Here is a 57,671-nt window from a genome sequence, read left to right on the forward strand (position 1 = left end):
AGCGCGGCATCTACGCCGACGCCGACGGGAAGATCGCCACTTTCCAGGACGCGCTCGGCAAGATCGAGGTGCAGCCCGGCGCGCGCCTGGCCACCGCCGCGCCCGGCAGCGCCACGCGCGGCGGCGGCTACGTGCTGCTGGCGGGCAAGGAAGTGCTCAATGCCGGCGAGATCAGCACGCCGCAGGGCCAGGCGCTCCTGGCTGCCGGCGACAATTTCATCATCCGCCGCGGCCAGGGATCGGACAGCAACATCGCGTCCACCACCCGCGGCAACGAGGTGCAGGTGGCCGGCGCCGGGCTGGCGCGCAACACCGGCCTGATCCAGGCGCCGCAAGGCGACGTCACCCTTACCGCCCAGCGCGTTGAGCAGGCCGGCGTGGTGGTGTCGACCACCTCGGTCGACGCGCGCGGCACCATCCATCTGGACGCGCGCGGCAATGGCGCCGCCGTGACGCTGACCGAGAGCGCCGTCAGCGCCATCCTGGTGGACGCCGGCCTGGCGACGGCGCTGGACGGCCAGCGCGGCAGCCTGCTGCAACCGGCCGTGAGCGGCAATACCGCGCTGGTTCCCGGCGACGAATTCCGCCGCGACCTGTCGCTGCTGCGCATCAGCAGCCAGGGCACGGTGGATTTCCAGGGCGGCTCGCTGTCGCTGGCCACCGGCGGCCAGGTGGCGGTCAAGGCCGATGGCCGCGCGCTGGTGCGCGACGGCGCCCGCATCGACGTGAGCGGCGCGGTCGGCGTGAGCGTGTCGATGGAGTCCAACAACCTCAAGATCAACCTGCAGGGCAACGAACAGCGCGACGCTCCAGTCAACCGCGACAGCAAGCTGCTGAACAACAGCGAGGTGTGGCTCGACCGGCGCGACCTGGTGCGCCTGGCGGCGGGCAGCGGCGGCAACGACACCGACCGCTGGTACACGGCCGGCGGGCTGCTGGAAGTGGGCGGCTACCTGGGCACGCTGGGCGTGCCGGTGAGCCACTGGCTGGCGCAGGGCGGGGTGGTGCGCTTCGATGGCGCCGAGGTGGTCACGCAGGCCGGCTCGGCCATCAACCTGTCGGGCGGCACGCTCGACGTGCAGAGCGGCGAGATCCGCCAGAGCTGGCTGCGCGGCGAGGACGGCCGCCTGTACCTGGCCGACCGCGCGCCGGGCGACCTGCTCTACAGCGGCCTGTACCGGGGCTACGAGGCCGTGTCGCGACGCTGGGGCGAGAACGCCACGCGGCGCTTCTACAACCCGCTGATCGCGCCGCCGACGCGCTACGAGTCGGGCTACACCGTGGGCCGCGACGCCGGCACGCTGGTGGTCTCGACCCGCAACGCGGTGCTGGACGGCGATCTGATCAGCGACACCTACCAGGGCGACCGCCAGACGCGCGCGCCGGTGGCCGGCCAGGACGGCTACAGCCAGTCGCACCGCAACGCGGCGCGCGCGGCGCAGTTCGTGGTGGGCAGCTACAAGCCGTACTACGACACCGCCGGCAATTTCCTGCGCTACCAGCTGGGCGCCACCGGCACGGCCGCCGAGGTGGCGGTGGGCAAGGACCTGGCGGGCCGTTCCGCCGGTCTGGACCTGGCCGATGCGCTGCCCGCCGACCTGACGGGCAAGCTGTTCCTGGACGCCGACCGCCTGAACGGCTTCGGCCTGGGCGCCATCCACATCGCCGCCAGCCGCGGCATCAGCGTCGACGCCGCCTTGCGCGGCGCCGATGGCGGCGAGATCACCCTGTACGCGCCCACCGTCGACATCAACGCCGACCTGGTCAGCCGCGGCGGCCTGATCCAGGCCGGCAACCTGCTGCGCCAGGCTGGCCAGACCGGTCGCGTCGAGGACGTCGCGCTGGCGCCGGCGGCCGGCGCCAAGGCCGCGCTGCGCGTGGCGGGCGGGGTCGTGCTCGATACGCGCGGCGTGTGGAGCAACCTCAAGCAGGACCCGGCCGCGCAACGCGGCCTGGCCGTCATCGATGGCGGCCGCGTGTCGCTGCGCGGCACCGGCGACGTGGCGCTGGCGGCGGGCAGCCTCATCGATGTGTCGTCGGGCGCGGCGCTGCTGACCAGCGGCGCGGTGCAGGGCGGACGCGGCGGCAGTGTGACGCTGGAAGCCAACGCCGTCAGCACGCAGGCCGAGTCGGGCGGCAAGGTGTCGCTGGCCGGCGCGGTGCGCGGCTACGGCGTGAGCGGCGGCGGGGCCTTCAGCCTCGCCAGCGGCGGCACCGTCGTGCTGGGCGGCCCGGCCGACGGCCTGGCGGCCGACGCCGTGCGGCTGGATCCGTCCTTGTTCCAGGCCGGCTTCGCCAGCTATGACATCAACGGCCATGGCGGCCTGCGGGTCGCCGAGGGCGCCGACATCGCCGTCGCCATGCCGGCATGGCGCATGCGGCGCGAAGCCGGCGCGCTGCCGGTATCGGGCGCCGACCCGGCCCAGGCCCTGGCGCTGTGGACGCCGCCGCTCTACTCGGAAGATCCCAAGCGCGCCAGGCTGAGCCAGCGTGGCGGCGCCAGCCTGACGCTGCGCTCGGATCGCGCCGCCCTGGGCGGCGTGCTCGAGGTGGGCGAGGGCGCGCGGGTCGCGGTGGATCCGGGCCAGTCGATCCGCCTGGTCGGGGGCGACCAGATCACGGTGCTGGGCCGGCTGGTGGCGCCCGGGGGCCTGATCTCGATCCTGGACACGCGCGTGAATTCGCAGCAGAACTACACCCCCAAGGCCAACGGCCGCTCGGTGTGGATCGGCGGGCGCGCGGTGCTGGACGTGGCCGGCGACAGCCACGTCGCGCTGGCCACCGACGGCCGCCGCTATGGCGTGGCGCGCGCCGGCGGCAAGATCGAGATCGGCGGCATGCTGGACTGGGAAGCCGATGCCTACGCTCCGCGCCGGCCGATGGATCGGCACCTGATCCTGCGTCCCGGCTCGCTGCTGGACGCATCCGGATCACAGGCGCTGGTGGACCTGCCCGGCCGCGGCGCCACGCTGCTGGCCTACAACGGCGGCAGCATCGTGCTGGCGTCGGCCAACAGCCTGTACCTGGACGGCGACCTGCGCGCCGCCGCGGGGGGAGCGGGCGCGGTGGGTGGCACCCTGGGCGTGGCGCTGGCGCCCGCCTTCTACCTGAGAAGCCTGGCCGAGGCCGCGGTGCTGACGCCGCGCGTGCTGACGCTGTCGCAGCAGCGGGGCGCCCCGCTGCTGCCCGCCGACCTGCGTCCGGGCGAGCTTGCCGCGGACCTGCGCTATGGCGCCGGCGGCCTGGGCGTGGATCAGGTCCAGGCCGGCGGTTTCGGCAACCTGGCGTTGTTCGCGTCGGTAAGGGCCGAGAACGGCCTGTCGCTGGCCATGCCCCAGAGCCTGCGCCTGTCGGGCCCGTTGATGCTGAGCGAGAACGCGCCCGCGGACAGCCTGGTGCACCTGGCGGCGCCCTATGTGTTCCTGAATCACGCGGCCTATGAGCCGCCGTTGGGGTCCGACAGCGTGGTGCAGGTCGGCATGGTGGCGCCGGATTGGCTCAAGCGCGGGCATCGCCTGGTGCTGGACGCCGGCATGATGGATCTGCGCGGCATGCGCGACTTGCGCAGCTTCGATGATGTCCAGATCAACCTGGCCGGCGACCTGCGCCTGGCGAGGGTGTCGGTGGGCCAGGACTTCAATGGCAATACGCTGCTTGGCGCGCCGAACCGCCTGACCATCACCGCGGCCCAGATCTATCCCACCACCGGCGGCGGCGGCGGGATCGCCGCGGGCGAATACTACGGGCAGGGGGGCGGCAATGTACTGAGAAATCCGGATGCGGTGCTGACGATCCGGCGCGCCACGGATGAATTGCCCGATATGCCATATTCCGCCTTCGGTTCGGTGACGCTGTCGGGGCCCAATATCGTCCAGGGCGGCGTGGTGCGCGCGCCGCTTGGCTCGATTTTCTTCATGGGGCCTGAAGACGCGCCGTCCAGCGTGCGTTTCCTGGCCGGCAGCGTAACGTCGATCAGCGGCCAGGGGCTGGTAATGCCCTATGGAGGGACAACCGACGGCATCAAGTACCTGTACGGCGGGCAGGAGATCCGCACCACGGGCGTGGGGGGCAATGATCTGAACGGCGCGCCGCCCCGCATGATCCAGATCAACATGAAATCCATCGTGGCCGACGCCGGCTCGCTGCTGGACCTGTCAGGCGGCGGCGAACTGACCGGCGCCGCGTTCGTGCGCGGACGCGGCGGTTCCGTGGACGTGCTCAAGTACGCCATGGCCGACGCCAATCCCGGCTTCGGTTTCAGCAAGTCCGGCAATGCCGTCTATGCCATCGTGCCCGGCTTCGGCGGCGACTATGCGCCGGCCACGAAAGACGCCGCCATGCCTGCGTACGGCCAGCGCGTCACCATCGGCGCCGGCGTGCCGGGCTTGCCGCCCGGCACCTACACGCTGTTGCCCGCCAATTTCGCCATGCTGCCGGGCGCGTTCCGCGTCGAGGCTGGCGCGCCGGGCGTGTTCGACGCCGCGCAGGCCGCGCCGACCCGCGGCGGCTCCTGGGTGACCACGGGCCGGATGACGGCGCCGGGCGTCAACCCGGGCGCGGTGGCCGCCAGTCAGCTGCTGGTGACGCCGGGCGAGGTGGTGCGTCGCCATGCGCAATACAACGAAACCTCGTACAGCGCCTTTCTGGTGGCGAACGCGGCGCGCACCGGCACGCCGTTGCCGATGCAGCTGGCCGACGCGGGCATGCTGCGCCTGAAACTGACGCCGGGCGCGGGCCGCGAAGGCACGCCGGCCCTGTCGTTCGGCGGCGTGGCGCGCTTCTCCGCGGCGCCGGGCAGCACCGGCGCGGGCGGCACCCTGGCCGTGGACGTGCGCGGCGGCGGCCTGGAAATCCTGGGTCCGGGGCAGGCGCCGGCCCTGGCCGGCCCTGGCGTGGCCGTTTCCGCGGACGCGCTCAACGCCCTGCGTCCGGCGCGCATGGTGCTGGGTGGCGTGATAGGCGCCTCCACCCAGGCCGATGCGCTCGGCGCGATCAGCCTGGGCGGCGACGCCCAGCGCGTGCTGGTGCGCGGCGGCGCCAGCCTGTACGCGCCGGAGATCGTGCTGTTCTCACCCCACAACGGCAATATCACCATCGAGCAGGGGGCCGTCCTGTCCACCGTCGGGCTGGGGCCGGCGCCGCAGGACGCGCGTGGCGGCTATTACTATTCGGTCCAGTCCAACGGCGCGCTGGTCCTGTCCAATGGGCTGGTCAACCTGCGACCGCCGACGCAGGACGGCCGTGTGGCCATCGACATCGGCGCCTGCGCGGGTGTCTGCTCGGGAACCACGCGCCTGGTGTCCGAAGGCACCATCGGCGCCGCCACCAACGGCGCCTTCACGCTGCGCGACAACGTCGAGTACGGCACGCGCAACCTGATGCTGAGCGTGTCCGGCCTGAATCTGGGCTCGCCGCAGGCGCTGGCCCAGGCTGCGGCGGCAGGACAATTGCCGCCCGGACTGGCGCTGGACCAGGATGCCCTGGCGCGGCTGCTGCGCGGCAATACGGCGTTGGGCGCGCCCGCGCTGGAAAGCCTGATCTTCAATGCCGCCGAATCCATCAACGTGTATGGCGCGGTGACGCTGGACACCCGCGCCGCGGCCGGCCCCTCGGCCTTGCGGCGGCTGGTGCTGGGCGCGCCGGCGGTGTATGGCTATGGCGCGGCGGGCGACACGGCGCGCATCAGTGCGTCGGAATTCGTCTGGGCCGGCTCGGTCAGGGCCGCGGTGGCCGGCAACGTGCCGTTGGGCTACGACCAGCCCGCGGCGCCGGGCGGCGCGGTGCTCGATCGCCTGGGCGACGGCAGCCTGACCATCGCGGCCGATGTCATCCGCTTCGACTACTCGCCCTACACGGTGCCGGCCTCGCTGGTGCCGGCCAACCGGCTGGCGCTGGGCTTTGCCGCGGTCAACCTGGAGGCGGCCCAGATGATCACGGGCGTGTCGACCGGCAGTCTGCACGTCTATCACAAGCAGAACGGCTATGTGGCGGAAGAAGGCTGGCGCTACCAGGGCGGCGATCTGACGCTGCGCACGCCGCTGTTGACGGGCGAGGCGGGCGCGACGCTGGCGTTGCGCGCCGGCGGCGCGCTGGCGCTGACGGGCACCGGCGCCGTGGCGCCCGCCCGCGACGTGCTGGGCGCCACGCTCGATCTGAAGGCGCAGCGCGTCACGCTGGATTCGACCGTGGCGCTGCCGTCGGGCAAGCTGGCCGTCAAGGCCGATGGCGACATCACGTTGGGCGCGGGGGCGCGCATCGACCTGGCGGGACGCGCCTTCACGGCGTTCGATGCCACCCGCTACAGCTGGGGCGGCGACCTCGAACTGAACAGCGTGGCCGGCAACATCGTCCAGGCCGCCGGGTCGGTCATCGACCTGTCGGCGCGCAACCAGCGCGGCGGCCGCATGCAGGCCTTGGCGCTGGGCGCGGCCGGCGGCCGCGTGGCGCTGGACGGCGTCATTCTGGGCGGGGCCAGCGGCGAGCACGATGCCGGCGGCACGCGCGTGCCCTATGACGGCGCCGAGATCACCCTGCGCGCGCAGACGCTGGCGGATTTCGCCGGCCTGAACCAACGCCTGAACCAGGGCGGCGTCACCGGCGCCCGCCGCTTCCAGCTCAAGCAGGGCGACCTGGTGGTGGGCGACGAGGTGCGCGCGCGCGTGGTCGAGATCAGCGTCGACGGCGGCAGCCTGACGGTCAATGGCCGCATCGACGCCAGCGGCCGCCAGGTCGGCAGCATCCGCCTGGCGGCACGCGACGACCTGCGCATCAACGGCCTGCTGGACACGCATGGCACGCGCCTGCGCCTGGACAGCTATGGCAAGGTCATCGACGCCGCCAACCGCGCCATCATCGAACTGACCTCGCGCGACGGCACGTTGGCGCTGGACGCCGGCGCGCGCTTCGATCTGCGCGCCGGCACCGACGACGCCAGCCGCCTGGGCGGCCGCCAACTCGGCACGCTCGACCTGAACGCCCGCCGCCTGGGCGGCGGCGGCGAGCGCGGCGCCATTGCCGGGTCGGGCGACGGCGCCAACGACGTGGCCATCCGCATCACGGGCACGCCGCAGATCCTGGGCGCCAAGACCGTGGCCGTGAATGCCTTCCGCCGCTACGACGACGCGCCGCTGGCGCCCAAGCCGGACGTCAGCGGCAAGACGCCGCAGCTGATCACGCAGGCCTACCTGGACGGCATCGACGGCGAAAGCGTGGCCTACATGAACGCCGCGCTCGGCAACGGCGCGCTGGCCGCCCGCCTGGCGGCCCTGGGGCCGTACCACCTGCGTCCCGGCGTCGAGATCGTCAGCGCCACGCCCGATGGCAACCTGACGGTGTCGGGCGACATCGACCTGTCGAACTACCGCTACGGCCCCAATGCCAATCGCACGGTGGCCGCGCTGCGCGGCTACGGCGAGCCCGGCAAGCTGGTGCTGCGCGCCGGCGGCGACCTGGCCATCCACGGCAGCATCAACGACGGCTTCGCGCCGCCGCCCGAGACCCTCGACGACAGCGGCTGGAAGCTGGTCGAAGGGCGTTTCCTGGACAATGGCCAGACGCCGTTCGGCGAAGACCTGGTGGTGCCCATCGATGGCGTCCAGCTGGAAACGGGCACCATCTTCCCGGCCGGCCGCGCGCTGAACTACGACCTGCCGGCGCAGGCCGCCACGCTGCCGGCCGGCACCGTGCTGCCGATGGCGGCGACGCTGAACGGCCCGCTGGCGCTACCCGCCGGCCTGGTGCTGACCGGCGACCTGACGCTGGCCGACGGCCGCGTGCTGCGCGCCGGCTCGGTGCTGCAGGAGGCGCTGACGCTGGGCGCGGGCGCCCGCCTGGGCGTGGGCTTCACGCTGCGCAACGAGGCGGTGCTGCAGGCCTTCACCTGGCCCAAGGGCGTGCCGCTGCCGGCCGCGCTCAAGGCCAGCGCGCGCCTGGACCTGGCGCGCGGCTCGCTGATCCCGTCGCAAACCTTCATCGAACTGCCCGGCGACCAGCCCATCAACCTGCGTCCGGTCGGCCCGGACGGCCGGCAGGGCCGCAACTGGGCGCTGGCGCCGATGCTGGGCGAAGGCGCCAGCGCCTGGAGCCTGATGGCGGTGGCGGGCGCGGACCTGACGGCGGCCGACATGGCGGCGCGGCGCGCCGACGGGCAGGGCGACATCATCCTCGCCGACACGCACTACGGCAGGCTGGGCTTTGGCACCAAGACCATCACCAGCGTCTTCATCGGCGATCGTGTGCTGACGCAGCTCGCCATCACGGACCTTGGCTTGGACCCGTCGTTGCTCGGGACCTCGCCAAAGGCCATCGCCGAAAGCTTCTTCATGACCGAAGACGAATTCTGCGCTGGCACGGGCTACTGCGAAACGGCCTCGCGCACGCTGACGCTGGCCGGGGCGATCATGTATTTCGGCGACCCTGCCTACGTCGGCTACTCCGTCAGGAAACTGGCGGAAGAGTGGTTCATCGATGAGAACGAGGTGTGCTTCGACGCCAGTTATTGCGAAGGCGGCGGCCGCATGGAGACCACCGTGACGCGCGACTACCGCTACGCGGACCGCGCGCCGCTGTTCAGCGTGCTGCGCACCGGCACCGGCGACCTGTCGCTGCTGGCCGGGCGCGACGTTGGCATGGCCTCGGTCTACGGCGTGTACACGGCCGGCGCGCCCTCGTCGCTGGGGGCGCCGCTGGACGCGCGCTTCAACCTGCCGCGCGGCACCACAGACGATGACGCCGTGCTGGGCACCATCCAGCACGATGGCAAGTACGACGCGGCGCTGGCCGCCTATCGCGCCTGGTACCCGGACCAGGGCGGCAACCTGACCGTGGCGGCGGGCCGCGACATCTACGGCGATGCATGGAGCGCGAATTCCATGAACGCCCAGCGCTATGGCACCCAGGATGTCGAATACACCAAATACCCCAGCGCCGCGCTCAGCAACTGGCTGTGGCGCCAGGGCAGCGTGGGCATGCCGGGCGTGAACGACATCGCGTCGAGCTGGTGGATCAACTTCGGCACGTACGCGGCCTATGCCTCGACCAACAGCCAGCAGCCGCGGGTCGTGGGTTTCACCGGCTTCGGCACCCTGGGTGGCGGCAATCTCAGCATCAGCGCCGGACGCGATGCCGGCGTGCGCGATGCGCGCGGCGACGCGCTGCTCAACAACAATCTGGCATCCGGCCGTTCGCAGGCCCTGGTGGCCGTGGTGGCCGGCACCGGCCGGGTGGTCGACGGCGACCTGGTGTTGACGGGCGGCGGCGACATGGATCTGCGCATCGGTGGCGCCTACAACCCCAATCTGCGCGCGATGCAGCAGACCGACGGCAGCGCTGGCACCGGCACCGGCTATGCCGGCAACTTCGAGGATGTCGATCTGAACGGGCTGCTGGTCAATCTGCGCGGGCAACTGGCGTTGACGGCGGGCCGCGTCGGCGGCATCTCGCTGTTCTATGGCGACGGCGCCCAGCTACGCGCGCCCGATATGTCCGCGGTGGGCGGCGGCAAGCCCATGGGCGGGCCGCGCCTGCTGCTGGGCGATGCGGTGGCCTCGCTGGATACGCGCGGCGACCTGGTGCTGGCCGATGCGCCGGACCCCGGCCGCGTGCGCCAGATCAACACCAGCCCCTACACCCAGGGCAGCCTGTCCAAGGGCGGCGGCGCCGAAAGCTGGTTCACGTTGTGGACGCCGGCCACGGCCATCGACCTGTTCTCGGCGGGCGGCAACCTGACGCCGCTGACCACCAACAATACCTTCAAGCCGGGCACCGACTTGCAGATCGATGAAACGACCCGCGTCGGCGCGCAGCGGCAGGTGAGCTACCTCTACCCGTCCAAGCTTGGCGTGACGGCGGCCGGCGGCAATATCATCCTGGCCGCCACCACGCGCGAGGCGGAAAGCGTCAACCACGTGCTGTTGCTGGCGCCGTCGTCCAGCGGTGAATTGTCGATGCTGGCCGGCGGCTCGATCTTCGCCGCGGGTGCTCACGCGGTGTCGATCTCCGGCGCGGACACGCCGCTGCCGACGCCGTGGCGCCCCGGTTTCATGGCCATCAATGCGGGCGAGAACAACGACCAGACCATCTTCAATGTCTCGGTCGAGGGCAACAAGGTCTGGCAGAACTCGCCCAAGCCGTTGTTCACGTTCGGTCCCAATACACCATTGGATGCGTCGCCGCGCCAAGGGGGAACGGCAGTGGCGCGTTTCCATGCCGTGGATGGCGATATCGTCGGCCTGCGCGCCGGCGCCGAGACGCGGATCATGACGGATGCCTTGCAGGGGCGGCCGCGCACCGTGCTGACCTGGTACGAGGCCGCATTGCCGGTCTCGGTGCGGGCGGGGCGCGACATCCTCGGGATGAGCGCGCTGGGCCTGCACAGCAACGCCAACGACCTGTCGCAGGTGAGCGCCGGGCGCGACATCGTGCGGGCCGACCTGACGGTGGCCGGCCCCGGCACGCTGCTGGTGCAGGCGGGCCGCAACATTCGCCAGGACGACGTGGCCAGCATCGTCAGCGTCGGCGCCATCGTGCGCGGCGACGCGCGCCCCGGCGCCAGCGTTGCCGTGCTGGCGGGCGTCGGCCCGCAGGGGCCGGACTACGCCGGCCTGCTTGCGCGCTACCTGGATCCGGCGCGGGCGCTGGCCGCCGGCCAGACGCTGGGAGCCAATCCGGACCGCGTGGTGCAATCCTACGCCGGTGAACTGTCGCTGGCCGGCTGGCTGCGGCAGGTGTATGGCTACCAGGGCGACGAGGCCGGCGCGCCGGCGGAACTGTCGCAGCGCCAGGCGCAGCTGGATGCCGAGGTGGCGGCCGATCCGTCGCGCAAGCGCCGCGACCTGATGCAGGACTATCGCCAGGAAAGCGAGCTGCACCTGGTCAACTGGCTGCGCGCGCACCATGGCTACGACGGCGGCGAAGACGGCGCGCGCGCGGCGCTGGATGCCCTGGCGTCCGAGCAGCAGGGCATCTACGCGCGCCAGCTGTACTTCGCCGAACTGCGCAAGGGCGGCCGCGAGTACAACGAGCAGGGCGGCCCGCGCAGCGGCAGCTACCTGCGCGGCCGCCGCGTCATCGCGGCGCTGTTCCCGCAGACCGACGCCGAAGGCGCGCAGCGCTTGTACCAGGGCGACTTCACCATGTATGGCGGCGCCGGCCTGCGCACGCAGTTCGGCGGCAACATCCAGGTGCTGACCCCGGGCGGACAGCAGGTGCTGGGCATCGAAGGCGCGGCGCCGCCGGCGACTGCGGGCGTGGTGACGCAGGGGCAGGGCGACATCCAGCTGTACGCGCTGGGCAGCGTGCTGCTGGGACAGAGCCGCATCATGACCACCTTCGGCGGCCACATCCAGGCCTGGTCGGCCGAGGGTGACATCAACGCCGGCCGCGGCGCCAAGACCACCGTGCTGTATACGCCGCCCAAGCGCGTCTATGACGCCCTGGGCAACGTCACCCTGGCGCCGACGGCGCCGTCCACGGGCGCCGGCATCGCCACGCTGGCGCCGATCGCCGAGGTGCCGGCGGGCGACGTCGACCTGATCGCGCCGCTGGGCACCATCGACGCGGGCGAGGCCGGCATCCGCGTGTCGGGCAACGTCAACGTGGCGGCGCTGCATGTGGTCAATGCCGCCAACATCCAGGTGCAGGGCGACAGCAAGGGCATCCCGGTGACGGCGGTGGTCAACACCGGCGCGCTGTCGTCGGCCAGCGCTGCGTCCTCGGCCGCGTCCGGCGCGGCGCAGGAATCGGTGCAGCGCGCCCGCCAGCAGGCGCGCCAGAACCAGCCGTCCATCATCAGCGTGCAGGTCCTGGGCAACGGCAACGAACCGCTGACCGGCGCCGGCGCGGCGCCGCAACCGCGCGCGGCCGCGCCGTCCTATCGTCCCGACGGCGTGGTGCAGGTGCAGGGCGTGGACAACGGCGGTTGATGCCAGGGTTGCAACCGGTCGGAAAAAATCCGGCCGGTTGTCATGCCCGCGTCATGAAAGCACGGCGCAAAACGCGTGGCAGGGCCCGGTGAAAACCGGGCCCTGATTCTTTTCTGCGCACCTTTTCCGCGGGCCGGCGCTGTTTCATGAAATTTTTCTTACAACGCGCAGTCCGCGCCGTCCGGGAACGTCTAGTAACAAGCAGAAGCTGTAGACGCGGGTATGCGGGCAGAAAGCCGTAACAGGATTGTCGCAAGCGCGCTGCACGGTAGCGGCCGGTGCCAGACCGGCTATCACACAAGGAACTGAGTGCATCGCTATGCATGATTTCGAGAGCAGGGGCGGCGCGCTGCGCGCCATGATGCGCGGCGCGCCGGGAGCGGTGGCGCTGGCGTTGGCCGTGAACGTGGCCTGGGCGCAGCCGGCGCCGGCCGCGCAGGAGGCGCGCCGCGTCAACATCAACGAATACATCGTGCGCGGCAATACCGTGCTGGAAGCCCGCGACATCGAGAAGGCCGTCTATCCCTACCTGGGGCCCGACCGCACGCTGGCCGACATCGAGGCCGCGCGCGAAGCCTTGCAGGCCGTCTACCAGGAACGGGGCTACCAATCCGTGTACGTCGATCTGCCCGAGCAGCAGGTGGCCGACGGCATCGTGTTCCTGCAGGTGGCCGAAACCAAGGTCGGCCGCGTGCGCGTGGTGGGGGCCAAGCACTATTCGCCGCTGGCCATCCGCGACGAGGTGCCGGCGCTGCGGGAAGGCGAGGTGCCCAACTTCAACCAGGCGCAGGCCGAGCTGACAGACCTGAACAAGGGCGCCAGCCGCCAGGTGGTGCCGCTGGTCAAGGAAGGCCGCATCCCCGGCACCATGGACGTGGACCTCAAGGTCGAGGACAAGAATCCGTGGCACGCCAGCCTGGGCCTGAACAATGACTACAGCGCCGACACCTCGCGCCTGCGCAGCACCGCGTCGCTGGGCTATGACAACCTGTGGCAGCTGGGCCATTCGGTCAGCCTGACCTTCTTCACGGCGCCGCAGGAAACCGACAACGCCAAGGTCTGGTCCGGCTCGTACTCGATGCCGCTGGACAAGCAATGGAGCCTGCAGTTCACCGGCTACAAGAGCGACAGCAACGTTGCCACCATCGGCGGCACCAACGTGCTGGGCAAGGGCTATTCGTTCGGCATGAGCGCCATCTACACCCTGGCGCCGCAGGGCGATTGGTACAACTCGCTGTCGGTCGGCCTGGACTACAAGAAGTTCGACGAGACCACGCGCTTCGGCGGCAACGAAGACCTGATCCCGCTGAAGTACGTGCCGTTCACCTTCTCGTACAACGGCTACCGCTATTCCGAAGCGTCGCAGAGCAGCATCGGCCTGTCGCTCGTCGGCGCCAGCCGCTCGTTCTTCGGCCTGGGCAGCGACTGGAAGGAATTCGACGACAAGCGCTACCGCGCCAGCCCCAGCTTCGCGCTGCTGCGCGGCGACGGCACCCATACCCAGAACCTGTTCGGCGACTGGCAACTGGGCCTGCGCGCCGGCTTCCAGCTGGCCTCGGGCGCGCTGGTGTCGAACGAGCAGTTCTCCGCCGGCGGCAGCACCAGCGTGCGCGGCTACCTGGCGGCCGAGCGCACCGGCGACGACGGCTTCCTGGGTTCGGTCGAGTGGCGCACGCCGTCGCTGGCGCGCTGGCTCGGCAGCAATGTCAACGAATGGCGCTTCTACGCCTTTGCCGATGCCGCCACGCTGCGCCTGCGCGATCCGCTGCCCGAGCAGGATTCGAGCTACTCGCTGGCCAGCGTCGGCCTGGGCACGCGCCTGCAGGTGCTGGACTGGCTGTCCGGCTCGCTGGACTGGGGTTATCCGCTCAAGGACGGCCCCAACACCAAGAAACACGATCCCCGATTGAACTTCAGCGTCCGCGCCAGCTTCTGAGCGCGCGCGAAACCGTATTTATCCCGGAGTCCTGACCATGCAACGCTTATTGATGCTCCTACTGACCGTGCTGGCCGGCGTGCTGCCGTCCGCCGCCAACGCCTGGTGGCAACCCGACTGGCAGTACCGCAAGCAGATCACCGTCGACAGCACGCCGCAGGGCGCGCCCTTGGGCGGGCCCGCTGGCCGCACGCCGCTGCTGGTGCGCCTGCACACCGGCAATTTCACCTTCGACGGCATCAACGAGAAGGGCGCCGACATCCGTTTCGTGGCCGGCGACGACCAGACCGTGCTGAACCACCAGCTGGAAGCCTTCGATCCGCTGCTGGGCATGGCGCTGGTGTGGGTCGACCTGCCGGACCTGGCCGATGGCCAGCGCCAGGACATCTGGATGTACTACGGCAACCAGAAGGCGCCGGCATCGGCCAACGGCCAGCTGACGTTCGATCCGAACTACACGCTGGTCTACCACTTCGACAATGCCGCCGGCGCCCCGCCGCGCGACACCACCGGCAACAGCAACAATGCCCAGACGCCCATGGCCGCCGCGGTCGACGGCGTGATCGGCCGCGCCGCGCAATTCGCCGGCGGCGCGCCGCTGATGCTGCCCGCCAGCCCCTCGCTGGCCGTGCCCGCCGCGGGCGCCTTCAGCTTCAGCGCCTGGGTGCGCGCCGACCAGCCGGCCGGTGAGCAGCTGGTGTATGCGCGCCGCGACGCCGGCAACGCGCTGCTGATCGGCATCAACCAGGGCGTGCCCTTCGTCGAAGTGAACGGCCAGCGCAGCCAGCCCGGCCAGTCGCTCACGCCGGCCGCCTGGCAGCACCTGGCCGTGACGGCCGACGGCAGCCGCGTCACGCTGTACGTGAACGGCCGCGCCACGTCCTCGCTGGCCGCCAGCCTGCCGCCGCTGAACACGCCCGCCGCCCTGGGCGGCGACGTGCCGGCCCCGGCCGTGGCCGCCGCGCCGGCCGCGCCCGCCAATGGCGAAGCCGGCGCCGCGCCGGTCGAAGCGGCCGCCGCCCCGGCGCCGCACGTGTACGCGCCGTTCGTCGGCGCCATCGACGAAGTGCGCCTGTCGCGCGTGGCCCGTCCGGCCGCGCTGCTGCTGGCCGACGCGACCTCGCAGGGCGCCGAGTCGCGCCTGGTGGCCTACGGCAACGACGAAGAACAGTCGGGCTTCGGTTTCGGCGGCCTGGGCTTCCTGCTCAAGGCCGTGCCGGTCGACGCCTGGGTCATCATCGCCATCCTGGTGCTGATGATGGTGCAGTCGTGGGTCATCATGATCAAGAAGAGCCGCAACGTGGCGCGCGTGGCCAGCGCCAACGAGACCTTCCGCGAGTCCTTCGCCAAGGTCGGCCAGCGCCTGGAACTGCTGGCCGACGACGCCGCCCTGGCCAAGCGCCTGGAGCACGCCTCGCTGTGGCGCCTGTACCGCGTGGCGGTCAATGAAATCCGCACCCGCCGCGAACAGGGCGCCGACACCAGTTCGATCTCGGCCGCCACCATCGAAGCCATCCGCGCCTCGATGGACGCCGTGCGCACCAAGGAAAACCAGGTGCTGGGCGCCAAGCTCGGCTCGCTCTCGAACGCCATTGCCGGTGGCCCGTACATCGGCCTGCTGGGCACGGTGCTGGGGATCATGGTGGTGTTCCTGGGCACCGCCATGGCCGGCGACGTCAACATCAACGCCATCGCCCCGGGCATGGCCGCCGCGCTGTTGGCCACCGCCATGGGCCTGTTCGTGGCCATCCCGGCGCTGTTTGGCTACAACCGCCTGGTCTCGCGCAACAAGGAAGTCAGCGCCGACATGCGCGTGTTCGTTGACGAGTTCGTGACGCGACTGGCCGAAGTGCATGGCGAAAGCCAGGCCCAGGAAGCCGCCCACCAAGGCGGCGCGCGCGCCGCGGCCGCCGCCCGCCCGGCCGCGCGCGAGCCGCAGCCGGCCGCCGCCGAAGCATAAGGAGACGACCCCCATGGCTTCCGTATCCGCATCCCAGGACGACGATGACGACGCGCCCGTCGACGGCATCAACATCACGCCGCTGGTCGACGTGCTCATGGTCGTGCTGGTCATGTTCATCCTGACCGCCACGGCGCAGATCGCCGGCATCAAGGTCAACCTGCCCAAGGCCAGTTCGTCCATCGCCCTGTCGCAGCCCAAGACGAAGGCGATTTCCGTCAACGACGCGGGCCAGGTGTTCCTGGACGCCTATCCGGTGACCCTCCCCGAGCTGGAAGACCGGCTGCGCACGGAAAAAGCGTTGAACCCGGACTTTCCGGTGATCGTGCGCGGCGACTCCGCCGTGCAGTACCAGAAAGTGGTGGAAGTGCTGGACCTGCTGCGCCGGCTGGAACTGGCCCAGGTCGGGCTGGTCACCGGCAAGCCGCGATAGGAGCCGAGGCGACCGTCATGCCGCAACACGCATCCGATTCCCCGCGCACGCCGCACCCCGCGCGCCGCTGGCTCAAGCTGGCCGCGGTCGCGGTGGCGCTGATCGCGGCGGCCTACGCGCTATGGCGCTGGGCCAACGACATGGCCGGGGTGCGCCGCGAGGCGCCCAAGGCCACCGCGATCATCCCGCTGCCGCCGCCGCCTCCGCCGCCGCCCGAGCCGGAAAAGCCGCCCGAGCCCGAGCCGCCCAAAGAAGAGCCGGTGGCGCCGCCCGAGCCCGAGCCGCAGCCCACGCCCGAACCGCCCAAGCCGCAGGACGAGGCGCCGCCGCGCCCGGCCGACGACCTGGCCAACCCGATGCAGATCGATGGCGATGCCCAGGCCGGCACCGACGCGTTCAACATCGGCGCCGGCCAGGGCAAGGGCATGGCCGGCGGCGGAGGAGGGCGCGGTGGCAACGGCACCTACAACCAGTACGTCGCCTACGCGCTGCAGAAGATCCTGAGCCAGGACGATCGCACCCGCAATCTGAGTTTCCGCACGTACGTGGACATCTGGTTCGACGCCGACGGAAAGATCACGCGCGTGGCGCTGGGTCGCGCCGGCGCCGACGCCGAGATCGATGCCCGCGTGGTGGAGACGTTGCGCGCCGTGCCCCGTATCGACGAGCGGCCGCCCGCCTCCATGGGCATGCCGATGCGAATCCTGGTGACGGGTCGCCGTCCCTCTCCCTGAAGTGCTGAATTGAACCGATCCTGGAGTGCCAAGAGAATGAAGTTCCAATTGAACCGGTTGGCGGCATCGCTGGCCCTGGCCGCGGCGGGCGCCGCCGCCGCGTTGCCGGTCACGGCCAACGCCGCGCCCGCCCCGTCCGAAAACGCCACCATCAACCTGATCCGCCTGCTGGTGCAGCAGGGCGTGCTCAAGCCGGAGCAGGCCGACGCCCTGGTGGCCCAGGCCGAAGCCGAAGCCAAGGCCGCGCGCGCCGCGCCGCAGGATCGCGGCGCCGCCGTGGCCCAGGCGGGCGACGTGCGCGTGCCGTACATCCCGCAGACCGTGCGCGACCAGATCCGCGACGAGGTCAAGGCCGAAGTGATGGTGCAGGCCAAGGAAGAGAACTGGGCCCAGCCCAACACGTTCCCCGACTGGGTTTCGCGCATCACCATCGATGGCGACGTGCGCGTGCGCGACGAGTCGCGCCTGTACTCGGGCGGCAACAGCAACGAAATCGTCGATTTCGCCAAGCTCAACGCCAAGGGGCCGTACGACCTGAACCGCAACACCAACGGCAACTATCCGCCGATGCTGAACACGCGCGAGGACCGCCGCAACCAGCTGCGCGTGCGCGCCCGCCTGGGCGTGCGCGCCGACATCTCGGAAGCCTGGACGGCCGGCATCCGCCTGGCCACCGGCAGCGACGACAGCCCGGTCTCGACCACCCAGACGCTGGGCGGCGGCATGGGCAAGAAGGACATCTGGCTGGACCAGGCCTACCTGACCTACCGTCCCGCCAAGTGGGCCACGGTGACGGGCGGCCGCATCGCCAATCCGTTCGAGTCCACCGACATGCTGTTCTCGAACGACCTGAACTTCGACGGCGTCGCCGCGATCTTCAAGCACCCGCTGGAAGGCCGCGACGTGACCCTGTTCGGCACCCTGGGCGCGTTTTCGACCGAGTACGGCTCGAACGGCTGGAACTCGTCGTCGTTCTCGGAAGGCAAGAGCGAAGACAAGTGGCTGCTGGCCGCCCAGGCCGGCGCCGACTGGAAGATCGACAGCCGCAATAGCCTGCGCGGCGCGCTGGCCTACTACCACTTCGACAACATCGCCGGCAAGCGCTCCAGCCCCTGCTCGCCGTGGGCCGGCCAGGAAAACTGCGACACCGACTGGTCGCGCCCGGCCTTCATGCAGAAGGGCAACACCCTGTTCCTGCTGCGCGATATCACCTCCAACCCGCAGGATCCGGCCAACACGCCGCAGCCGCAGTACGTCGGCCTGGCGTCCAAGTTCGACCTGCTCGACGTGAACCTGCGCTGGGACACGCGCGTGTTCAACGGCCTGGGCCTGCGCGTGAACGCCAACTACATCCGCAACCTGGCCTACAGCAAGAGCAAGATGATGAACCGCTCGCAAGGCAACATCGTCAACAACTTCGGCGAGAACGGCGATGTCGAAAGCGGTCCCAACGCCTGGATGCTGCAGGCCACGCTGGGCCGGTCGTACGACCTGAAGGAGAAGGGCGACTGGCTGGCCTTCGTCGGCTACAAGTACATCCAGCCGGATGCGCTGCCCGACGCCTTCAACGATTCGTCGTTCCACCAGGGCGGCACCAACGCCCGCGGCTACTACATCGGCGGCGGCTACGCCTTCGACAAGAACGTGTACGGCGTCCTGCGCTGGATGAGCACGCGCGAGATCTATGGCGCGCCGCTGTCCATCGACACCATGCAGTTCGAGATCAACGCCAGGTTCTGAGGCCATGGACATGCATACCTTGTGGGATGAGTCGCGCCAGCCGCGGGCGCGGGAACGCGGCCGGCGGCTGGCCGCCGCCGCGGCCCTGTGCGCCGCGGGCCTGAGCGTGGCGCTGCCGGCGCAGGCCGAGAGCATGGAAGAGCGCCTGCGCGCCCAGTTGCGCAGCACCACCCAGCAACTGCAACAGCTGCAAAGCGAGCAGGCCCAGGTCAACGCCGCCAAGGCCGCGGCCGAAGCGCAGCGCGACGCCGCCCAGAAAGAGCTGGTCGCCTTGCGCAGCCAGCTGGCGAGCGCCAAGGGCCAGGCCGAGAAGCTGGCCGGGCAGCAGGAGGCCGTGATGGAAAGCGCCCAGGCGCAGGTGGCCGCCAGCCATGCCCAGCTGGGCAAGTTCAAGGGCGCCTACGATGAGCTGCTGACGCTGTCGCGCGCCAAGGAGGCGGAACGGCAGACGCTGGCCCGCACCCTGGCGCAGCGCGACACCGAGGCCAAGGCCTGCATCGCCAAGAACCGCGAGATGTACGAGGCCGGCAAGGAAATCCTGAACGCCTACGAGCGCATCGGCGCCGGCGGCATCCTGGCCATGAAACAGCCGTTCGCCGGCAGCGCGCGCGTCAAGTTCGAGGAGCAGGCGCAGGCGTATGGCGACAAGCTGTACGACGCGCAGGTCGGCGCGACCGCGCCGGCGGCGCCGGCGGCCCAACCCTGAGCATCCAGGCGCTGTCTTATCTCTTTCATGCAGGGAGACTGTAATGAACGGCTTTGCTTGCGAACCGATCTCTCTGAATTGATCTCTTTTACCTAGGAATGACTGTAATGACCGACTCCAGCCTGATTCTCGACGTGAACGCCGAACGCCTGCAGGAACTGCTGCAATCCGCGGGCTATCGCGTCACCGTGTCCGAGCAGAACGGCATGGTGCAACTGCTGAGCGCCAGCCAGGGCGTGGGCTTTGCCGCGCGCATGGGCAACCCCGCCGTCGAACCCGGCAGCTACCTGGACTACACGCTGAGCTGCGCGCTGCGCGTGCAGGGCGAACTGCCGCCCGGACTGGCCGAGCGCTGGAACGTCGAAAAGCGCTTCGCCCGCCTGACGGTGCAGGGCGTGTTCCTGGTGCTGGAACTGGACGTGATCCTGGCCGGCGGCGTGTCCGAGAACTACCTGCGCGCCACCGCCGAACTGTGGGATCGCCTGCTGCAGGAATTCCTGTTGTTCCTGCGCGCCAACGCCAGCGCCGAAGCCGGCGCCGATACCGACGCCGTTGAACCGCGGCAGGACGCCGCCACCGAGGCGCTGAACTGATCCATCCGCCAGGCCCGGCGCCTGGCGTTCGGGACGGCAACGTCCCCAACCCCCCAGGCCGCCGTGGCGGCGAATGGCGCATCCAAGCAAGCGAGGTTCCGACCATGAACATTCTTTCCAATCAGCCCGCGCGGCTGCGCGTGACCGCCGCGGTGCTGCTGATCGCGGTGCTGGCCGGCGCGGTGGCGCTGATGCGCGGCAGCCCGGCGCAGAGCAGCGAATCCAGTCCCGTGCCCGCCAAGGCGGCGGCCGCGCCGGAAAAGGGCGCGGCTCCGGCCGCCGCCGCCACCGCCCAGCCGGCCCCGGCCAAGGCGCCGGCCGTGGCCACCCTGGGCGCGGTGCAGGTGGACCGCGACGAACTGGTGCGCCAGCTGGAGGCGCTGCCGCCCGAGGCCCGCGCCCAGCTCAAGGGCAACCGCGCCGGGCTGGACCAGTGGCTGCGCGCCCGCCTGGCCGAGAAGGCGCTGGTCGAGCAGGCCCGCGCCCAGGGCTGGCAGGAGCGCCCCGAGCTCAAGCGCGCCTTCCAGGCGGCGCAGGAGCGCATCGTGCTGCAGACCTACCTGGATTCGGTCAGCCGCGCGCCCGACGACTACCCGGCCGAAGCCGACCTGCGGGCCGCCTACGAGCGCGCCAAGCCGCAGCTGGCGCAGCCGGCGTTGTACCGCGTCAGCCAGATCTTCCTGCCGGCCGCGCCGGGCGACGGCGACGCGGTGGCGGCCGCGCGCAAGCAGGCGCTGGACCTGGTCAAGCGCGCCCAGGCGCCCAAGGCCGATTTCGCCGCGCTGGCCAAGAGCCATTCGCAGGACGCCTCGACCCGCGCGCAGGGCGGCGACATCGGCTACGTGCCGCTGGCGCAGCTGACGCCGGAAATGCGGCCCGTGATCGAGCAGCTCAAGGCGGGCGAGGTCGCGGCGCCGGTGCAGTCGGCGGCGGGCTTCCATATTCTGAAACTGGTGGATCTGCGCGCGGCCAGTGTGGCGCCGTACGAGCAGGTCAAGGATGAGTTGCGTGCCGCGTTGCGGACCCAACGCCAGGAACTGGCGGCGAGGGCTTACCTGGAGGGGTTGCTGAATGCAGGAACCGTCAGCATTGATGGCGCGGCCCTCAATGCCGCCTTCGACCAAACCGCGGCTGCCACGGCGGCCCAGCCCGCCGTCGCCGCCCGCGCTCCCTGAGCCGGGCGGCATCGCGGCGGCGCTGGAGGCGCGGCTCAGCCAGGCCCTGGGCCAGTCCGGGCCGCCCGCCAGCCTGCAGTGCGCGGCCGCGCTGTTGCAGTCGTTGCGCGTTGCGTTCGCCGGCGAGCTGCTGCACTGGCTGGCGCTGGTGCCGCGGGTCGAACCCGGCCGGCCGCGCGATCCGCTGCGCGACCACAGCCTGGACCTGGCCGACCTGCGCGTGCTGTACCGGGCGTTGCGGGTGGCGTGGCTGGCCGAGCTGGTGTTCGGCGGCGTGGAAGATGCGCGGCGCTGGCTCTGCAGCCCCAAGCGCCGGCTGCATGGCCGGGTGCCATTGCTGCTGTGCCAGCACGGCCGCTACGCCGTGCTGATCGAACAGTGGCTGATCAACATCGATGAAGGAAACGGCCCATGACCGCGCTCTGGCGCTTGAGCAACAGCCAGGACCTGATGCCGCGCGCCCGCCCCGCGGGCCGCTGGCACGCCGCCGGCGCGGCGGTGGTGGTGCTGGACGCCACCCCCGCCGCCGCCGTGTTCGCGCGCCTGGCGCAGGCCGAGGTGGCGCATCCGCGCGCCCTGCCGCGTAACTACTTCCTGCTGGAAGTGCGGGTGCCGGCGGCCGCCGTGGCCGAGCCGCGCCCGCCGGCCGGCTGGCAGACCGACTTGCAGGCCTCGCGCGCCTTCGGCAACGCCTGGCTGGCGCGCGGCGATACCTTGCTGCTGAAGGTGCCGTCGGCGGCCGGCAGCTGCCAGTACCTGCTGAACGCCGATCATCCACAGCTGGCGCAGTGCCAGATCGTCTCGTCGCTGGGCTACCCGTTCGCGCCGCACCTGGCCGGCATCGACGGCGCGGTGCTGGACGGGGCCGGCTGGCTGGCCGCCGCGCCGGACTGACGGGAAGGGCGGCGGCCCCGGCGGCGGCGGGGCCTGCCACCGGCAAGAGGGGGGCGGCTGGGCATAGAATAGGGCGCATCCCGTCTCTGTCCGCAGGAGCCTTCCGTATGACCGCCATTCCCGCTGCCCCGACGCCCGGCGCAGCGCTGCCCGCCGTGACCGCGCGGGTCGACGTCGTTTCCATCCAATCCCAGGTCGTCTATGGCTGCGTCGGCAACAACGCCGCCATGCCGATATTCCGCCAGGCCGGGCTGCGGGCCGTCGCGCTGCCCACGGTCATTCTGAGCAATACTCCGCACTACCCCACGCTGCACGGCGGCGCGGTGCCGCTGGACTGGTTCCAGGGCCTGCTGCGCGGGCTGGACGAGCGCGGCGTGACCGCGGTGGCGCGCGTCGTGGTCTGCGGCTACCTGGGCCAGCCCGGCCAGGCCGACCTGCTGGCGGACTGGCTGAGCGGGCTGCGGGCCACGCGGCCCGAGCTGCGGGTGCATATCGATCCGGTCATGGGCGACCGCAACGATGGCCTGTACGTGGACGCCGGGCTGGTGGCGCAGTATCGCCGCAAGCTGGTGCCGCACGCCCATGGCATGACCCCCAACCATTTCGAGCTGGAGCAGATGGTGGGCCGGCCGCTGGCCTCGATCGACGAGGTGGCGGCGGCCGCGCGCGAACTGATCGCCGAAGGGCCGGAGTGGATCGTGGTGACCAGCGCCGCGCCGCAGACGGCCGCGCCCGGCACGCTGCGGCTGGCGGTGGTCACGCGCGACGACTGCGTGGTGCTGAGCCATCCCGAGATCGCCATCCCGCCGTCGGTGCACGGCACCGGCGACGTGTTCATGGCGGCCATCACCACCCGGCTGCTGGCCGGCGATGCGCTGGAAGACGCGGCGCGGGACGCGGCGGCGGCGGTGACCGGCGCCCTGGCCCGTACCCGCGACCTGGGCTGGGAAGAACTGGCGGTGGAAGGCTGACGCGCCGGCGGCGTGATGGCCCGCTTTGATACCGTTTTCCAAACACACCGTTCCGCCAGGCCGAACAAGCCGCCCGCGGCAGGCGGGTAAAATCAGCGGTTGTCCACCACGCTGGGAGCCAGAGTGCAGCCGGTCATTTCAGTTCAAGGCCTATCCAAGCGATACGCCTCGGGATTCCAGGCGCTCAAGAGCGTCGACCTGGAAATCCAACGCGGCGAGATCTTCGCCTTGCTCGGCCCCAACGGCGCCGGCAAGACCACGCTCATCAGCATCATCTGCGGCATCGTCAACCCGACCGAGGGCCGGGTGCTGGCCGACGGCCACGACATCCTCACCGACTACCGCGCCGCCCGCAGCGCCATCGGCCTGGTGCCGCAGGAGATCTCCACCGACGCCTTCGAAAGCGTGTGGAACACGGTCACCTTCAGCCGCGGCCTGTTCGGCAAGCCGGCCAATCCCGAATACATCGAGAAGGTGCTGCGCGACCTGTCGCTGTGGGACAAGAAAGACAGCCGCATCATGGCCCTGTCCGGCGGCATGAAGCGGCGCGTGATGATCGCCAAGGCGCTGTCGCACGAACCCAAGATCCTGTTCCTGGACGAGCCCACCGCCGGCGTCGACGTCGAATTGCGGCGCGGCATGTGGGACATGGTGCGGCGCCTGCGCGAAAACGGCGTCACCATCATCCTCACCACCCATTACATCGAGGAAGCCCAGGAAATGGCCGACCGCGTGGGCGTGATCCGCAAGGGCGAGATCATCCTGGTCGAGGAAAAGAACGCGCTCATGACCAAGCTGGGCAAGCGCCGCCTGACGCTGACGCTGAAGGCGCCGCTGCCGGGCATCCCCACCGCGCTGGAGCCGTTCCACCTGGAAATGTCGGCCGACGGCCGCCAACTGGTCTACACCTACGACAACCAGGGCGGCGGCGAGATCTCCGGCCTGCTGCGGCGCCTGACCGAGCTGGACATCGAATTCACCGACCTCAACTCCTCGGAAAGCTCGCTCGAAGAGATTTTCGTCAGCCTGGTGCACGGACAATCATGAATTTCTACGCAATCCGCGCCATCTACCGCTTCGAAATGGCCCGCGCCTGGCGCACGCTGATGCAGAGCGTGCTGTCGCCGGTGATTTCCACCTCGCTGTACTTCGTGGTGTTCGGCTCGGCCATCGGGTCGCACATGGTGCAGATCGACGGCGTCAGCTACGGCGCCTTCATCGTGCCGGGCCTGATCATGCTGTCGCTGCTGACGCAGAGCGTGGCCAACGCTTCGTTCGGCATCTACATGCCGCGCTTCTCGGGCACCATCTACGAAATCCATTCGGCGCCCATCTCGTACCTGGAGATCGTCGCCGGCTACGTCGGGGCGGCCGCCAGCAAGTCCATCATCCTGGGGCTGATCATGCTGGCCACGGCGCGCCTGTTCGTGCCGTTCGAGATCGCGCATCCGTTCTGGATGCTGGGGTTCCTGCTGCTCACCGCCGTCACCTTCAGCCTGTTCGGCTTCATCATCGGCGTGTGGGCCGACGGCTTCGAGAAGCTGCAGATCATTCCGCTGATGATCATCACGCCGCTGACCTTCCTGGGCGGCACCTTCTATTCCATCAAGATGCTGCCGCCGTTCTGGCAGGGCGTGACGCTGTTCAACCCGGTGGTGTACCTGATCAGCGGCTTTCGCTGGGCCTTCTATGGCGTGGCCGACGTCAACGTCACGGTCAGCGTCGCCATGACGCTGGTGTTCCTGGCGGTCTGCCTGGTGGTGGTGCGCTGGATCTTCAAGACCGGCTATCGCCTGAAGACCTGAGCGCGGCGGCGCCACGGCTGCGTGGCCCCGCCCGCTTGCCGATCAGGCGGCCGCGACCGGCGCCTGGCGCGCCAGGCCGCCATGCGCATCGAGCAGCCGCTCGCGCCATGCCGCCACGGGGTCGTCGGCCGCCAGCAGTTCCAGCGCGCTGGTGCAGCGCGCCCACATGAAGAACCCGAACACCGCGTAATCCGCATAGGCCGGCTGCTGGCCGGCCAGGTACGGCTGGCGCGCCAGCATCTGGCGCAGCGGCAGCAGCGAGGCGCGCAGCGCCGCCAGTTGTTCCTCGCGCAGGGCGGGCAGGTCTTCCAGGGGGCCGAAGCGCTTTTCGCGCGTGTGGCGGAAATAATCCTGGTCCTTGGCGTCGATCAGGGCGTGGATCTCCGGCAGCAGCAGCCGCGCCAGCGTCGGCACCAGGGTGGTGTCGGCCCAGGTGTTGGCGAACAGGCTGAGCGCGCGGCCGGTGTCGCCGCCGAACAGCGAGGGGCGTTCGGGGAACGTGTCTTCCAGGTAGCAGGCGATCTGCCAGGAATCGCTGATCACGTGCTCGCCGTGCACCAGCACCGGCACCAGCTTCTGGCCCGAGAATTCGATCGCTTCCTTGTCGGTGAAGCGCCACGGCACGGTGTTGGCGGACAGGCCCTTGTGGGCCAGCGCCATGTGCGTTTTCCAGCAATGGGGGCTGAAGCGCAACGTCGGATCGGCGCCGGCCAGGTCATACAGGGTGAGATCGATGGTCAAGATGCCGCACTCCTTGGAAGTATCCCGGTAGGATACCGCCAAGGCGCGGCCAGCAGGGCAGGCGGGGAAAGACGGACGGACCTACTGCACCGTCGCGCCAGCCTTGCCCATCTTCATCAGGCGCTCCTTGAGCTGGGGATTTTGCTGCACGGCCTGGCCGATGCCATTGAATTCCTCCACGGACAGGCCATCGGCCTGCACCAGCTTGACCATCTTGGCGTCGGCTTCCTGGATCACTTTCTGTTTGTCCGCGTCGGTCTTGGCGGCGTCGACCTTGGGACGGTATTCGTCCACCACGCCCGACACCTTCTGCGACGCCGAGGCGAAGCGCTGCAGTTGCTGGTCGGTGGGCTGCACCGCTGCCGGCGCCATGGGCGTCTGGCTGGCGGGGGCGTTCTGCGCCAGGACGGGGGCACCGGACAGCGCGGCCGTCAACATGATGGCCGACAGGATTGCGGTTTTGGAATACGGCATGAAACCTCCTTGTTCCGGATGAATGTCCGACCATGATGGCAAGGCACCCCGGGAGGCTTCAAGTTTCGCAATGTGTTTTCCTGTGTCGGCAGGCCACGAGGGGCCGGCCGCGCACAGCAGGGCGGCGCCCGGAGGCGCCGCGGAAACGTTTACGCGCAGTTCTGTGACGTCTTAAAACGAGGGCGTGACCCTTTTTTAGACCATTTCCAGCGCGATCGCGGTGGCCTCGCCGCCGCCGATGCACAACGTGGCGACGCCGCGCTTGCCCTGCGTGGCCTTCAATGCGCCCAGCAGCGACACCATGATGCGCGCGCCCGACGCGCCGATGGGATGGCCGACCGCGCAGGCGCCGCCGTGGATGTTGACCTTGTCGCGCGGGATGTCGTGTTCCTTCATGGCCGCCATGGTCACCGCGGCGAAGGCCTCGTTGATCTCGAACAGGTCCACGTCGGCGGTCTTCCAGCCGGTCTTGTCGTAGAGCTTCTTGATCGCGCCCACGGGCGCGGTGGTGAACCATTCGGGTTCCTGCGCGAAGCTGGCGTGGCCGACGATGCGGGCGATCGGCTTGCAGCCGAGCTTGCTGGCGGTGGATTCGCGCATCAGCACCAGCGCGGCGGCGCCGTCGGCGTTGCCCGACGAGGACGCTGCGGTGATGGTGCCGTTGGCGGCGAAGGCGGGCTTGAGGGTCGGGATCTTCTCGACGTTGAGCTTCTGCGGACGCTCGTCCAGCTCGATCACCGTGTCGCCCTTCTTGGACTTGATGGTGACGGGCACGGTTTCCCATTTCAGCACGCCGTCGCGCGCGGCCTTCTGCGCCCGCGAGACCGATTCCACCGCGAAGGTGTCCTGTTCTTCGCGGGTGAAGCCGTATTTGGCGGCGCAGTCCTCGCCGAACGTGCCCATGGCGCGGCCCACCTGGTAGGCGTCTTCCAGGCCGTCGAGCATCATGTGGTCGTACATGGTGGCGTGGCCGGCGCGATAGCCGCCGCGCGCCTTGGTCAGCAGGTAGGGCGCGTTGGTCATGGATTCCATGCCGCCGGCCACCACCACGCCATAGGTGTCGGCGATGATGCCGTCGTGCGCCAGCATCGCGGCCTGCATGCCCGAACCGCACACCTTGGACACCGTGATGGCGCCCACCGACGACGGGATGCCCGCCTTGATCGAGGCCTGCCGCGCCGGCGCCTGGCCCTGGCCGGCCTGCAGCACATTGCCCATCAGCACCGCGTCGACCTGGTCGGGCTTGAGTCCGGCGCGCTCGAGCGCGGCGCCGATGGCGACGGCGCCCAGCTCGTTGGCGGAGAGGGTGGAAAATTCGCCCTGGAAGGCGGCCAGCGGGGTGCGCGCGGCACTCACGATAACGATGGGATCAGACATTTGAACGCTCCTTGTCGATGGGAACAACGTAAGGGGGGAGATGCTTCAATGGCCAATTTCCAAGGCAGTATAGACGTGGCCTTGTGCACTGCGATAGCCGCATTCAAACAGGCGACCCGGCACGAATTCCGCCGTCGCGGCGCGCAGCAGGCGCAGTTCCAGGCACTGCCGCGCCGGATCGATCCGGGTGACGGAAACGTCGGCGAAATCGAACGCCACCCGCGTGAGCGGCTGCATGCATTTGTAGAACGCCTCCTTGGCCGAGAACAGCAGCGTGGCGAACTCGGCGCGGGTCAGCGCGCCGGCATCGAACGCGCGTTCCTCGGGCCGCATGCAGAGCGATTCGATCGCCTCCACGGCGGAGGGGTCGGCAATCGCTTCGATGTCGATGCCGACCGCGCGCACGTCGCTGTGACGCGCCACCGCCACGCCTACCAGCCGCCGGCTGTGGCTGATGGAGCCAACGTAGCCCGCGGGCCAGATGGGTGAGCGGTCCGCGGCCACGCCGACATCGGTGGCGGGCGCGCGCAGCGCCGCCAGCAGCGCCGCCGCCAGCCGCCGGCCGGCCTGGAACTCCGCCTGGCGGCGCTGTGTCGGCGGCAGGCCGCCGGCGGCGCTGGCGCCGGGCGTGATCCATTCCAGCCGCTGCGCCAGGCGGGCGCTCAACGGCAGCGAGGGCAGGGCCTCGGTCGAGTCGCCGGTCATGGCCGGCCGCCGCGGACAAGCGGCGCGAAAAAAGAGATGGCGCGCAGGTGCATGAAAAGGAATGAAACGGGGTGGAAAAACCCGCCTGAAACCGCTGGAAAAAGCCCATTCCAGGTGCCGGAAGCTTCTTATACACTGGCGCCTCGAAGCCCGCACGGACAAGATGCGGGCCGCCAGAAAAGCGCGGTGGATTCCGCCGCGCAACGGCAAGACCGGCACGCTATCCGGGGAGACAATATGAGTGACTTTCACCTGACATTGCTCGCCTTCAAGGAATCTCCCGCGCCGCAGGTCATCTGCAGCGCGCGCAAGATCTCGGAATGCAATCACTCCTTCGCAAATCTGTTCGGCTACACGCGCAGGGAACTGGTGGGCAAATCGATACTCCAGCTTTACCCCTCGCTTTCCGATTTTCACCAGATCGGCCAGCGCTGCCTCAAACACCTGGAAAGCAATTGCTACTACGAAGACGAGCGCTTCATGCAGCACCGCAGCCGCGAGGTGTTCTGGGCGCGCGCGCGCGGCATCACCCTGACTCCGGAAGACCCTTTCGACCTGATGATCTGGAGCTTCGAGCGCATCGCCGAAAACTGCCTGCGCACGGCCAACCTGACGCGGCGCGAACGCGAAATATCCGCTTACGTCGCCAACGGCCTGAGCTGTAAGGAGATCGCCATGCGGCTGGACATCTCCTATCGCACGGTGGAGGTGCATCGCGCCCGCATCATGCGCAAGCTGGACGCGAAGAACACCGCCGAACTGGTGTCCAAGATCATCCTGGTCGACAACATGGCCTGAGCGGGGCCGCGCGTCCCGCTTCATTTTCCGAGCATCATCTCAGGCAGGATCGTGACGATGACCGGGAAGAAGAACAGGATCAGCGTGGTCACCACCTCCATGATGACGAACCACCAGGCGCCGTGGAAGATCCGCGTCAACGGCGTCTGGCGGTCTATGCCCGCGATGACGAACACATTCAGCCCGACCGGCGGCGTGATCAGGCCGATCTCGCACATCTTCACGGCCAGGATGCCGAACCAGATCGGGTCAAAGCCCAGCGACACCACCGTGGGGAACATGATCGGCAGCGTGATCACCAGCATCGAGAAGGCATCCAGGAACATGCCCAGCGGGAAGTAGGCCAGCAGCATCAGCCCCACCACCAGCAGTGGCGGGATGTCCGAGGACACGATCACCTCGGCGATCTGCTGCGGGATCTGCACCAGGCTCAGGAACAGGCTGAACAGGCCCGCGCCCAGCATGGTGAACAGGATCATCACGGTGGTGGTGACGGCGTTGCGCAGGCTTTCGACCAGCTTGCCGCCCAGCTCGCCGCGCGCCTGCCGGGCGCACAGCAGCATCACGAACGCGGCGAACGCGCCGACCGCGGCGGCCTCGGTCGCCGTGACGAAACCCAGGTAGATGCCGCCCAGCACGATCAGGAACAGCACCAGCACCTGCCAGCCGTTGCGGATCGACAGCACGCGTTCGCGCCACGGGCTCTTGGGCAGCACCGTCGCGGCCATCTGCGGCGAAGCGCTGATGACGCGGATGCCCAGGATGAACACCAGCGTCGACAGCAGTCCGGGCAGCACCCCGGCCACCAGCATCTTGCCGGCCGAGACCTCGGTCAGGGCGGCATAGAAGATCAGCAGCACGCTGGGCGGGATCAGCACGCCCAGCACGCCGCCGGCCGCCACCGCGCCCGCCGACAGGCGCGCGTCGTAGCCGGCGCGCTTCATCTCGGGAATGGCGACCGCGCCCACGGTAGCCGCCGTGGCCACGCTGGAGCCCGACGTGGCGGCGAAGCCGGCGCAGGTCAGCACGCTGGCGATGGCCAGTCCGCCGGGCATGTGGCCGACCCACTTGCGCGCCATGTCGAACAGTCTGCGGCCCACGCCCGCGTGATGGGCGAAGGCGCCCATCAGGATGAAGAGCGGGATCACAGTCAGCAGGTACGAGGCCGACTGCGCATAGGAATACGACTTGAGACGGTTCAGCACGAAAGCGCTGTCCTCTACCAGGACCAGGCCGGTGATGCCGGCCAGCGCCAGCGCGGCGAAGACCGGCGCGCCTAGCAGCAGGAATACGAAGATCAGGCCGGTGGCGACCAGGGTGATGGTGACGTCATCCATGGAGGGAATTCCCGCGAGAGGGTCAATGCGAGGCCAGCGCCGGGGTGGCGCGGGCGGCGGGTTCGGCGCGGCACAGGCTGCAGCCGGCCTGGGCCAGCATCTGCAGCGCGCCGAACCACAGGCCGAGGGCGACGATGGCCTTGGTCCACCAGATCGGCACCTCCACGTAGCCCCAGCGGAACTCGCGGATCTCGATCGATTCCAGCGCCTCGCCGGTGGCGGGATAGGCCAGCATCGCCAGCACCGCGGCGGCGGCCAGCCACGCCAGCGCGTCCATCCATTGCGCCACGCGCGGCGGCACCTTCTTGTGCAGCAGCGTGACGCGGATATGGGCGTCGTCCATCTGGGTCCAGCCCAGGCCGAAGAAGACGATCACGACCAGGCTCAGTTCGGACATCTCGAACAGGCCGGGAATGGAGTGGCCGTAGATGGCCCGCACCATGGCGTCGAGCGTGATGCCGAACATCAGAAACAGCAGGAACAGCGTGGCGATGGCGCCGAACACGTTGGACACGGCGCGCAGCGCCACGCCCAGTCGGGAGGAATAGTCCATGGGTCTCTGCCTGTGGCGGCCCGGCGCGCGCCGGGCCGCGGGGAAGGAAACGGCGTCAGGCCTCGGCGGCCAGTTCGTCGAAGCGTTTCAAGCTGCCCTGCGCGTCGTACTTGGCGATGGCCTGGTTGACCAGGGCCTGCATCGCCAGGCCGTCCAGGCCGGCGGGCTTGGCCACCCGCTCGACCCAGCCCTCGGTCTGCGCCGGCTGCACCAGGGTGCGCGCCCGGTCCTTCTCGGCCTGCGGCAGCGACGAGAACTTGGCGCCCTCGGCCTTGGCGGTCTTGACGTACTGGCGCGCGGCCGCCTCGTAGATGCGGGCGTATTCGCCGCCGTAGATTTCGCTGACGATCTGGTCGCTGACCTGCTTGACCGGATCGGGGAAGTTGTTCCACACGCGGGCGTTGATAATGGTCGCGGCCGGGCCGTGCGGGCCGTCGCCGATATCGGTGAAGTACGGCGCGATCTCGTGCAGCTTGTAGGCCACGGCGGTAATGAAGTCAAAGCCGTACACGCCGTCCAGCACGCCGCGTTCCAGCGCGGTGTAGACCTCGGGCGCAGCCATCGGCACGGCGGTGCCGCCCAGCCGCTCGATGACCTCGTTGGCGGCGCCGTAGCCGCGGATGCGCTTGCCGCGGATGTCCGCGATCGAATTGATCGGCTGGCGCGTCACCAGCGGCGCGTAGTACCAGTTGGTCCAGTACAGCACCTTGCTGTTGTAGCGGCGTTCCCATTCGTCGCGCAGCGGCTGGTATTCGGCGTAGACATCCCGGCACAGCCATTGCAGCGCGTCCGAGCGGTGCATGCGGTAGTACCAGTCCAGCCCGCGTGTCACGGGCAATTGCGACTGGTAGTAGCCCGGCGAGATCAACGACATTTCCGAGGTGCCGTCGCGCACGGCGGACAGGTGCTCGCCGACCTTGTTCAGGGATTGGGCCCAGTAGCGCCGCACCTTGACCGCGCCGTTGCTGCGGGTTTCGAGCTGCTTCAGGTACCACTCGTCCAGCCGCGACGGGCCGGAGGTTTCGCTGATGTAGCTGTCGAACTTCAGGGTGACAGGCCTGGCCGCGGCGGCCGCGCGGCCGGTCCAGATGGCCGGGGCCGATGCGCCGGCCAGCAGGCTGGCGGCCTTGATGAAATCGCGTCTTCTCATGCTCTCCTCCTTGGGGGATTCCGGCTTCTGATGCGCCGGTTCATCGGCCTGGGCTGGCATCTCCCTGGCCGCCTGGTTCCGCGCCGCGCAAGGCTTCGCGCAATGCGGTCTTGAGAATCTTGCCGTAGCTGTTCTTGGGCAGTTCTTCATGGAATACGTAGCGCTTGGGCTTCTTGAACGAGGCGATCTCGCCGCGGCACCAGGCGTCCAGTTCCTCGGGCGCCAGGGTCGCGCCGGGGCGCGACACCACGAAGGCCACCACCTCTTCGCCCCATTGCGCGCTGGGCGCGCCGACCACCGCCACCTCGCGCACGCCGGGATGCCGCGCCAGCGTTTCCTCGACTTCGCGCGGGTAGATGTTGGAGCCGCCGGAGATGATCACGTCCTTGCTGCGGTCGGTCAGCGTCAGGAAACCCGAATGGTCGAGCCGGCCGATGTCGCCCGTGCGCAGCCAGCCGTCCACCAGCGTTTCGGCGGTGGCGGGATCGTTGCGCCAGTAGCCCTGCATCACGGCGTTGCCGCGCACCAGCACCTCGCCCTCGGTGCAGGACGGCACGGCCCGCAGCGCGGCGTCGACCACGCGCAGCTCCATGCAGCTCTGCGCGGTGCCGACCGAAGCCAGCCGCGCGGCGCGCTCGGGGTGGGCGGCATCGGCGATCACCTCGCGCGACAGCGCGGTGATGGTCATCGGGCTTTCGCCCTGGCCGTAGATCTGCACGAAGCGCTGGCCCAGCACCGCCAGGGCTTCTTCCAGGTCGGCCAGGTACATCGGCGCGCCGCCGTAGATGATGGTCTTGATGCCGCGGCCGTCGCGGCCGCCGGCGCGCGCCTGCTCGACCAGGCGCTTGATCATGGTGGGCGCGGCGAAGAACGACAGCGGGCCGGTCTGTTCGGCCAGCGCCAGGATCTCGGCCGGCTCGAAGCCGCGCGATTCGGGCACGACGTGGCGCGCGGCCTTGCGCACGTACAGCACGTGGTACAGCCCGGCGCCGTGCGACATGGGCGCGGCGTACAGCATGCCGTCGCCGGGCTCCACGGTTTCCACGTCCACCGCATAGCACAGGCCCATGGCCACCAGATTGCGGTGGCTCAGCATCACGCCCTTGGGCCGGCCGGTGGTGCCGGAGGTATAGAACAGCCAGGCCAGCGCATCCGCGGCCAGCGGCGCCGGCGGCGCCCAGGGGCCGGTCCCGGCACAGGCCCGGGCGTAGTCGGCGCCGTCGATCTCCAGGTGGCGGCAGCCATCCGGCAGGCAGCCCGCCGGCAGATCGTCGAGCCGGTCGGTGAAGATCACGCTGGCGTCGGCGTTAGCGGCGATCCAGCCAACCTCCTTGGGATGCAGCTTGGGGTTGATCGGCACCGCCACCGCGCCCAGCCACCAGGCCGCGTACAGCAGCTCCAGGTATTCGACGCGGTTGCGCGCGAACAGCGCGACGCGATCGCCCGGGGCCAGGCCATGGTCGCGTTGCAGCCAGCCGGCCAACGCCGCGGCGCGGCGGGCGAAGTCACGGTAGTTCGCATGCAGGCGCAGGCCCGTATGCAGGGCCGGCCGGCCTCCGTGCTCCAGCGCGGCCGCCTGCAACCAGTTCGCGATATTCATGCCATTACGCCCGCACCGCCTCGAGCACCGACGCGTAGTTCGCCACGGCCATGCCGCCCATGTTGAAAACCAGCCCGAGCTCGGCGCCGGGGCGCTGCATGTCGCCGGCGCGGCCGGTCAGCTGGCGGTAGGCCAGCGCGTGCATCGACACGCCGGTGGCGCCGACCGGGTGGCCCTTGGCCTTGAGTCCGCCCGACAGGTTGACCGGCAGATCGCCGTCGCGGCGCACCGTGCCCTCGGTGAGCACGCGATGCCCTTCGCCGGGCGCGGCCAGGCCCATGGCCTCGTAGATCAGCAGTTCGGCGATGGTGAAGCAGTCGTGCACCTCGGCGAAATCCAGGTCCTGCAGCTGGATGCCGGCATCCGAGTAGGCGCGCTGCATGGCGCGGTGCGGACCCTCGAACGCCAGCAGGTCGCGGCCCTCCAGCGGCAGCATGTCGTTGACCTGGGTGGCGGCGCGAAAGCGCACCTGGCGCGCATAGCGCGGCGCGCGCCGCTCGCAGGTCAGGATGACGGCGGCGGCGCCGTCGCTGATGGGCGAACAGTCGGTCATGCGCAGCGGCGCCGCGATCATCGGATTGCGTTCCGAGATCGTGTTGCAGAAGTCGGCGTCCAGCTCGCGCCGCAGCTGCGCCAGCGGATTGCGCAGCGCATTGGCGTGGTTCTTGGCGGCGATGGCGGCCATGACCGGCAGCGGGTCCTCGTAGCGCTCGGCGTATTTCTCGGCCAGGCGCGCGAACTGCTGCGGAAAGCTCATGGCGCTTTCGCGCGGATCGTTCTTGTAGCCGGCGCAGGCCAGCGCCTCGGTCACCTCGGGCGTGCTGCGCGAGGTCATCTTCTCGACGCCGATCACCAGCACGGTGCCGGCCGCGCCCGACTGGATCGCGCGCAGGCCGGCGTGGATCGCGGCCGAGCCCGAGGCACAGGCGTTCTCGCAGCGCGTGGCGGGCTTGAAGCGCAAGGCCGGATGCGCCTGGTGCACCAGCGAGGCGGGGAAGGCATCGGGCACCAGCCCCGCGTTGAAATGCCCCAGGTAGATCGCGTCGATCTCGGCGGGATCGACGCCGGCGTCCTCGATCGCCTCGTTGGCCGCCATCACGATGAGTTGCTCAAGATTCAGAGCGTCCAATTTGCCGAACGGCGTATGGCCGCTGCCCACGATCGAAACGCCCGAATGATCGAACATGTCCCTCTCCCCATGCACGGTGATGTGCGGCGGTGGTGTGCTTGTGCGATCAAGTGTAGGACTGCGCCAATACGTATCTCTATACGTGCATCCACGTACGCGAATACGTAGTGGGGGGATGCGTATGTCGACCCGTACGTACCGGACGGGTCGCGCATCGATGCGCGAAATCGCGCCGTCGTGCAGCGGCGATATGACGCTCGAAATACGGCGTAGAAGCGCGGATTCAGGCGCTTGCGAGCATGTTCACATGTGTTCCAAATGGCGTTTGACCGCGCCAGGCGTGAACGGCCGGGACGTGTTTTTTTGCTCGAAGAAATGGGGGTGTACGTACGTGTTTGGAGGCAGTGACGCGTCTGGAATTTTCAAATCATCTGTATAAGAATTCGTCGACGCGAGCATGCGGGCGGCAGGCAACGCATTAGAAAAAAACGTGCTGCCGCCAGGGTCAGAATGTCTTTCATAGGAAGAACAGATCATGACGAGTTTCGTATCGCTTTTGGTTGGAGACGGCAGTGTCCTGGTTCGTTGCGGCGAACTGCTGATGGCAAAGGGACACCGCATACAGGCAGTGATTTCCACCGATTTGACCGTGCGCGCGTGGGCCGCCAAGGCCGGCATCCCGCAGTACGCGCTGGACGACGCGGTCAAGCCGGAATCCCGGCTGTCGGCCGACATCCTCTTCAGTATCGGCAACTACTCGGTGATCCCCGATGCGCTGCTCGAGCGCGTGCGGCGCATGAGCATCAACTACCACTATGGCCCGTTGCCGGAATACTCGGGCCTGCACGTGCCGGCCTGGGCGGTGTACGACCGCGCCACCGACTACGCCATCACCTGGCACCGCATCGGCGAGATCATCGACGGCGGCGGCATCCTCAAGCGCGTCGCGGTGCCGATCGAATCGACAGACACGGCCCTGTCGCTGGGCCTGAAGTGCGACGAAACCGCCATCCAGAGCTTCGGCGCGCTGGTCGACGACCTGGCCGCCGGCCGCGAGCGCGAGACGCCGCAGGACCTGTCGCGGCGCCGCTATTTCTCGCGCCATTCGCAATTTTCGGCCGAAGGCCTGATTGACTGGCACCAGGACGCCGAGCAGATCGCCGCCATGGTGCGCGCCACCGACCACGGCCCCTTCAGCAGCCCGCTGGTATGGCCCAAGGCCTTGATCGATGGCCGTGTGCTGGCCGTGCGCAAGGTCAGCGTCGAGGCGCGCGCCGCGGGCGCGGCGCCGGGCGATGTGGTGGCGGTGGATGCCTTCGGCGCCAGCATCGCCACCGGCAATCGCGTGCTGCGCCTGGAAGCGCTGTGCACGCTCGAGGGCGAGGACGTCGCCATCGCCGACCTGGCCAGCGCCGGCAGCCTGCGGGCGGGCGCGCGCCTGGCCTCGGCCAGCGAGCAGGTGCGCGCCCAGGTCACGGCCGCCGGCACCGCGGCGTCGGGTTCCGCCGCCTACTGGCGCGGCCAGTGGGCCGCCTGGCAACCGTACCGCCTGCCGTATGCGCGGCCGACCGCCCCCGAGACCAACACGGCGCCTATCGTGGGCAAGCTGCCCGCCGCGCCGCAGGGCGCCGGGCGCGAGCAGGCCTTCATCGAGCAGGCCGCGGGCGGCCTGTGCACCTTCCTGGCGCGCGCCTCGGGCGCGGCCGACGTCCACCTGGCGGTGGCGCTGCCGCGCACAGATGTGGACCCGGAGTGCCGCGATGTGTTCTGCGCCTGGGCGCCGGTGCTGGCGCAAATGGACCCGGCGGCGCCGGTGTCGCGCAACCTGGACGCCGTGGCCGGGGCCTTGGGCCAGGCGCGCGAGCATGGCCTGATCCGGCGCGACCTGATCGGCCGCGACGCGGCGCTGGCCGCCCGCCATGCGCGCGGTGAACTGACGCCGGACGTGCTCGTGTCCAGCCAGGTGCCCGCGGCCTACGCGGCGGACGAGGATCGTCCGGCGCTGGAGTTCGTGCTGCTGGCTGGCAGTGAAGCCTTCGAACTGCATTTCAATCCGCGCAAGATCACGCGCCGCGCCGCGGCGCAGCTGGCCGCGCAGGTGGCGGACTGGTGCCGCCGCCTGCCGGCGTCGGCCGACCGCAAGCTGGGCGAGGTCGAGGCCTTGTCGGCGAGCGAGCGGCAATCGCTGGTGGAGCAGTTCAACGCCACCGGCGATACCGCCACGCTCGGCGCGGTGGTGCACGAACTGTTCGAGCACGCCGCGGTCCAGCACGAGGGCAGGGTGGCGCTGCGCTGCGCCGACCAGTCCATGTCGTATGGCGAACTGAACGCCGCCGCCAACCGCGTGGCCGGCGTGCTGCGCGGCAAGGGCATTGGCCGCGGCCAGCTGGTGGGCGTATGCCTGGACCGTTCCATCGACATGGTCGTGGCGCTGCTGGCCGTGCTCAAGACCGGCGCCGCCTATGTGCCGGTCGACATGGCGTTCCCGGCCGAGCGCATCCGCCAGATGCTGGAGGCCGCCCAGCCGGCGCTGCTGATCGCGCCGCCGGCGGCGCGCGACGCCAGCCTGAGCGCCTGGGCCGAGCGCTGCCTGGATCTGGGCGCGGCCCTGGCCCAGGCCGGCGACGACAGCGCCAATGCGCCGTCCTCGGCGCAGGCCGACGACCTGGCCTATGTCATCTTCACTTCCGGGTCCACCGGCAAGCCCAAGGGCGTGGAAGTCACCCACGGCGCGCTGGGCAACTTCCTGCTGTCGATGCGCGCCGCGCCCGGCTGCGACGCCGGCGACAGCCTGCTCGCGGTGACCACGATTTCCTTCGACATCGCGGCGCTGGAACTGTTCCTGCCGCTGATCAGCGGCGCCAGCGTGGTGATCGCGCGCCAGCAGGAAAGCCTGGACGGCCAGACGCTGCTGGACCTGATGCGCCGCCACGCCGTCACCATGATGCAGGCCACGCCCACCACCTGGCAGCTGTTGCTGCAATCGGGCTGGCCGCGCGCCGTGGCGCTCAAGCGCCTGCTGTGCGGCGGCGAAGCGCTGCCGCGCGCGCTGGCCGACGAGCTGCTGGCGCGCGCCGAGTCGGTGTGGAACATGTATGGCCCGACCGAGACCACCGTGTGGTCCAGCGTCTGGCAGGTGCGTCCGGGCGAGGACATCGTCATCGGCCTGCCCATCGCCAACACCCAGCTGTACGTGCTGGACGCCAACCTGGCGCCGGTGCCGGCCGGCTTTGCCGGCGAGCTGTGCATCGGCGGCGCCGGCGTGGCGCGCGGCTATCACAAGGACCCGGCGCAGACGGCGGCGCAGTTCGGCGCCAACCCGTTCGCGCCCGGCGCCCTGTACCGCACCGGCGACCTGGCCTGCTTCAAGGAGCCGGGCAAGCTGGTGGTGCTGGGCCGCAACGACGGCCAGATCAAGCTGCGGGGCTTCCGCATCGAACTGGGCGAGGTCGAGGCCGCCGTGGCCAGCCACGAAGACATCGGCCGCGCCGTGGTGGTGGGCCGCAACGACCAGCTGGTCGCCTACTGCCTGCGCAACAGCGCGCCGGCCAGCGCCGCGCAGGACCGCCGCGCCGAGACCACCGCCGTGACCGAATGGCGCGATGTCTGGGACCGGGCCTACGAGCCCGGCGCGGCCGATCCCACCTTCAACACCGCCGGCTGGCACAACAGCTACGACGGCCTGCCGTTCGCCGCCGACGAAATGCGCGACTGGCAGCAACGCACTGTCGACCGCATCCTGGCCACCGGCCCCGAGCGCGTCTTCGAGATCGGTTCGGGCACCGGCCTGGTGCTGTTCGGCGTCGCGCCCAAGGTCGCCCAGTACCGGGCCATCGACGCCTCCAGCCAGGCGGTGGAACAGATCAACCGCCACCTGGGCGGCCTGCCGCAGGCCTCGTGCGAACACCGCCTGGCCAACGATTTGCCGGAGGTGGAGCCGGGCAGCTTCGACACCGTGGTCATCAACTCGGTGGCGCAGTACTTCCCCAGCGCCGGCTATCTGCTGTCGGTGCTGGACTGGGCCACCCAGGCCGTGACCGAGGGCCGCATCTTCGTCGGCGACGTGCGCGACCTGGCGCTGCTCGAGGCATTCCATGCCGACGTGGCCAACTTCCAGGGCCTGTGCAGCTTGTCTCCCGACGAGCTGCGGCGGCGCGCGCAGCGCGGCCTGCGCGCGGAACGCGAGTTGGTGCTGGCGCCCGAGTTCTTCGCCAACCTGCCGGCGCTGTACCCGCAGATCTCGCGCGTTGAAATCCTGCTGCGCGACGGCGCCTACGTCAACGAGATGTCGCGCTTTCGCTTCGACGTGATCCTGCACGTCGGCGCGCCGGCTTCCGGCCGCGCCAGGTCGCGGGCCATGACGGCGCTCGATTGGGGCCGAGATGGACTCGACCTGCCGGAGCTGGCGCGGCGCCTGGGCAAGGGCGGCAAGTCGCTGACCATCGCCAATATTCCCAACGGCCGCCTGGCCGACGTGCACCAACGCGTGGGCCATGTGCTACAGGCGCAGGCCACGGCCGGGCCGGGCCAGTGGGTCGACCCGCGCGACCTGGCGCAGGCGGCCGAGGCGGCCGGCTATCGCATGGTCATGCTGCCGAGCCGCGCGCGCGACATCTGGGCGTTCGACGCGGTGTTCTGGCAGGCCGGCGAACAGCCCGACCTGGGCTGGCAGGCGCCCCAGGCGCTCGACCGCGATGCGCTGGCGCAATGGGCCAACCAGCCCGCGGCCGGCGCGCCGCCGCGCCCCGCGCTGCAACGCGTGCTGCGGCCCTGGCTGGAAGCGCGCCTGCCGGGCTACATGATTCCGGACTTCTTCGTCGAACTGGACGAGTTCCCGCTGACGCCGAACGGCAAGATCGACCGCAAGGCGCTGCCCGAACCCACCGAGGTGATGCTGGAGCCGGCGGTGCAGCCCACCAATGAGCTGGAACAGCAGTTGCAGGCGGTCTGGGCCGAAGTGCTGGGCCATGACCGCATCGGCATCCACGACAGCTTCTTCAAGATTGGCGGCAATTCGCTGCGGGTGGTGCGGGTGCAGGCCGAGCTGCAGAAGCTGCTGGGCCGCAACGTGTCGACCTCGACGCTGTACGAGCATTTCACCATCAAGGACCTGGCCGCGCATCTGGCCGGCAACAAGAAGGCCGCGCTCAACACGCCCAAGCGCCGCAATGCCCTGGCCGACGAACCCATCGCCATCGTCTCGATGGCCTGCCGCCTGCCGGGCAACGTCAACAGCCCCGAAGACCTGTGGAACCTGCTCGAGCGCGGCGGCGACGGCATCGTCGAAGTGCCCAGGGAACGCTGGGACGCGGCCGCCATCTACGACGCCGACCCGGACGCGCGCGGCAAGTCGTACTGCATGCGCGGCGGCTTCGTGACGCCGATCGACCTGTTCGACGCGCCATTCTTCGGCATCTCGCCGCGCGAGGCGCGGGCGCTCGACCCCGCCCAACGCATGATGCTCGAAGTCACCTCCGAGGCGATCGAGCTGGCCGGCTATTCGATGGACCAGTTGCGCGGCAGCCAGACCGGCGTGTTCGTCGGCATCGGCAAGGGCTACCACGAGTACGGCCTGGCGCTGGCCGGCGGCCTGGCCGACCTGGACGGCTACGTCGGCACCGGCTCGGCCGGCAGCACCATGTCCGGCCGGGTCTCGTACGTGCTGGGCCTGGAAGGGCCGAGCATGACGGTGGACACCGCCTGCTCTTCGTCGCTGGTCACCACCCACCTGGCCTGCAATGCCTTGCGCCAGGGCGAATGCGACCTGGCGGTGGCGGCTGGCGTGACGCTGATGCTGTCGCCCGACCTGCACGTGGAATTCAGCCGCCTGCGCGGCATGTCGCCGGACGGCCGCTGCAAGTCGTTCTCGTCCAGCACCGACGGCACCGGCTGGAGCGAAGGCGCCGCCGTGGTGGTGCTCAAGCGCCTGTCGGACGCCCAGCGCGACGGCGATCCGATCCTGGCCGTCCTGCGCGGCACCGCGGTCAACCACGCCGGCCATAGCGCCAGCCTGACCACGCCCAGCGGCCCGGCGCAGCAGCGCGTGATCCGCCAGGCGCTGGCCATGTCCGGATTGCAGCCTTCCGACATCGATTACCTGGAAGCGCATGGCACCGGCACCAAGCTCGGCGACCCGATCGAGGGCAATGGCCTGGCGGCGGTGTTCGGCGGCAGCCATACGCCCGAGCGGCCGTTGTGGGTCGGTTCGGTCAAGTCCAACCTGGGCCATACCCAGGCGGCGGCCGGCCTGGCGGGCGTCATGAAGGCGGTGCTGGCCATGCATCATGACAAGCTGCCCATCACGCTGCACGTGGTCGAGCCGACCCCGGCGGTGGACTGGGCCGCGGCGCAGATGGCGCTGGTGCAGCAGGAGCAGCCGTGGCCGGCGGGCGAACGGCCGCGCCGCGCCGGCGTCAGCTCGTTCGGCATCGGCGGCACCAATGCCCATGTCATCGTGGAAGAGCCGCCCAAGGCCGCCGCGCCGGCCCGCGCCGCCAAGCCTGCGGCCACGCCCGAGTCGCTGCCGTTCGTGCTGTCGGCCTTCACCGTGCCCGCGCTGCGGGCGCAGGCCGACAAGCTGCACCTGCACATGGGCATGAACATCCAGGACCGCTTCCTGGACGTGGCCTATTCGCTGGCCACCACCCGCACGCACTTCCGCAAGCGCCTGGTGGTGTTCGCCAAGGGCAAGTCCGACCTGCTGGACGCGCTGGCCTCGTACGGCCGCACCGGCGAGGTGCCGGCGGGCGCGGTCAGCATGGTCGATGACCGCGACCGCGAATGCCGCCTGGCCCTGCTGTTCACCGGCCAGGGCAGCCAGCTGCCGCGCATGGGTCACGGCCTGTACCAGTCCAACCCGGTCTTTCGCCAGGCGCTGGACGAGATCGCGCAGCGTTTCACCACGCTGGAAAAGCCGCTGCTGGAGGTGATGTTCGCCGAGACCGGCAGCGACGAGGCCGCCTTGCTCAACCGCACCGACTTCACCCAGCCGGCCCTGTTCGCGCTGGAAGTGGCGTTGTGGCGGGTGTGGCAAAGCTGGGGCGTGCAGCCCGAGCTGCTGTTGGGCCACAGCATCGGCGAGATCGCCGCGGCCCATGCGGCCGGGGTGTTCGACCTGGACGACGCCTGCCGCCTGGTGGCCGCGCGCGGCCGCCTGATGCAGGCGCTGCCCGCCGGTGGCGGCATGGCCTCGCTGGAGGCCAGCGCCGACGAGGTCGAGACGGCGCTGGCCGCGCTCGGCCTGGCCGCCCGTGTCTCGCTGGCCGGCCTGAACGCGCCGCAGCAGACGGTGGTGTCCGGCGACATCGACAGCATCGAAAAGGTGGTGGCGCACTTCAAGCAGCAACAGCGCAAGGCCAAGCGGCTGGAGGTCTCGCACGCGTTCCACTCGCATCTGCTGGAGCCGATGCTGGGCACCTTCCGCCAGGTGGCGCAGTCGCTCGACTACGCCACGCCGAAGCTGGCCCTGGTCAGCAGCCTGACCGGCGAGCTGGCCAGGCGCGGCGAGATGACCCAGCCGGAATACTGGGTGCAGCAGGCGCGCCAGGCGGTGCGCTTCAACGCCGGCATGCGCACGCTCTACCAGCAGGGCATCAACGCCTTCCTGGAACTGGGTCCGCAGCCGGTGCTGTCCGGCATGGGCGCGGCCTGCCTGGCCGATGACGGCCCGGTGACCTGGGTGGCCTCGCTCAACCCGGCCAAGGACGAGACCCAGACCATGCAGAAAGGCCTGGCCGAGCTGCACGTGCTGGGCGCGCCGGTGGACTGGCGCGGCTTCTTCGCCCCGTATGGCGGCGAACGGGTCAAGCTGCCCACCTACGCCTTCCAGCGCGAGCGCTACTGGCTCGAACCCATGCCCACGCGCACGGTCGGCGCCGGCCTGAACGACGCCAATCACCAGTTGCTGGGCGGCGGCGTGCAGATCGCCGGCACCGACATGACGATGTTCACGACCGTGGTGGCGGCCGACGAGCCGGCCTGGGTGCAGGAGCACCAGGTGATGGACGCGGTGCTGATGCCGGGCACGGCGTTCTTCGAGGCCATGCGCGCCGCGGGCCGGCAGGTCAAGGGCCAGTGGGACCTGGCCGACGTGATCATCCTGGCGCCGATGGTGCTGGCGCCCGGGGTATCGCTGCGCATGCAGATCACCGTGGGCGCGGAATCGGGCGGCGCCCGCACCGTGCACGTCTACAGCGCGCCGGAGTCGGACGAGGACGGCGAATGGCAGCTGCATGCCGAAGGCAAGCTGGTGCCGGCCCAGGCCGCGCGCCAGGATTCGGTCGAGTTGCCGCCGCCGGATGGCGATCCGATCGACGTGACCGCGCTCTACCAGGATCTGCATGAACTGGGCTACGGCTACGGCCCGACGTTCCAGGGCATCAATGCCGCCTGGCACGTCGACGGCGACGTCTGGGCGCGGGTGGCGCTGCCGGAAGCGGCCGCGTCGTCGGCCATCCGCTACGGGCTGCACCCCGCGCTGCTGGATTCGTCGATGCATTCGCTGCTGCTGACCCAGCGCCTGAAAGCGCAGGTGGGCGATGACGTGTTCGTGCCGTTCGAGGCCGAGCGCCTGTCGGTCTGGAAAGACGGCCTGGCCGAAGTGTGGGTCAAGGTGGCGGAGTTCGAGCTGGGCGAGGGCGAGTTCTGGGCCTCGCTGGACCTGTACGACACCAGTGGCGAGCACGTGGGCCGGCTGCAGCGCCTGCATGCGCGGCGCATCGACCGCGCGGCGCTGCGGCGCCTGGCGGCGGCCGGGGTCGACCGCTTCCTGTTCCGCACCGAATGGCAGCCGGTCGAGGCGCCCGAGGCCGTGTTCGGCGGCACCTGGGGCCTGCTGGGCGGCGCCGACGCGCCCTGGGCCGATGAGGTCCGTTCGCGCCTCATGCAGGCCGGCGCGCAGGTCGTCGACATCGCCCGATTGAGCGAGGCCGAGGCCTGCGATGGCGTGATCCAGCTGTGGGGCGGCGATGGCCAGGTGGCCGAGTCGTCGCACCGCCAGGCCGCCAGCGCGCTGGTGCAGGTGCAGGAACTGGCGCTGGCCGGCTTCGCCAAGCCCGTCATCTGGCTGACGCGCGGCGCCGTCGGCACCAGCAGCGACGATCCGGTGTCCGACCTGGGCGCCAGCCCGTTGTGGGGCCTGCTGCGCACCGCGCGCAACGAGCATCCGGAACTGGCCCTGCGCATCGTCGACCTGGGCGAGACCGCGGCCGACCTGGACACGCTGGCGTCCGCGCTGGCGCTGGCGGAAGAGCCCGAGTGCGCGCTGCGCGGCGCCAAGGTGCTGGCGCCGCGCCTGAAGAAGGCGCCCGCCAACGCCGGCCTGGTGTTGCCGGCCGAGGGCAACTGGCGCCTGGAGATCGCCACCAAGGGCCGCCTGGACCAGCCGCTGTCGGTCAAGACGCTGGTGGACGAGCCGCTCGCGGCGGGCGAGATCCGCGCCGCGGTCAAGGCCACCGGCGTGAACTTCCTGGACGTGCTGAACGCCCTGGGCATGGTCGAGATTCCGGCGCTGGGCCTGGAGTTCGCCGGCGTGGTCACGGAAGTCGGCAGCGCCGTCAAGCACCTCAAGCCGGGCGACCCGGTGCTGGGGCTGGCGCGCGGCGCCTTCGGTTCCTCCATCGTGGTGGACGCGCGCCAGGTCGTGGCCAAGCCCGACAATCTCAGCTTCGAGGAAGCGGCCACCATCCCCATGACCTTCCTGACGGCGTGGTACGGCCTGCACGTGCTGGGCAACATGCAACCGGGCGAGCGCGTGCTGGTGCATGCCGCGGCCGGCGGCGTCGGCATGGCGGCGGTGCAACTGGCGCTGCTGCATGGCGCCGAGGTCTACGGCACCGCCAGCGAACCGAAGTGGCCGGCGCTGCGCAAGCTGGGGCTGGCCGATGATCACATCGGCACCTCGCGCAGCCTGGACTTCGCGCAGACCTTCGCCGAAACGGCGCCGGGCCGCAGCTTCGACATCGTGCTCAACTCGCTGGCGCGCGAGTTCATCGATGCCAGCTTCGCCATGCTCAAGCCGGGCGGCCGCTTCCTGGAGATGGGCAAGATCGACCTGCGCGACCAGGCCTGGGTCGAGGCCAATCATCCGGGCGTGACCTACCGCGTCTACAACCTGCCCGAGGCCGGCGTCGAGCGCATCCAGGAAATGCTGGGCGCGATCGCCGCGCTGTTCGCCGAAGGCAAGCTCAAGCCGCTGCCGCTGCGCACCTTCCCGCTGGACAGCGCGTCCGACGCGCTGCGCTTCATCGCGCAGGCCCGCCACGTGGGCAAGGTGGTGCTGGTGCCGACGCAGCGCCGCGGCATGGTCGATCCGGACGGCGCGGTGCTGGTCACCGGCGGCCTGGGCGGGCTGGGCCGCTACGTCTCCAAGTGGCTGGTGCAGAACCACCAGGTGCGTGAGCTGGTGCTGACCTCGCGCAGCGGCATGCGTTCGCCGGATGCCGAGGCTTTCGTCGCCGAATTGGCCGAACTGGGCGCCCGCGCCACCGTGGTGGCGTGCGACGCGGCCGACGCCGACGGCCTGCAACGGGTCATGGGCGAGTTTGGCGAAGACCGGCCGCTGCGCGGCGTGGTGCACGCGGCCGGGGTGCTGGACGACGGCATGCTCGCCGGCCAGACGCCGGAACGCTTCGACACCGTGTTCGCGCCCAAGGTCGACGGCGCCTGGCACCTGCATCGCCTGACGCAGGACCTGCCGCTGGACTTCTTCGTGCTGTTCTCGTCGATCTCCGGCGTGACCGGCGCGCCAGGCCAGGGCAACTACGCCGCCGCCAATACCTTCCTGGACGCGCTGGCGCACCATCGCCGCGCCAAGGGCCTGGCGGCGACTTCGGTGGCCTGGGGCGCCTGGGACGGGCAGGGCATGGCCGCGCGCCTGAGCGACGCCGACAAGACGCGCTTCAGCCGCCAGGGCATGGAGGCGCTGGGCCCAACCGAGGCGCTGGACCTGTTCGAGGCCGCCGTGATGAGCGACGCGCCGATGGCCGTGGCCGCCGCGCTCGACCTGGGCCGCCTGCAGCGCACGCTGGAGGACAACAACGGCGGCAGCGCGCCGGCCCTGTACCGCGAGCTGTTCAGCCGCGCGGCGGGCGGGCGCGGCGCGGGCGGTGGCGCGGGCGGCGGCGCCGGCCTGCGCAAGCTGCTGGTGGAGACCGCGGTCGAACAGCGCGAGGCCGCGGTGCTGGAGGCGGTGCGCGCCGAGGTGGCCAAGGCGCTGGAGTTCGCCTCGCCGGAGGACGTGGACGTCAGCCTGCCGCTGCAGGATATCGGCATCGACTCGCTCACCGCCGTGCTGCTGCGCAATCAGCTCTCGGACATGACCGGCCTGGCGCTGCCCGCCAAGATCGCCTTCGACCATCCCAACCTGCGGGCGCTGAGCCAGTTCCTGCTGGAGAAGCTGACCGAGGCGGGGCTGGACAGCCAGGAGGCCCCGGCCGAGGCTGGCGCGGCGGCGAAGGAGGCGGCCGGCGGCCGTCGCCTGGACGACCGCGTGGCGCGTCGCGGCTACCTGGAGCCGGAACTGCAGTTCGACAACGTGCTGGCGATGGAGGCCGAGCCCGAAGCGGTGTTCGTCACCGGCTCCACCGGCTTTGTCGGCGCCTTCCTGTTGCACGAGCTGCTGCGCGCCAACATCATCGCCTACTGCCTGGTGCGGGCCGACGACGCCGAGAAGGCCATGGCGCGGCAGGTGGAGATCCTGCAGAAATACGATCTCTGGAAGCCGGAGTACGCGGCGCTGCTGAACCCGGTGGTCGGCGACCTGACCCAGCCGCTGTTCGGCCTGTCCGAGCACGAGTTCGACCAGTTGGCGAACCAGGTGGATGCCATCTGCCATTCGGGCGCGCTGGTCGACTGGATGCTGCCGCTGGACAACTACCTGGCGCCCAACGTGGTGGGCACGCACGAGGTGCTGCGGCTGGCCTCGCGCGGCCGCGGCAAGGCGGTGCACTTCGTCTCGACCGCCGCCACGCTGCCGCGCTACCTGGGCTACGAGGTGTCCAAGGACGAACGCGAGTACGGCTACCTCAGCTCCAAGTACATGGCCGAGCAGATGGTGGCGGCGGCGCGCTGGCGCGGGGCCAAGGCCTCGATCTACCGCCTGCCGTTCGTCGGCGCCAGCGCCAGCAGCGGCCATTTCCGGCTCGATCGCGGCGATTTCCTGCACAACCTGATCTCGGGCTGCATCGCCATGGGCAGTTTCCCGCTGCTGGGTTCGGACATCGGCGGCGTGCTGCCGGTGGACTACCTGGCGGGGGTCATCGCCCAGGTCATGATCCGCGACCAGGACCGCATCGGCCAGGACTACGACTTCGCCAACCCGCAGGCGCCTGGCTTCAACAGCCTGGTGCAGCACATCCGCGGCGCCGGCGCGCAGGTCGGCAGCCTGCCGTTCGAGCAGTGGCGGGAGGAAGCCCTGGCGTATGCGCAGGCCAACCCCAGGAGCGCCATCGCGCGCATCGCGGCGGTGCTGGACGGCCTGGGCGTGCAGAGCGACCTGGAGCAGATGTTCGACTGCTTCCCGGTGGGCCGGCAGGTGTTCGGCGGCGAGGTCTATCCCTGCCCGCCGGTCGATGCCCGGCACGTCCGGCCGTATGTGGAACGCATCCTGGCCGCCGCGCCGGCCGCCGCGCAAGCGCAGGAGTTGTCGCCGGTATCCCAGCCGGCTTGAGCAAGTTCGACCCGCCGCCGGGGCAGCGCCATGCAGGCGCTGCCCGCCGGGCGGCGTCCTCAGACCGATTTCCACGACCCGTGGAGGATTTGAATGACTACCCTCGAATTGCAAGAGCAACCACAAGCCGCCGCCCCCGAAGCCCAGGGCACCGGCATCTGGCAGAAGACCGGCACGTTCCTGAACGAGGCGGCCGGCGTGCACGCCCGCCACCTGGTGCGCGTGCTGGACCGCTACACCGTCGATCCGGCCGCCGTGGCCTCGCGCCTGCCGCCGAACCGCGCGCTGAACGCCTGCTGCTTCTATCCCGAGCACCAGCCCACCCAGGTCATCCAGATGAACGTGGACGCCGACCTGGCCGGCAAGCTGCGCCGCGAACTGCGCCTGCAGGCCAAGGTGGCGGGCACGTTCTCGGACACCTCCGTGGGCACCTATTTCCCGCTGTCCACCATGTTCGAGAACAGCGCGCTCTTCATCCCCTCGGCCAAGCGTTTCTACGACGACAACCAGGACAAGGTGATGGAGCACTTCCCGCAGGCGGCCACCACCGTGGTCAATGCCTTCGTGGTGCCCGCCGGCAAGAAGCCCTACGGCACCCATTCGGCCAGCGGCATCGCGCTGCAGATCCCGTCGCTGGTCAAGAAGGGCCTGGGCTTTCCCAAGCACTACAAGAGCTTTCACACCGCCCTGACGCCGACGCCGATCACGCGCCAGCCCTTCGTCATCTTCGAGGACGCCGAGGTCGAGGCCCCGAACCTGAACTTCGTCTACATGAAGATGCTGGAGATGGACCTGGACGCCGAGGAGCGCGCCGCCGTCGACAAGGCGCTGTACCTGTACACCGAAGGGCTGCTGTCGGAAATCGACCTGCCCACGGTGCGCGACTTCCTGATGGCCAAGTACTGGGAAAAGAAATACGCCGACAAGCCCTCGTCCGGCTGGTTCTGCGACTCCAAGGTGGGCCAGGCGCTGTTCTTCGACAACTACCGCGCCCACGCCGACAGCACCTTGCCGCAGGCCACCGAGGACCGCGTCACCATCGACTTCCGCTGCTTCTCCAAGGTGGAGTATCCGGCGGGCATGACCAGCGGCCTGGACTTCATCGTCGACCCCAAGGAACGCGCCTACCAGACCAAGCGCAAGCGCGCCGGCATCGAGTTCCTGCTGACCGCGCTGGGCTACCACGACATCGACGAATTCCTGAAGATGATCTTCGGCACGCCCTACGGCCACATCAACCCGTTCGAGCTGCTGACCGACCTGCAGTTCGGCGTCTACAACAAGACCCGCCATCATCTGCTCGACCAGAACCTGGACGCGCACTACGAGCGGGTCGAGCGCCTGTACGAGCGGATCGAGCGCGACGGCGAATACGTGTTGCCGGAGCGCGCGCGCCAGTGCCTGGCGGCGATGGCGGGGAGTTGATGATGGCGGAAACCTCGCAAGATCCGGCCTTCGCCGCCATCCTCGACAAGTACTTCGCCATCACGCGGGTGCCGTATGACGCCTTCACCCGCGCGTTCCTGGGGCGCTGCCAGTCGTTCTCGGTGAAGGCCGACGGCGGCGTCTACAAGTACTACCGGCGCGGCGCCGGCCCCACCGTGGTGCTGGCACACGGCATCCACAGCCACCTGGGCAGCATGGTGCCGATCGCCGAGCAGTTGCTGGACCTGGGCTACGAGGTGGTGCTGTTCGACATGCCGGCGCATGGCGAGGCCGCGGGCAGCGGCACCGACCCGGTGCAGGTGCGCGACTTCATCCGCAAGGTCTGCGCCCGGGTGGGCGACATCCACGCGGTGGTGAGCCATTCGCTGGGCGGGCTGTGGGCGCTGTCGGCCATGCACCAGGGGTTCCGCGCCGATGCCTTCGTCTCGATCTCGACGCCGTCCACCACGCGCTTCCTGGTCGAGAAGTTCGTCCAGCTCAACCAGCTCGACGCTGCGGTCGAGACCCGGCTGTGCACCGAGCTGGAGCGGCGCTACGGCGCCTCGCTGTGGACCGACTATGCGCCCCGGCACATCGCCGGCGCGCTCGACGTGCCCGGCCTGGTCATCCACGGCGCCCAGGACGACTTCGTGCCGCCGGCGCATGCGCAGGAACTGTATGACGCGTGGCCCGGCGCCACGCTGGAGATCGTCGATGGCGCGGGCCACTTCGAGATCCTGGGCCTGGCCGCCGTGGGCAAGCGGGTCGGCGCCTATCTGCGGGAGGTGCCGGTGGCCGCCGCGGCATGAGCGGCCCGCCCCGGCGCCGGCGGGGCCGGGGCGTCTTTTTCCATAAAACGCTTTTGACAGGACTTGGGATCTCAGATGAAACACGCGACGCAAGTAGAAACCCTGCGCAAGATGTTCAAGCTGCGCGAAGTGGACCGCGACGAGGACATGCTGGGCCGGGTGGTGCAAGTGCCGGCCAGCGTCTATATGGACAACGCCGTGCTGGAGCGCGAACTGGAAACGGCCTTCCGCGACTATCCCCTGGTGGTGGGCGCCTCGACCCAGGTGCGCGAGCCGGGCTCCTACCTGCTCAGCCCGTGGGACCGACTGCCGTTCGTGGTGGTGCGCGACAAGGGCGGCGCGCTGCGCGCCTTCCTCAACGTCTGCCGCCATCGCGGCGCGCGCCTGGTGTCGGGCAATGAGAAGGAACTGAAGTTCTTCACCTGTCCCTTCCATGGCTGGGTCTACGGCCTGGACGGCGAACTGAAGGGCGTGACCAAGCCCTATAACTTCCCCGACCTGGACTGCGGCAAGCACAAGCTGGTGGAGCTGGCGGTGACCGAGCGCTCGGGGCTGGTCTGGCTGCATCCGACGCCGGGCGCGACCATCGACCTGGACGCCAGCCTGGGCGCCGACATGAGCGAGGAGATCGCCGGCTTCAAGCTCGACGAACTTTCCCTGCACAGCCGCAAGGTCAGCACCCTGAACGCCAACTGGAAGCTGCTGCTCAAGACTTACCTGGAGCGCTACCACGTGCCCATCCTGCACAAGAACACCATCGGCCCGGTGTTCGAGAAAGGGGTGATCGCGCACTTCGAACACGGCCTGCACATCCGCATCGCCGCGGCCAAGACCAACCTGATGGACGCGGCCGCCGCCGACCCACAGTCGTGGCGCATCCTGGACTATGCGTCGGTGTTCTACACGCTGTTTCCCAATACCTTCCTGATCAACCACGCCAACATCGTCTCGCTCAATTCCTTCTATCCGATCGCGCCCGACAAGACCATCTGGACCCACGACATGCTGTACCGCGAGGCCGATTACGCCGGCGAGGAAGGGCAGGCGACGCTGGCGCAGCGCTTCGGCAACATCGACGCGGTGTTCCATCGCGAGGACTTCGGCATCGTCGAAGGCGTGCAGGCCGGCCTGCATTGCGGTGCCAACCCGCAGCACACGCTGGGGCTCGAAGAGGGGCTGCTGGGCATGTTCCAGCACAACATCGACCGCGTGACCGCCTGACGGAGCCGCGCCATGACCGGCATTGATTGGGTCTTCGTCCTGGGCACGGCCGCCATCCTGCTCACGCCCGGTCCGACCAACACCCTGCTGGCGGCCGCGGGGCTGGCGCAGGGGTTTCGCCGCGCCGCGCCGCTGGTGGGTTTCGAACTGGCCGGCTACCTGGTCGGCATCACGGCGTGGGGCCTGTTCCTGGCGTCGGCGCAGGCCGTCTATCCCTGGATAGGCATCGTGGTGCGCGTGGCCAGCAGCCTCTACCTGGCCCACGTCGCGGTCAGGATCTGGTGCGCGGCGGGCGAGGATGTGACGACGCGCAAAGAGCCCATCGGGCCCTACGCGCTGTTCATCGCCACGCTGCTCAACCCCAAGGGCCTGGTGTTCGCGTCGACGCTGTTCCCGCCGCATGCGTTCGAGCACATGCCGGGCTACCTGGCCGCGATGGCGCAGTTCATCTGCCTGCTGGCGCCGATCGCGTTCCTGTGGATCAAGTTCGGCGCCGTGCTCGCCGGGCAGCGCATCGGCTTCATCAACCCGGAACGATTGCAGCGCACCGCCGCGCTGGTAATCGGGGTATTCTCTGTATCGATTGTTGGGTCCGCCGTTCGCTTGTCTCTGCTACCAGGATGAAACGACGTATGACGACTGAAAACAAGCTCTCCGCCGTTGCCGCCGCCGACACGGGCGCCGCGCGCAAGCCTCGCAAGAAACCCTTCCTGGCCAGCGCCATCGGCGCCGTGTTCGGCTTTGCCGGCACCGTGGCGCCGGGCGCCACCGCCAAGGTGGTGCAGAAGTTGCTGTTCACGCCCACACGGCTCAAACCCTCCGAACCCGGACGCAGCGTGCTGGCGCAGGCGCGCGCCGAGCCGCACGAGATCGACGGCCAGACCGTCTACTACTACGTCTGGGGCGACAGCGGCCCGCGCGTGCTGCTGGTGCATGGCTGGGGCGGCGACGCCGCGCAGATGACGGCCTACGTCGAACCGCTGCGCCAGCGCGGCTGCCAGGTCGTGGCCATCGACATGCCGGCCCATGGCCGCTCCACCGGCAAGCAGGCCTCGGTGCGCCACTTCGAACCCTGCGTGGCCCACGCCGCCCAGGCCTACGGACCGTTCCATGGCGTGATCGCGCATTCGCTGGGCGCGGCCGCCGTCACCTTTGCGCTGTCGCGTGGCTTTACCGTCGAGCGCGCGGTGTTCCTGGGGCCGGTCAGCCGCTACGACAGCGTCTGGGAATATTCGCGGCGCATGATGAACCTGCCGCCCAAGGTCATGCCGCTGGTGCTCAAGCGCGCCCAGGACTGGCTCGGCATCACCTTTCCCGAGATGGAGCCGGCGCGGCTGGCGCCGTCCATGACGACGCCGCTGCTGATCGTCCACGACCGTGCGGACCGCGAGAGCCCCTACGAGGATGCCGCCGTGCTGGCGCAGGCCTGGCCGGGCGCCGAACTGGTGGCCACCGAGAAGATGGGACACACCCGCGCGTTGCGCGATCCCGCGCTGGTGGCGCAGGTGGCGGCTTTCGCCGCGCAATAGCGTCGCCCTGGCGCTTGGCGGAACGCCGGGGCGGCCCGCGGCACGGCGCGTCGGACGGGCCGCGCGGCCGTTCAGGCCAGCGCCATGCTCAGCAGCACCAGCGCCAGCAGCGCCACGTACACCCGCGCATGCAGCCGGTCCGGGATGCGCGGGATCAGCGGCGCCGCCAGGCGGATCCCCGCCAGCGACCCCAGCGCCAATGCCGCGAAGGCCAGCAGGTCCACGTAGCCGATGATCCACGGCGCCAGCGGCGCGGGCAGCGCGCGCGCCGCCGCCATGTAGGCCAGCGTGCCGACAATGGCCACCGGCAGCGTCAGCGGATTGGCCATGGCCGCGGCCTTGGCCATGGCCAGGCCGCGCCGCCGCAGCAGCGGCACCGTCATCACGCTGCCGCCCACGCCCAGGAAGGTGGCGATCACGCCGATCACCACGCCGCCGCCCACGGTCACGCCCTGGCCCAGCGGCCGAGCCGCTTGCGCCTCGTGGCGCGCCATGAAGCCCTGGCGCAGCAGGCAGTCGAGGATGGTCACGGCCAGGTAGGCGATGAAGGCATAGCGCACCACGTCGCCGCTGGCGCGGGTGGCGGCCCAGGCGCCCAGCAAGGCGCCCACGCCGATGAAGCCGGCCAGCGGCCAGACATAGGCGCGCACGATGTTGCCGGCGCGCTGGTGCTTGCGGGTGGCGGCCACCGAGTTGACGATCATCACGCAGGTCGAGGTCGCCACCGCGATGTGCATCGCGGCCTGGCCGATGGCGTCCTGCGCGCCGTGGGTGGCGGTCAGCACGCCATACAGCACCGGCACCACCACGAAGCCGCCGCCGAAGCCGAACAGCACCGTGGTCACGCCGCTCAGGGCGCCAAACAGCGCCAGGGTCACATACAACATCGCAAACGTCCTTTCCGGGCAAAACGCCACGATAGGGCGGGGCGCGGTGGCTCGCTTTCGAGGATTGGACAATAATGTTCGCATTCCGGCCAATCCCGCCATGCGCAACACTCACATCGACCTGCACGACCGCCTGGACCGCGAGGTGGTCGCCATCGGCAACGACTATCCGCCCGGCCATCTGCTGCCGGCGCACACGCATCGCCGCGCCCAGCTGCTGTACGGCGCCACCGGCGTCATGCACGTGGCCACGCGCGACGGCAACTGGGTGGTGCCGCCGCAGCGCGCCGTCTGGATTCCCGCCGGGCTGGCGCACCAGGTGCGGATGCAGGACGTCAGCACCCGCAGCGCCTACATCGAGCCGGGCGCGGCGCGTGCCGCCAGCACGGCCTGCGAAGTGGTGGAAGTGTCGCCGCTGCTGCGCCAGCTGCTGCTGGCCGCGGTGGACATGCCGGCGCGCTACGACGTGGCCGGCCGCGACGGCGCGCTGGCGGCGCTGCTGCTGCACGAAGTGGCGCGCGCGCCGGTGCTGCCGCTGCACATCCCGCTGCCGCGCGACAAGCGCCTGGCGCCGCTGTGCCGCGCCTTCATCGCCGCGCCCGACGTGCGCCAGTCGCCCGAGGCCTGGGCCGAGCGCCTGCACATGAGCCCGCGCACCTTCAGCCGCCACTTCCGCCAGCAGACCGGCATGGCGTTCTCGGCCTGGCGCCAGCGCGCCTGCGTGGTGCTGGCGCTGGCGCGGCTGGCGGCGGGCACGCCGGTGACGGCCATCGCGCTGGATTTCGGCTACCAGAGCCCGGCGGCATTCTCGACCATGTTCCGGCGCGTGCTGGGCCGTCCGCCCACCGGCTACCTGCAACAGCCCGAGTGAATGACGCGGACGCTAGCGCCGCAGCTTCATCGACACGTCGGTGTGCGTGCCACGGTCCAGGTCCGCGCCCAGGGATTGGCTCCAGTCTGGTAGCTTGAGCAATTCGTTGCCGGTTTCGCCCGCTTCGATGCGCCGCGCGATGTCATCGAGCAACTGCGTGCGGTTGGCAAATCCGCGTCCCTGCAGGCCGCGCGCGAACAACCGGTAGGTCAGGTTGGGTTCGACCCCCTTCATCACCCCGAGATCGAGGATGCGGCCATGTTCGTCGCGCAGCAGCAAGTGGCCTGGGCGGGCGTAGATGCGGTAGATGCGCCAAGGCGAGGCCACTGCGGCATGGTCGCGCGGCGCGGCCGGCCGAGTGGCGGGGTCCGGCGGCGTCGCCGGCGGGAGCAGTTTCACGCAGGCGTTGGCGAATCTGGCGATGGACCTTCTGATGACGCTCACGTGCGCTCCGCGACAGGCGCGCGCAGCGGTTGGAACGATTGCGCCGGGGAGCGCGGGGGGGTGCGATGCGCGGCGGGCGCCGCGTGTTTGCTGTGGTCATGGCGCATGGGCGTCGTCCTCCTGTATGGCGATACGGCGAGGTGACGCGCGTTCAAGCACCATGTCCGCAGGATACGCGCTTTCTCGCGCGCTGACGGCGTCTCCCGCCACGAAAGTGATTCAGGACATCACGGCCGCCCTAATTGGAAACACCCGTTGACTTTCCGGGGCTGGGCACCCATAGTCGATTGAAGCTGTTCGAGCATCGTGATTTTCGTCCGGTATCGCACCCTCCCAGGGGCGCCTCATTGTTCGCTATCCTTTCCTTGACTGGCTCTTTCTCGGGCAGCGCCCGTCATGCAAGGAGTGGAAATATGGAAACCGGAATCGTGAAGTGGTTCAACGACGCCAAGGGCTTTGGCTTCATCATGCCCGAAAATGGCGGCAAGGATCTGTTCGCGCATTTTTCTGAAATCGTCGGCGACGGCCATAAGGCTCTGGTCGAGAATCAGCGCGTCAGCTACGTCACCGCGCAAGGCGCGAAAGGCCCTCACGCAACGCAGATTCGCGCAATGTGAGCGCAGGCCCCCACGGCCCGTATCTCGGATGGGAGCGAACATGTTTCATAACAACATGGTCTACAAGGGTTACCGGCTGACCGCCAATGTTTCCCGCATTTCCGTGGATGGCAGCGGCAGGCCCGCTTTCACCGCGACCGTGGCGGTGGAGCTGGCCGCCGAACAGGATCGCCGCAACGACCACCACGTCGTGGTGCCCTTGTTCGCATCAGGCGGCTCTGTCTCCAGCCCCGTCATGGCGGTGGATGCGGCCATCCACCATGGCCGCTTGCTGGTGGACAGCCACGCGCGCTCCGCCAGCGCGGCGCTGCAACGGTAGGCCCGCCTTCGTAACCAGCCGCGATCGCGCCGACCGGCGCGGCGGGGCCGCGCTGCCTACGCCGCGTACCACAGCACCGCGAAGAAATGGCACACCGTGCCCGTCAGCACGAACAAGTGCCAGACGAAATGCGCATAGCGCCAGCGGTTGTCGAACACGAAGAACACCACGCCGCCGGTGTAGGCCAGTCCGCCCGCCACCAGCCACCACAGGCCGCCCTCGGGCACCCGTTCCAGCAGCGGCTTGACGGCGATGATGACCAGCCAGCCCATGGCCAGGTACAGTCCGGTGGAGATCGCCGGCCGGTTGAGCCGCTTGCTGGCTTTCAGGCCCACGCCCAGCAGGGCCAGCCCCCACACCAGCCCGAACAGCGTCCAGCCCCACGGCCCGCGCAGCGCGCCCAGCGCGAACGGCGTATAGGTGCCGGCGATCAACAGGTAGATGGCCGAGTGGTCGAGCACGTTGAAGAGGCGCTTGGCGCGGTTTTCGGGCAGCGCGTGGTAGATGGTGGAGGCCAGGTACAGCAGGCACATGCTGGCGGCGAACACCGCCGCGCCGGCGATGAAGGCGGCGTCGCCCTGGCGCGCGGCGGCGACGATCAGGATGGGGGCGGCGGCCAGCGCGCCGGCCGCGCCCAGGCCGTGGCTGATGGTGTTGGCGATTTCTTCGCCCAGGGTCTGGCGGCGGTCGTTCGGGAACATGGTTTGCTGGCGGCGCGTGGCTTGGATTCTCAGGGTTTCCACCATAAGGGTTTTGGGCCGCCACCTCAAGCCGGACCGCCGCGCGCGGGGGGATGGCTTGATTTTCTGCAAACCGCATCGCCGCCGGCATGCCTCAGGAGCATCGATGGAAAGTTACTGTGTGATACATTTCACACGCTCGATCAGCCGCCCGCAGAGGCGGCGCTTTTGCTGCATGGCGTTATCGAGGGCAGCGCATCCGGCGGGCCCGCAAGACTCTTCAAGGGGAGGCTCTTCTATGATTCCGGCAATCGGCCTGATGGTTGGGGCGTATATCATCACGCGCATGACCGCGATGTTGACCCAGCCTGGCACCAGCAAAGTCCTCAAGGTACTTTCCCTCATCACGATCGCGGTGGCGCTGGTGTCCTGTCTGGACCTGTTGACCGGCAGCGCGGCGATCCCGCCGGGCCGGTTCTGACGGGATTTCCAGCCCGAACCATGGCGCGCAGTCTGACCCATCTCTTTTTCAATGCCGCAAAGAAGCTGAGCAAGATCCAGCGCGCGGCCTTGCGCATGGCCGCGCCCCGGCGCGCCCGCAAGCGGTCCGCCCCGGCGCGCCAGGCCGTGGTCCGTTCCGGCGCGGCCAGCCCCGCGGCAGCCAACCTGGGCGGTGGCCGCTGGGAGGCCTCGCGGCAGTTTTCCGACGCCCATGGGCGGCGCCTCACGTTCGCCCGCTATACCCCGCCGGCCGCGCCGCGCCAGGGCATGCCGCTGGTGGTGATGCTGCATGGTTGCCGCCAGACCGCGCTGGCGTTCGCGCGCGGCTCGCGCATGAATCAATGGGCCGACGCGGGCGGCTTCATGGTGCTGTATCCGCAGCAGTCGATGACGCGGCAGGTGCAGCGCTGCTGGCGCTGGTTCCAGCCCGATTCCCTGCATGGCGGCGCCGAGGCCGACCTGATCGCCGCCTTGATCCGGGCCGAGGTGGCGCGCCATGGCCTGGATCCGCAACGTGTCTACATCGCCGGCCTGTCGGCGGGCGCCGGCATGGCGGCGCTGGTGGCGCTGCGCCACCCCGCGCTGATCGCCGCGCTGGCCATGCATTCCGGGCCGGTGGTGGGAGACGCGCACAGCGCCACGGCCGGGCTGCACACGATGCGCCGCGGCACGCTCAGGCCGCTGCTGCCGCTGGTGCAGGCCGTGGCCGACCCGGCGCTGTTCCAGCTGGGCATGCCGACCATGATCCTGCACGGGCAGATGGATCCGGCGGTGGCGCCGCGCAACGCCCGGCAGTTGTTCGAGCAGTTCCGCGCGGTCAATGGCCTGGCGCCGGACGAGCCCACCGTCGAGCGCGTGCTCGGCCTGGGGACCGAAAAGGCCTACCGCCGCGTCGACCTGCTGCGCAACCGCAAGGTGGTGCTGCGGTTGTGCGAGATCACGCGGGTCGAGCATGGATGGAGCGGCGGC

39 protein-coding genes (1 of these 39 running past the window's edge) are annotated in these 57,671 nt (G+C 69.8%); 26 read left to right on the forward strand and 13 right to left on the reverse strand.

The annotated features are described in order from the left end of the window. Window positions 1-68 precede the first annotated feature (68 nt). The 14 genes from DK459_RS29960 (at window position 69) to DK459_RS30025 (ending at window position 24,868) form a co-directional block, all read left to right on the forward strand. Complete coding sequence (locus DK459_RS29960) at window positions 69-11,921, forward strand: filamentous haemagglutinin family protein (protein WP_110135231.1); 11,853 nt, start codon at window positions 69-71, stop codon at window positions 11,919-11,921. Between the two features lie 319 nt (window positions 11,922-12,240). Beyond that, window positions 12,241-13,857 carry a ShlB/FhaC/HecB family hemolysin secretion/activation protein gene (locus tag DK459_RS29965; protein ID WP_006385391.1) on the forward strand — a complete coding sequence of 539 codons (1,617 nt, stop codon included), beginning with the start codon at window positions 12,241-12,243 and terminating at the stop codon, window positions 13,855-13,857. Between the two features lie 37 nt (window positions 13,858-13,894). Further along, window positions 13,895-15,817 (forward strand): DUF2341 domain-containing protein, encoded by a 1,923-nt coding sequence (locus DK459_RS29970; RefSeq protein ID WP_110135232.1) that lies wholly within the window; start codon window positions 13,895-13,897, stop codon window positions 15,815-15,817. 13 nt (window positions 15,818-15,830) lie between these two features. Then, window positions 15,831-16,250 carry a biopolymer transporter ExbD gene (locus DK459_RS29975; protein WP_006384781.1) on the forward strand — a complete coding sequence of 140 codons (420 nt, stop codon included), beginning with the start codon at window positions 15,831-15,833 and terminating at the stop codon, window positions 16,248-16,250. A 17-nt stretch (window positions 16,251-16,267) separates the two neighbouring features. Further along, window positions 16,268-16,984: a Ferric siderophore transport system, periplasmic-binding protein TonB gene (locus tag DK459_RS29980; protein ID WP_020928605.1), complete on the forward strand. Its 717-nt coding sequence runs from the start codon at window positions 16,268-16,270 to the stop codon at window positions 16,982-16,984. A gap of 36 nt (window positions 16,985-17,020) precedes the next feature. Beyond that, on the forward strand, window positions 17,021-18,724 hold the full coding sequence (locus DK459_RS29985) for a putative porin (RefSeq protein ID WP_006385387.1): 1,704 nt from the start codon (window positions 17,021-17,023) through the stop codon (window positions 18,722-18,724). A 10-nt stretch (window positions 18,725-18,734) separates the two neighbouring features. Beyond that, window positions 18,735-19,430 (forward strand): DNA repair protein, encoded by a 696-nt coding sequence (locus DK459_RS29990; RefSeq protein ID WP_227740167.1) that lies wholly within the window; start codon window positions 18,735-18,737, stop codon window positions 19,428-19,430. Between the two features lie 107 nt (window positions 19,431-19,537). Beyond that, window positions 19,538-20,023: a YbjN domain-containing protein gene (locus tag DK459_RS29995; protein ID WP_006385385.1), complete on the forward strand. Its 486-nt coding sequence runs from the start codon at window positions 19,538-19,540 to the stop codon at window positions 20,021-20,023. A gap of 104 nt (window positions 20,024-20,127) precedes the next feature. Next, window positions 20,128-21,198: a peptidylprolyl isomerase gene (locus DK459_RS30000; RefSeq protein WP_049054497.1), complete on the forward strand. Its 1,071-nt coding sequence runs from the start codon at window positions 20,128-20,130 to the stop codon at window positions 21,196-21,198. Then, window positions 21,131-21,613 (forward strand): MbcA/ParS/Xre antitoxin family protein, encoded by a 483-nt coding sequence (locus DK459_RS30005; RefSeq protein ID WP_026383047.1) that lies wholly within the window; start codon window positions 21,131-21,133, stop codon window positions 21,611-21,613. Before DK459_RS30000 ends, DK459_RS30005 begins: the two co-directional genes overlap by 68 nt. Further along, a complete protein-coding gene (locus DK459_RS30010) occupies window positions 21,610-22,092 on the forward strand; it encodes an RES family NAD+ phosphorylase (RefSeq protein ID WP_020928601.1) in 483 nt (160 codons plus the stop codon). Before DK459_RS30005 ends, DK459_RS30010 begins: the two co-directional genes overlap by 4 nt. 107 nt (window positions 22,093-22,199) lie before the next feature. Continuing rightward, window positions 22,200-23,063, forward strand: a complete 864-nt coding sequence (gene pdxK, locus DK459_RS30015; protein WP_020928600.1) for a pyridoxine/pyridoxal/pyridoxamine kinase — start codon at window positions 22,200-22,202, stop codon at window positions 23,061-23,063. 123 nt (window positions 23,064-23,186) lie between these two features. Continuing rightward, window positions 23,187-24,110, forward strand: a complete 924-nt coding sequence (locus DK459_RS30020; RefSeq protein ID WP_024069649.1) for an ABC transporter ATP-binding protein — start codon at window positions 23,187-23,189, stop codon at window positions 24,108-24,110. Next, window positions 24,107-24,868 (forward strand): ABC transporter permease, encoded by a 762-nt coding sequence (locus DK459_RS30025; protein ID WP_070539988.1) that lies wholly within the window; start codon window positions 24,107-24,109, stop codon window positions 24,866-24,868. Before DK459_RS30020 ends, DK459_RS30025 begins: the two co-directional genes overlap by 4 nt. Before the next feature lie 42 nt (window positions 24,869-24,910). On the opposite strand, the gene DK459_RS30030 is transcribed toward DK459_RS30025, so the two are convergent. The 4 genes from DK459_RS30030 to DK459_RS30045 form a co-directional block, all read right to left on the reverse strand. Further along, window positions 24,911-25,609, reverse strand: coding sequence for a glutathione S-transferase family protein (locus tag DK459_RS30030; RefSeq protein ID WP_070539992.1), 699 nt, complete (start codon window positions 25,607-25,609; stop codon window positions 24,911-24,913). Window positions 25,610-25,690: 81 nt separating this feature from the next. Next, entirely contained in the window at window positions 25,691-26,083 is a 393-nt protein-coding gene (locus tag DK459_RS30035) for a DUF4168 domain-containing protein (protein WP_006386112.1), read from the reverse strand. Window positions 26,084-26,278: 195 nt separating this feature from the next. Further along, entirely contained in the window at window positions 26,279-27,460 is a 1,182-nt protein-coding gene (locus DK459_RS30040; protein WP_020928590.1) for an acetyl-CoA C-acyltransferase, read from the reverse strand. Between the two features lie 45 nt (window positions 27,461-27,505). Next, window positions 27,506-28,165: a 4'-phosphopantetheinyl transferase gene (locus tag DK459_RS30045; protein WP_020928589.1), complete on the reverse strand. Its 660-nt coding sequence runs from the start codon at window positions 28,163-28,165 to the stop codon at window positions 27,506-27,508. A 237-nt stretch (window positions 28,166-28,402) separates the two neighbouring features. Here DK459_RS30045 and DK459_RS30050 point away from each other — a divergent pair, with 237 nt between their 5' ends. Beyond that, window positions 28,403-28,963, forward strand: a complete 561-nt coding sequence (locus DK459_RS30050) for a LuxR C-terminal-related transcriptional regulator (protein ID WP_006386116.1) — start codon at window positions 28,403-28,405, stop codon at window positions 28,961-28,963. A gap of 20 nt (window positions 28,964-28,983) precedes the next feature. On the opposite strand, the gene DK459_RS30055 is transcribed toward DK459_RS30050, so the two are convergent. The 6 genes from DK459_RS30055 to DK459_RS30565 form a co-directional block, all read right to left on the reverse strand. Continuing rightward, complete coding sequence (locus DK459_RS30055; RefSeq protein WP_006386117.1) at window positions 28,984-30,300, reverse strand: TRAP transporter large permease; 1,317 nt, start codon at window positions 30,298-30,300, stop codon at window positions 28,984-28,986. A gap of 22 nt (window positions 30,301-30,322) precedes the next feature. Next, the gene (locus DK459_RS30060) at window positions 30,323-30,853 is read right to left on the reverse strand and encodes a TRAP transporter small permease subunit (RefSeq protein ID WP_070542775.1); all 531 of its coding nucleotides are present in this window, start codon (window positions 30,851-30,853) and stop codon (window positions 30,323-30,325) included. A gap of 55 nt (window positions 30,854-30,908) precedes the next feature. After that, window positions 30,909-32,003 (reverse strand): TRAP transporter substrate-binding protein DctP, encoded by a 1,095-nt coding sequence (dctP, locus tag DK459_RS30065; protein WP_070542777.1) that lies wholly within the window; start codon window positions 32,001-32,003, stop codon window positions 30,909-30,911. A gap of 40 nt (window positions 32,004-32,043) precedes the next feature. Then, the gene (locus tag DK459_RS30070; RefSeq protein WP_054485291.1) at window positions 32,044-33,603 is read right to left on the reverse strand and encodes a class I adenylate-forming enzyme family protein; all 1,560 of its coding nucleotides are present in this window, start codon (window positions 33,601-33,603) and stop codon (window positions 32,044-32,046) included. A 4-nt stretch (window positions 33,604-33,607) separates the two neighbouring features. Next, window positions 33,608-34,789: an acetyl-CoA acetyltransferase gene (locus tag DK459_RS30075; RefSeq protein WP_006386121.1), complete on the reverse strand. Its 1,182-nt coding sequence runs from the start codon at window positions 34,787-34,789 to the stop codon at window positions 33,608-33,610. A 246-nt stretch (window positions 34,790-35,035) separates the two neighbouring features. Beyond that, complete coding sequence (locus DK459_RS30565) at window positions 35,036-35,269, reverse strand: hypothetical protein (protein WP_127913719.1); 234 nt, start codon at window positions 35,267-35,269, stop codon at window positions 35,036-35,038. 91 nt (window positions 35,270-35,360) lie between these two features. On the opposite strand from DK459_RS30565, the gene DK459_RS30080 reads away from it, so the two are divergent. The 6 genes from DK459_RS30080 to DK459_RS30105 all read left to right on the forward strand — a co-directional run bounded on the left by DK459_RS30080 (window position 35,361) and on the right by DK459_RS30105 (window position 52,383). Next, on the forward strand, window positions 35,361-47,399 hold the full coding sequence (locus tag DK459_RS30080; protein ID WP_233256878.1) for a polyketide synthase: 12,039 nt from the start codon (window positions 35,361-35,363) through the stop codon (window positions 47,397-47,399). A gap of 93 nt (window positions 47,400-47,492) precedes the next feature. After that, complete coding sequence (locus DK459_RS30085) at window positions 47,493-48,824, forward strand: hypothetical protein (protein WP_070539914.1); 1,332 nt, start codon at window positions 47,493-47,495, stop codon at window positions 48,822-48,824. 2 nt (window positions 48,825-48,826) lie between these two features. After that, on the forward strand, window positions 48,827-49,633 hold the full coding sequence (locus DK459_RS30090) for an alpha/beta fold hydrolase (protein WP_233256879.1): 807 nt from the start codon (window positions 48,827-48,829) through the stop codon (window positions 49,631-49,633). A gap of 75 nt (window positions 49,634-49,708) precedes the next feature. Next, window positions 49,709-50,854, forward strand: coding sequence for an aromatic ring-hydroxylating dioxygenase subunit alpha (locus DK459_RS30095; protein ID WP_006385414.1), 1,146 nt, complete (start codon window positions 49,709-49,711; stop codon window positions 50,852-50,854). Window positions 50,855-50,866: 12 nt separating this feature from the next. Continuing rightward, window positions 50,867-51,478 (forward strand): LysE family translocator, encoded by a 612-nt coding sequence (locus DK459_RS30100; RefSeq protein ID WP_020928582.1) that lies wholly within the window; start codon window positions 50,867-50,869, stop codon window positions 51,476-51,478. An 8-nt stretch (window positions 51,479-51,486) separates the two neighbouring features. Next, the gene (locus DK459_RS30105) at window positions 51,487-52,383 is read left to right on the forward strand and encodes an alpha/beta hydrolase (RefSeq protein WP_006385410.1); all 897 of its coding nucleotides are present in this window, start codon (window positions 51,487-51,489) and stop codon (window positions 52,381-52,383) included. Window positions 52,384-52,454: 71 nt separating this feature from the next. Here DK459_RS30105 and DK459_RS30110 read toward each other — a convergent pair whose 3' ends face one another. Continuing rightward, on the reverse strand, window positions 52,455-53,270 hold the full coding sequence (locus DK459_RS30110; RefSeq protein ID WP_024069643.1) for a sulfite exporter TauE/SafE family protein: 816 nt from the start codon (window positions 53,268-53,270) through the stop codon (window positions 52,455-52,457). 100 nt (window positions 53,271-53,370) lie between these two features. Here DK459_RS30110 and DK459_RS30115 point away from each other — a divergent pair, with 100 nt between their 5' ends. Beyond that, a complete protein-coding gene (locus tag DK459_RS30115; protein ID WP_053499912.1) occupies window positions 53,371-54,141 on the forward strand; it encodes a helix-turn-helix domain-containing protein in 771 nt (256 codons plus the stop codon). A 12-nt stretch (window positions 54,142-54,153) separates the two neighbouring features. Here DK459_RS30115 and DK459_RS30120 read toward each other — a convergent pair whose 3' ends face one another. Further along, window positions 54,154-54,585, reverse strand: coding sequence for a hypothetical protein (locus tag DK459_RS30120; protein WP_054436962.1), 432 nt, complete (start codon window positions 54,583-54,585; stop codon window positions 54,154-54,156). Window positions 54,586-54,998: 413 nt separating this feature from the next. On the opposite strand from DK459_RS30120, the gene DK459_RS30125 reads away from it, so the two are divergent. Both DK459_RS30125 and DK459_RS30130 read left to right on the forward strand, forming a co-directional pair. Next, window positions 54,999-55,202 (forward strand): cold-shock protein, encoded by a 204-nt coding sequence (locus tag DK459_RS30125; RefSeq protein ID WP_006385404.1) that lies wholly within the window; start codon window positions 54,999-55,001, stop codon window positions 55,200-55,202. Between the two features lie 40 nt (window positions 55,203-55,242). After that, window positions 55,243-55,521: a hypothetical protein gene (locus DK459_RS30130; RefSeq protein WP_024069640.1), complete on the forward strand. Its 279-nt coding sequence runs from the start codon at window positions 55,243-55,245 to the stop codon at window positions 55,519-55,521. A 56-nt stretch (window positions 55,522-55,577) separates the two neighbouring features. On the opposite strand, the gene DK459_RS30135 is transcribed toward DK459_RS30130, so the two are convergent. Next, complete coding sequence (locus tag DK459_RS30135) at window positions 55,578-56,222, reverse strand: hemolysin III family protein (RefSeq protein WP_045953616.1); 645 nt, start codon at window positions 56,220-56,222, stop codon at window positions 55,578-55,580. A gap of 277 nt (window positions 56,223-56,499) precedes the next feature. Between DK459_RS30135 and DK459_RS30140 the strand changes: the two genes are divergently transcribed. Both DK459_RS30140 and DK459_RS30145 read left to right on the forward strand, forming a co-directional pair. Next, window positions 56,500-56,682 carry a hypothetical protein gene (locus DK459_RS30140; RefSeq protein ID WP_024069638.1) on the forward strand — a complete coding sequence of 61 codons (183 nt, stop codon included), beginning with the start codon at window positions 56,500-56,502 and terminating at the stop codon, window positions 56,680-56,682. 20 nt (window positions 56,683-56,702) lie between these two features. Continuing rightward, window positions 56,703-57,671, forward strand: the 5' portion of a protein-coding gene (locus tag DK459_RS30145; RefSeq protein ID WP_110135233.1) for a PHB depolymerase family esterase. 99 nt of this gene lie beyond the right edge of the window; only the first 969 of its 1,068 coding nucleotides appear in the window; its start codon is at window positions 56,703-56,705; its stop codon lies beyond the right edge, outside the window.

It is taken from the genome of Achromobacter sp. RW408 (assembly GCF_003184165.1).
Classification (GTDB): domain Bacteria; phylum Pseudomonadota; class Gammaproteobacteria; order Burkholderiales; family Burkholderiaceae_B; genus Achromobacter; species Achromobacter xylosoxidans.

Excerpts from the sequence above, each read along its gene's own strand:
- DK459_RS29985 (WP_006385387.1), top strand. The coding sequence starts at position 17,021 with ATGAAGTTCCAATTGAACCGGTTGGCGGCATCGCTGGCCCTGGCCGCG.
- DK459_RS30070 (WP_054485291.1), bottom strand. The coding sequence starts at position 33,603 with ATGAATATCGCGAACTGGTTGCAGGCGGCCGCGCTGGAGCACGGAGGC.
- DK459_RS30025 (WP_070539988.1), top strand. The coding sequence starts at position 24,107 with ATGAATTTCTACGCAATCCGCGCCATCTACCGCTTCGAAATGGCCCGC.
- DK459_RS30040 (WP_020928590.1), bottom strand. The coding sequence starts at position 27,460 with ATGTCTGATCCCATCGTTATCGTGAGTGCCGCGCGCACCCCGCTGGCC.
- DK459_RS30085 (WP_070539914.1), top strand. The coding sequence starts at position 47,493 with ATGACTACCCTCGAATTGCAAGAGCAACCACAAGCCGCCGCCCCCGAA.
- DK459_RS30060 (WP_070542775.1), bottom strand. The coding sequence starts at position 30,853 with ATGGACTATTCCTCCCGACTGGGCGTGGCGCTGCGCGCCGTGTCCAAC.
- DK459_RS29980 (WP_020928605.1), top strand. The coding sequence starts at position 16,268 with ATGCCGCAACACGCATCCGATTCCCCGCGCACGCCGCACCCCGCGCGC.
- DK459_RS29965 (WP_006385391.1), top strand. The coding sequence starts at position 12,241 with ATGCATGATTTCGAGAGCAGGGGCGGCGCGCTGCGCGCCATGATGCGC.
- DK459_RS30050 (WP_006386116.1), top strand. The coding sequence starts at position 28,403 with ATGAGTGACTTTCACCTGACATTGCTCGCCTTCAAGGAATCTCCCGCG.
- DK459_RS30100 (WP_020928582.1), top strand. The coding sequence starts at position 50,867 with ATGACCGGCATTGATTGGGTCTTCGTCCTGGGCACGGCCGCCATCCTG.
- DK459_RS30565 (WP_127913719.1), bottom strand. The coding sequence starts at position 35,269 with ATGATCTGTTCTTCCTATGAAAGACATTCTGACCCTGGCGGCAGCACG.
- pdxK (WP_020928600.1), top strand. The coding sequence starts at position 22,200 with ATGACCGCCATTCCCGCTGCCCCGACGCCCGGCGCAGCGCTGCCCGCC.
- DK459_RS30140 (WP_024069638.1), top strand. The coding sequence starts at position 56,500 with ATGATTCCGGCAATCGGCCTGATGGTTGGGGCGTATATCATCACGCGC.
- DK459_RS30125 (WP_006385404.1), top strand. The coding sequence starts at position 54,999 with ATGGAAACCGGAATCGTGAAGTGGTTCAACGACGCCAAGGGCTTTGGC.
- DK459_RS29990 (WP_227740167.1), top strand. The coding sequence starts at position 18,735 with ATGCATACCTTGTGGGATGAGTCGCGCCAGCCGCGGGCGCGGGAACGC.
- DK459_RS30045 (WP_020928589.1), bottom strand. The coding sequence starts at position 28,165 with ATGACCGGCGACTCGACCGAGGCCCTGCCCTCGCTGCCGTTGAGCGCC.
- DK459_RS30000 (WP_049054497.1), top strand. The coding sequence starts at position 20,128 with ATGAACATTCTTTCCAATCAGCCCGCGCGGCTGCGCGTGACCGCCGCG.
- DK459_RS30105 (WP_006385410.1), top strand. The coding sequence starts at position 51,487 with ATGACGACTGAAAACAAGCTCTCCGCCGTTGCCGCCGCCGACACGGGC.
- DK459_RS30135 (WP_045953616.1), bottom strand. The coding sequence starts at position 56,222 with ATGTTCCCGAACGACCGCCGCCAGACCCTGGGCGAAGAAATCGCCAAC.
- DK459_RS30110 (WP_024069643.1), bottom strand. The coding sequence starts at position 53,270 with ATGTTGTATGTGACCCTGGCGCTGTTTGGCGCCCTGAGCGGCGTGACC.
- DK459_RS30115 (WP_053499912.1), top strand. The coding sequence starts at position 53,371 with ATGCGCAACACTCACATCGACCTGCACGACCGCCTGGACCGCGAGGTG.
- DK459_RS29975 (WP_006384781.1), top strand. The coding sequence starts at position 15,831 with ATGGCTTCCGTATCCGCATCCCAGGACGACGATGACGACGCGCCCGTC.
- dctP (WP_070542777.1), bottom strand. The coding sequence starts at position 32,003 with ATGAGAAGACGCGATTTCATCAAGGCCGCCAGCCTGCTGGCCGGCGCA.
- DK459_RS30095 (WP_006385414.1), top strand. The coding sequence starts at position 49,709 with ATGAAACACGCGACGCAAGTAGAAACCCTGCGCAAGATGTTCAAGCTG.
- DK459_RS30005 (WP_026383047.1), top strand. The coding sequence starts at position 21,131 with ATGCCGCCTTCGACCAAACCGCGGCTGCCACGGCGGCCCAGCCCGCCG.
- DK459_RS30090 (WP_233256879.1), top strand. The coding sequence starts at position 48,827 with ATGGCGGAAACCTCGCAAGATCCGGCCTTCGCCGCCATCCTCGACAAG.
- DK459_RS29995 (WP_006385385.1), top strand. The coding sequence starts at position 19,538 with ATGACCGACTCCAGCCTGATTCTCGACGTGAACGCCGAACGCCTGCAG.
- DK459_RS30010 (WP_020928601.1), top strand. The coding sequence starts at position 21,610 with ATGACCGCGCTCTGGCGCTTGAGCAACAGCCAGGACCTGATGCCGCGC.
- DK459_RS30075 (WP_006386121.1), bottom strand. The coding sequence starts at position 34,789 with ATGTTCGATCATTCGGGCGTTTCGATCGTGGGCAGCGGCCATACGCCG.
- DK459_RS29970 (WP_110135232.1), top strand. The coding sequence starts at position 13,895 with ATGCAACGCTTATTGATGCTCCTACTGACCGTGCTGGCCGGCGTGCTG.
- DK459_RS30130 (WP_024069640.1), top strand. The coding sequence starts at position 55,243 with ATGTTTCATAACAACATGGTCTACAAGGGTTACCGGCTGACCGCCAAT.
- DK459_RS30035 (WP_006386112.1), bottom strand. The coding sequence starts at position 26,083 with ATGCCGTATTCCAAAACCGCAATCCTGTCGGCCATCATGTTGACGGCC.
- DK459_RS30055 (WP_006386117.1), bottom strand. The coding sequence starts at position 30,300 with ATGGATGACGTCACCATCACCCTGGTCGCCACCGGCCTGATCTTCGTA.